At 40.6% G+C, this 57,671-nt stretch carries 51 protein-coding genes, 1 tRNA gene and 1 pseudogene (1 of these 53 only partly in view); 8 read left to right on the top strand and 45 right to left on the bottom strand.

The features are described from left to right. Positions 1-82: 82 nt before the first annotated feature. The gene (locus ABT996_RS00580) at positions 83-2,617 is read left to right on the top strand and encodes a M1 family metallopeptidase (RefSeq protein WP_035448245.1); all 2,535 of its coding nucleotides are present in this window, start codon (positions 83-85) and stop codon (positions 2,615-2,617) included. Positions 2,618-2,673: 56 nt separating this feature from the next. On the opposite strand, the gene ABT996_RS00585 is transcribed toward ABT996_RS00580, so the two are convergent. Next, complete coding sequence (locus ABT996_RS00585; protein WP_035448243.1) at positions 2,674-4,059, bottom strand: L,D-transpeptidase family protein; 1,386 nt, start codon at positions 4,057-4,059, stop codon at positions 2,674-2,676. A 174-nt stretch (positions 4,060-4,233) separates the two neighbouring features. Here ABT996_RS00585 and ABT996_RS00590 point away from each other — a divergent pair, with 174 nt between their 5' ends. Further along, positions 4,234-5,001, top strand: coding sequence for a DUF4931 domain-containing protein (locus ABT996_RS00590; protein ID WP_035448241.1), 768 nt, complete (start codon positions 4,234-4,236; stop codon positions 4,999-5,001). Positions 5,002-5,067: 66 nt separating this feature from the next. Here the strand turns inward: ABT996_RS00590 and ABT996_RS00595 are convergent, their stop codons facing one another. The 4 genes from ABT996_RS00595 to ABT996_RS00610 all read right to left on the bottom strand — a co-directional run bounded on the left by ABT996_RS00595 (position 5,068) and on the right by ABT996_RS00610 (position 8,570). Further along, on the bottom strand, positions 5,068-6,441 hold the full coding sequence (locus ABT996_RS00595; protein WP_035448238.1) for an RsmB/NOP family class I SAM-dependent RNA methyltransferase: 1,374 nt from the start codon (positions 6,439-6,441) through the stop codon (positions 5,068-5,070). 63 nt (positions 6,442-6,504) lie between these two features. Beyond that, entirely contained in the window at positions 6,505-7,476 is a 972-nt protein-coding gene (locus ABT996_RS00600) for an ABC transporter permease (RefSeq protein ID WP_035448236.1), read from the bottom strand. A gap of 13 nt (positions 7,477-7,489) precedes the next feature. Further along, a complete protein-coding gene (locus ABT996_RS00605) occupies positions 7,490-7,810 on the bottom strand; it encodes a metal-sulfur cluster assembly factor (protein ID WP_010689103.1) in 321 nt (106 codons plus the stop codon). Continuing rightward, positions 7,794-8,570, bottom strand: a complete 777-nt coding sequence (locus ABT996_RS00610) for an alpha/beta hydrolase family protein (protein ID WP_035448373.1) — start codon at positions 8,568-8,570, stop codon at positions 7,794-7,796. The genes ABT996_RS00605 and ABT996_RS00610 overlap by 17 nt, the downstream gene beginning before the upstream one ends. Positions 8,571-8,718: 148 nt before the next feature. On the opposite strand from ABT996_RS00610, the gene ABT996_RS00615 reads away from it, so the two are divergent. Continuing rightward, on the top strand, positions 8,719-9,528 hold the full coding sequence (locus ABT996_RS00615; RefSeq protein ID WP_035448234.1) for a Cof-type HAD-IIB family hydrolase: 810 nt from the start codon (positions 8,719-8,721) through the stop codon (positions 9,526-9,528). Positions 9,529-9,580: 52 nt separating this feature from the next. Here the strand turns inward: ABT996_RS00615 and thmT are convergent, their stop codons facing one another. Next, a complete protein-coding gene (gene thmT, locus ABT996_RS00620) occupies positions 9,581-9,769 on the bottom strand; it encodes a 2-hydroxymuconate tautomerase (protein WP_004047673.1) in 189 nt (62 codons plus the stop codon). 124 nt (positions 9,770-9,893) lie between these two features. Here thmT and ABT996_RS00625 point away from each other — a divergent pair, with 124 nt between their 5' ends. Further along, the gene (locus tag ABT996_RS00625; RefSeq protein WP_035448231.1) at positions 9,894-11,324 is read left to right on the top strand and encodes a C69 family dipeptidase; all 1,431 of its coding nucleotides are present in this window, start codon (positions 9,894-9,896) and stop codon (positions 11,322-11,324) included. Positions 11,325-11,432: 108 nt separating this feature from the next. Here ABT996_RS00625 and ABT996_RS00630 read toward each other — a convergent pair. After that, a pseudogene (locus ABT996_RS00630) lies at positions 11,433-11,748 on the bottom strand (heavy metal-binding domain-containing protein). A gap of 3 nt (positions 11,749-11,751) precedes the next feature. Further along, entirely contained in the window at positions 11,752-12,720 is a 969-nt protein-coding gene (locus ABT996_RS00635) for a hypothetical protein (protein ID WP_035448229.1), read from the bottom strand. 161 nt (positions 12,721-12,881) lie between these two features. On the opposite strand from ABT996_RS00635, the gene ABT996_RS00640 reads away from it, so the two are divergent. Next, complete coding sequence (locus tag ABT996_RS00640) at positions 12,882-13,244, top strand: iron-sulfur cluster biosynthesis family protein (protein ID WP_010689108.1); 363 nt, start codon at positions 12,882-12,884, stop codon at positions 13,242-13,244. A gap of 69 nt (positions 13,245-13,313) precedes the next feature. Here the strand turns inward: ABT996_RS00640 and ABT996_RS00645 are convergent, their stop codons facing one another. From ABT996_RS00645 to dnaE, 9 genes are all read right to left on the bottom strand, one after another. Further along, positions 13,314-14,105 carry a TraX family protein gene (locus ABT996_RS00645; protein WP_035448227.1) on the bottom strand — a complete coding sequence of 264 codons (792 nt, stop codon included), beginning with the start codon at positions 14,103-14,105 and terminating at the stop codon, positions 13,314-13,316. Positions 14,106-14,132: 27 nt separating this feature from the next. Then, positions 14,133-16,121 carry an ABC transporter permease gene (locus ABT996_RS00650; RefSeq protein ID WP_035448225.1) on the bottom strand — a complete coding sequence of 663 codons (1,989 nt, stop codon included), beginning with the start codon at positions 16,119-16,121 and terminating at the stop codon, positions 14,133-14,135. Positions 16,122-16,136: 15 nt separating this feature from the next. Further along, positions 16,137-16,892 (bottom strand): ABC transporter ATP-binding protein, encoded by a 756-nt coding sequence (locus tag ABT996_RS00655; RefSeq protein ID WP_035448222.1) that lies wholly within the window; start codon positions 16,890-16,892, stop codon positions 16,137-16,139. 138 nt (positions 16,893-17,030) lie between these two features. Then, positions 17,031-18,008 carry a sensor histidine kinase gene (locus tag ABT996_RS00660; RefSeq protein WP_010689112.1) on the bottom strand — a complete coding sequence of 326 codons (978 nt, stop codon included), beginning with the start codon at positions 18,006-18,008 and terminating at the stop codon, positions 17,031-17,033. Then, positions 17,992-18,690 carry a response regulator transcription factor gene (locus ABT996_RS00665; RefSeq protein ID WP_010689113.1) on the bottom strand — a complete coding sequence of 233 codons (699 nt, stop codon included), beginning with the start codon at positions 18,688-18,690 and terminating at the stop codon, positions 17,992-17,994. Before ABT996_RS00665 ends, ABT996_RS00660 begins: the two co-directional genes overlap by 17 nt. A 10-nt stretch (positions 18,691-18,700) precedes the next feature. Next, positions 18,701-19,603, bottom strand: a complete 903-nt coding sequence (locus ABT996_RS00670) for a magnesium transporter CorA family protein (RefSeq protein WP_010689114.1) — start codon at positions 19,601-19,603, stop codon at positions 18,701-18,703. A gap of 149 nt (positions 19,604-19,752) precedes the next feature. Beyond that, a complete protein-coding gene (gene pyk / locus ABT996_RS00675) occupies positions 19,753-21,513 on the bottom strand; it encodes a pyruvate kinase (protein ID WP_010689115.1) in 1,761 nt (586 codons plus the stop codon). A gap of 113 nt (positions 21,514-21,626) precedes the next feature. Further along, on the bottom strand, positions 21,627-22,589 hold the full coding sequence (gene pfkA / locus ABT996_RS00680; RefSeq protein WP_010689116.1) for a 6-phosphofructokinase: 963 nt from the start codon (positions 22,587-22,589) through the stop codon (positions 21,627-21,629). A 128-nt stretch (positions 22,590-22,717) separates the two neighbouring features. Continuing rightward, on the bottom strand, positions 22,718-26,023 hold the full coding sequence (gene dnaE, locus ABT996_RS00685) for a DNA polymerase III subunit alpha (protein ID WP_035448219.1): 3,306 nt from the start codon (positions 26,021-26,023) through the stop codon (positions 22,718-22,720). 336 nt (positions 26,024-26,359) lie between these two features. On the opposite strand from dnaE, the gene ABT996_RS00690 reads away from it, so the two are divergent. Beyond that, positions 26,360-26,557, top strand: a complete 198-nt coding sequence (locus ABT996_RS00690; protein WP_004047900.1) for a YjzD family protein — start codon at positions 26,360-26,362, stop codon at positions 26,555-26,557. 36 nt (positions 26,558-26,593) lie between these two features. Here ABT996_RS00690 and clpB read toward each other — a convergent pair whose 3' ends face one another. The 15 genes from clpB to rpsU all read right to left on the bottom strand — a co-directional run bounded on the left by clpB (position 26,594) and on the right by rpsU (position 43,489). Then, complete coding sequence (gene clpB, locus ABT996_RS00695) at positions 26,594-29,191, bottom strand: ATP-dependent chaperone ClpB (protein WP_035448217.1); 2,598 nt, start codon at positions 29,189-29,191, stop codon at positions 26,594-26,596. Between the two features lie 52 nt (positions 29,192-29,243). Next, the gene (gene pepT, locus ABT996_RS00700) at positions 29,244-30,488 is read right to left on the bottom strand and encodes a peptidase T (protein WP_035448214.1); all 1,245 of its coding nucleotides are present in this window, start codon (positions 30,486-30,488) and stop codon (positions 29,244-29,246) included. An 18-nt stretch (positions 30,489-30,506) separates the two neighbouring features. Next, entirely contained in the window at positions 30,507-31,622 is a 1,116-nt protein-coding gene (locus tag ABT996_RS00705) for a Nif3-like dinuclear metal center hexameric protein (protein ID WP_035448212.1), read from the bottom strand. Further along, positions 31,615-32,313: a tRNA (adenine(22)-N(1))-methyltransferase gene (locus tag ABT996_RS00710; protein WP_035448210.1), complete on the bottom strand. Its 699-nt coding sequence runs from the start codon at positions 32,311-32,313 to the stop codon at positions 31,615-31,617. Before ABT996_RS00710 ends, ABT996_RS00705 begins: the two co-directional genes overlap by 8 nt. Positions 32,314-32,493: 180 nt before the next feature. After that, positions 32,494-33,618 (bottom strand): RNA polymerase sigma factor RpoD, encoded by a 1,125-nt coding sequence (gene rpoD, locus ABT996_RS00715; protein ID WP_035448208.1) that lies wholly within the window; start codon positions 33,616-33,618, stop codon positions 32,494-32,496. Between the two features lie 14 nt (positions 33,619-33,632). Beyond that, entirely contained in the window at positions 33,633-35,498 is a 1,866-nt protein-coding gene (gene dnaG, locus ABT996_RS00720) for a DNA primase (RefSeq protein ID WP_035448207.1), read from the bottom strand. A gap of 287 nt (positions 35,499-35,785) precedes the next feature. After that, the gene (glyS, locus tag ABT996_RS00725; RefSeq protein ID WP_035448205.1) at positions 35,786-37,864 is read right to left on the bottom strand and encodes a glycine--tRNA ligase subunit beta; all 2,079 of its coding nucleotides are present in this window, start codon (positions 37,862-37,864) and stop codon (positions 35,786-35,788) included. Further along, on the bottom strand, positions 37,864-38,781 hold the full coding sequence (gene glyQ / locus ABT996_RS00730; protein ID WP_004047915.1) for a glycine--tRNA ligase subunit alpha: 918 nt from the start codon (positions 38,779-38,781) through the stop codon (positions 37,864-37,866). Before glyQ ends, glyS begins: the two co-directional genes overlap by 1 nt. A gap of 307 nt (positions 38,782-39,088) precedes the next feature. Continuing rightward, positions 39,089-39,871 (bottom strand): DNA repair protein RecO, encoded by a 783-nt coding sequence (gene recO / locus ABT996_RS00735; protein ID WP_029507325.1) that lies wholly within the window; start codon positions 39,869-39,871, stop codon positions 39,089-39,091. Positions 39,872-39,926: 55 nt separating this feature from the next. Next, the gene (era, locus tag ABT996_RS00740; protein WP_010689126.1) at positions 39,927-40,829 is read right to left on the bottom strand and encodes a GTPase Era; all 903 of its coding nucleotides are present in this window, start codon (positions 40,827-40,829) and stop codon (positions 39,927-39,929) included. A gap of 23 nt (positions 40,830-40,852) precedes the next feature. Then, the gene (locus ABT996_RS00745) at positions 40,853-41,263 is read right to left on the bottom strand and encodes a diacylglycerol kinase family protein (protein ID WP_010689127.1); all 411 of its coding nucleotides are present in this window, start codon (positions 41,261-41,263) and stop codon (positions 40,853-40,855) included. Then, a complete protein-coding gene (gene ybeY / locus ABT996_RS00750) occupies positions 41,247-41,726 on the bottom strand; it encodes an rRNA maturation RNase YbeY (RefSeq protein WP_010689128.1) in 480 nt (159 codons plus the stop codon). The genes ABT996_RS00745 and ybeY overlap by 17 nt, the downstream gene beginning before the upstream one ends. A gap of 2 nt (positions 41,727-41,728) precedes the next feature. Then, on the bottom strand, positions 41,729-42,712 hold the full coding sequence (locus ABT996_RS00755; RefSeq protein ID WP_035448202.1) for a PhoH family protein: 984 nt from the start codon (positions 42,710-42,712) through the stop codon (positions 41,729-41,731). A 123-nt stretch (positions 42,713-42,835) separates the two neighbouring features. Beyond that, positions 42,836-43,282 carry a GatB/YqeY domain-containing protein gene (locus ABT996_RS00760; protein WP_004047933.1) on the bottom strand — a complete coding sequence of 149 codons (447 nt, stop codon included), beginning with the start codon at positions 43,280-43,282 and terminating at the stop codon, positions 42,836-42,838. 21 nt (positions 43,283-43,303) lie between these two features. Continuing rightward, positions 43,304-43,489, bottom strand: a complete 186-nt coding sequence (gene rpsU / locus ABT996_RS00765) for a 30S ribosomal protein S21 (protein ID WP_003694124.1) — start codon at positions 43,487-43,489, stop codon at positions 43,304-43,306. A 279-nt stretch (positions 43,490-43,768) separates the two neighbouring features. Here rpsU and ABT996_RS00770 point away from each other — a divergent pair, with 279 nt between their 5' ends. Further along, a complete protein-coding gene (locus ABT996_RS00770) occupies positions 43,769-44,584 on the top strand; it encodes a pyruvate, water dikinase regulatory protein (protein ID WP_010689130.1) in 816 nt (271 codons plus the stop codon). Positions 44,585-44,642: 58 nt separating this feature from the next. Here ABT996_RS00770 and ABT996_RS00775 read toward each other — a convergent pair whose 3' ends face one another. The 8 genes from ABT996_RS00775 to tpx form a co-directional block, all read right to left on the bottom strand. Continuing rightward, positions 44,643-45,545 (bottom strand): deoxyribonuclease IV, encoded by a 903-nt coding sequence (locus ABT996_RS00775; protein ID WP_033193008.1) that lies wholly within the window; start codon positions 45,543-45,545, stop codon positions 44,643-44,645. A gap of 15 nt (positions 45,546-45,560) precedes the next feature. After that, a complete protein-coding gene (locus tag ABT996_RS00780; RefSeq protein WP_035448200.1) occupies positions 45,561-46,511 on the bottom strand; it encodes a glycosyltransferase family 2 protein in 951 nt (316 codons plus the stop codon). Further along, a complete protein-coding gene (locus ABT996_RS00785) occupies positions 46,508-47,287 on the bottom strand; it encodes a glycosyltransferase family 32 protein (RefSeq protein ID WP_035448198.1) in 780 nt (259 codons plus the stop codon). Before ABT996_RS00785 ends, ABT996_RS00780 begins: the two co-directional genes overlap by 4 nt. Continuing rightward, positions 47,284-48,303 (bottom strand): sugar transferase, encoded by a 1,020-nt coding sequence (locus ABT996_RS00790; protein ID WP_035448196.1) that lies wholly within the window; start codon positions 48,301-48,303, stop codon positions 47,284-47,286. Before ABT996_RS00790 ends, ABT996_RS00785 begins: the two co-directional genes overlap by 4 nt. Positions 48,304-48,318: 15 nt before the next feature. After that, positions 48,319-49,191: a YitT family protein gene (locus tag ABT996_RS00795; RefSeq protein ID WP_010689135.1), complete on the bottom strand. Its 873-nt coding sequence runs from the start codon at positions 49,189-49,191 to the stop codon at positions 48,319-48,321. A gap of 227 nt (positions 49,192-49,418) precedes the next feature. Next, a complete protein-coding gene (gene aspS, locus ABT996_RS00800; protein ID WP_035448194.1) occupies positions 49,419-51,185 on the bottom strand; it encodes an aspartate--tRNA ligase in 1,767 nt (588 codons plus the stop codon). A 15-nt stretch (positions 51,186-51,200) separates the two neighbouring features. Continuing rightward, complete coding sequence (gene hisS, locus ABT996_RS00805) at positions 51,201-52,478, bottom strand: histidine--tRNA ligase (protein WP_035448192.1); 1,278 nt, start codon at positions 52,476-52,478, stop codon at positions 51,201-51,203. A 482-nt stretch (positions 52,479-52,960) separates the two neighbouring features. Then, on the bottom strand, positions 52,961-53,461 hold the full coding sequence (gene tpx, locus ABT996_RS00810; RefSeq protein WP_010689138.1) for a thiol peroxidase: 501 nt from the start codon (positions 53,459-53,461) through the stop codon (positions 52,961-52,963). 619 nt (positions 53,462-54,080) lie between these two features. Between tpx and ABT996_RS00815 the strand changes: the two genes are divergently transcribed. Beyond that, complete coding sequence (locus ABT996_RS00815) at positions 54,081-54,761, top strand: hypothetical protein (protein WP_035448189.1); 681 nt, start codon at positions 54,081-54,083, stop codon at positions 54,759-54,761. Positions 54,762-54,992: 231 nt separating this feature from the next. Here the strand turns inward: ABT996_RS00815 and ABT996_RS00820 are convergent. The 5 genes from ABT996_RS00820 to deoD form a co-directional block, all read right to left on the bottom strand. After that, positions 54,993-55,080: transfer RNA gene (locus ABT996_RS00820), tRNA-Ser, on the bottom strand. A 97-nt stretch (positions 55,081-55,177) separates the two neighbouring features. Next, positions 55,178-55,513, bottom strand: a complete 336-nt coding sequence (locus ABT996_RS00825; protein ID WP_035448187.1) for a hypothetical protein — start codon at positions 55,511-55,513, stop codon at positions 55,178-55,180. Positions 55,514-55,667: 154 nt separating this feature from the next. Continuing rightward, the gene (locus tag ABT996_RS00830) at positions 55,668-56,117 is read right to left on the bottom strand and encodes a hypothetical protein (RefSeq protein ID WP_035448185.1); all 450 of its coding nucleotides are present in this window, start codon (positions 56,115-56,117) and stop codon (positions 55,668-55,670) included. A gap of 115 nt (positions 56,118-56,232) precedes the next feature. After that, on the bottom strand, positions 56,233-57,531 hold the full coding sequence (locus ABT996_RS00835) for a pyrimidine-nucleoside phosphorylase (RefSeq protein ID WP_010689142.1): 1,299 nt from the start codon (positions 57,529-57,531) through the stop codon (positions 56,233-56,235). Between the two features lie 16 nt (positions 57,532-57,547). After that, positions 57,548-57,671 carry the end of a purine-nucleoside phosphorylase gene (deoD, locus tag ABT996_RS00840; RefSeq protein ID WP_035448183.1) on the bottom strand. It continues 593 nt past the right edge of the window, so only the last 124 of its 717 coding nucleotides appear in the window; its start codon lies off the right edge, out of view; it ends in the stop codon at positions 57,548-57,550.

The following is a 57,671-nucleotide window of genomic DNA, read 5'->3' on the forward strand; positions in this document are numbered from 1 at the left end:
TTTTTACATTTTCAGAGAGTTACTTTTATTTTTAGCTAAAAAAGAATATAATTGCACTAACTTATATTTAGAAGGTGACCTTATGCATTTTGCAACAACATTCAAACCACAACACTACGACCTTTATTTTGACTTGGACCGCCAACAAAAACATTTCTTGGGCAAAACGACCATCACCGGCCGTGCCTTAACTGAGACTATTTGGCTTCACCAAAAAAAGCTCCAGATCAGCGAAGTCTTGGTCAATGGACAGCCACAGACCTTTAAACTTGATGAAACAAAAGATGCTCTTTACTTAGAACTTGGTTTTACTGGAGAAGTTACTTTAGAAATTACATATACCGCAAATTTGACTGATACAATGATGGGAATCTACCCTTCTTACTACGAGCTGGAAGGGCAAAAGAAGCAGTTGATCGGGACCCAATTTGAAACTGATGCGGCCCGCGAAGCCTTTGTCTGTGTCGATGAACCTGATGCCAAAGCGACTTTTGCCCTTGCTTTAAAATTCGATGAACAGCCAGGCGAACAAGTCTTAAGCAATATGCCGGAAAAAAGTGTTATTGCTGGCGTCCATTATTTTGAAACGACCCCTAAAATGTCAACTTATCTTGTCTGTTTTGTTTTAGGCGAACTCCAAAGTAAAACCGCCCTGACTGCTTCTGGGATCAAAGTAGGTGTGTTTTCAACTAAAGCGCACCAGTTGAAAGAATTGGATTTTGCTTTAGATATCGCCAAACGTGCCCTTGATTTCTTTGAAGACTATTACCAAACGCCCTATCCGCTCCCACATGCCTGGCAAGTGGCTTTACCGGACTTTTCAGCCGGAGCGATGGAAAATTGGGGGATCATTACTTATCGAGAAGCTTACCTCTTACTAGATCCCGACAATACGACTCTAGAGACCAAACAAAGGATCGCAACTGTGATCGCACATGAGTTAGCACATCAATGGTTTGGTGATCTAGTGACGATGAAATGGTGGGATGATCTGTGGTTAAATGAAAGTTTTGCCAACATGATGGAATATGTTTGTATCGATGCGCTTGAACCAAACTGGCAGATCTGGCAAACTTTCCAAAGTACTGAAGTCCCGCTAGCTTTGAACCGCGACGCTTTAGCTGGCGTTCAATCCATCTATACCCCAGTCGAAGACCCAGCCGAGATCGATGCCCTCTTTGATAGTGCGATCGTTTATGCTAAGGGAGCGCGCATGCTCGTCATGGTCCGCGCCTTGATCGGTGATACTGCCTTACGCCTAGGCTTAAAACACTATTTTGCCAGCCATGCCTATGGTAACGCCACTGGAGCCGAGCTTTGGCAAGCTTTAACACAAAAAACAGAGCTCGATCTGCCAAAAATAATGCCTATTTGGCTCAACTGCCCTGGTTATCCCATGGTCAGTGTCAAAAAAATCGGCAATGATCTTTTGCTCGAACAGCGACAATTCTTTACTGATCCGAGTGTAGCCTCCGACCAACTATGGCCGATCCCCTTAATGAGTAATTATCCTGAATTGCCGGCTTTAATGACGCAAAAACGTTTGATCCTCAAAGACTATACTAGTCTTAGACAAAAACATGGAGTTGCTTTGCAATTGAATATGAACAACAACGCTCATTTTATCGTTGACTACAGTCCTGAGCTATTACTCGATCTCTTAAAAAGATCACCCCAAACGGATACACTCACTCGCTTTAGTTTACTGCAAGATCTAGTCTTATTAGCTCAAGCTCAAATGATCTCATTGCCCCAAGTCCTTGAATTAACGGCTAACTTCAAAAATGATCATAGCCAGTTGGTCACACGAGCTTTACTGCAATTATTAGATCTCTTAAAGCTCTTTGTTGCCTCTGACACTACTGCGCATGATGATCTGTGCACTTTAGTAGTCAGCTTTACAAGTATTTTAAAGACCAGTCTTAGCCAAGAGCCGAATAGTTTTTCTCAGCTAGACTACGAGCTGTTGCAACCACTTCTTTTAAAGACTGAACTTTACGCTAAAGTCAAACACGTTGTAGATGAGCAATTATATTTTCCCCCAACTAAGACTGCTTGGGCTAAACTACCGGCTAAGATCCGAGGAGTCGCACTTAAAAATATGCTGGTAAATCACAATTCAGATGCTTGTTTCACTGAATTTTTCAAGGAATACCAGCAAAGTGTCGATCCCAGCTATAAAGTAGATCTCAGACAAGCTTTGACTAGTTCGCCTAAGGTAGCGCAATTGACCGAATTATTAGCCAATTTCAAGGATCCAGCCGTCATCAAGCCCCAAGATCTCAGAGCTTGGTTTGGGGAGATCTTAGCTAATCCAGTTGGACAAAAACTAGCTTGGGCTTGGCTCAAACAAAATTGGACTTGGTTAGAAGAAACTGTCGGGGGCGATATGGAATTTACTACCTATATCACCGTGATCGGCAAAACCCTCAGTTCTCCTGAACTCTATGCTGATTTCAACACTTTCTTTGAACCTAAATTAGCCGATCCTGGCCTAGCCCGCGAGATCAAGCTAGCTAAACATGCGATCTTTGCCCGGGTAAACTTACTTAAAATGCAACAGGCAAATGTGACGCAAGCCCTCAGCTCATTAGCTTGGTATCAAGAACGAGCATAAATAAACTATAAATAAGGCTCTCCACGATGCAGATCCATCATGGAGAGCCTTATTTTTTAATAGATAACAACTGGTTCACTTTGACTTAAATTGTTGAAAACATTAGCTGCTTCACTTGGTTTCATATTGACACATCCCAAAGAACCTTCTTTAAGATAAGCCGTGTTGGACCAATTTTTCCGCCAATCGGCATCATGGAAGCCACAACCATCTAAAGTAAATGGCACCCAATATTCTACCGGACTAGCATAAGCTGACCCATCAGCTCTTGATCCTCGTAAGGTCGTCTTTGTTTGTTTATACATAACATAAAAAACTCCCTTAGGTGTATCATTATGCGTACTTTGAGTCCCTGTCACAACATCGATGGAGGCAACTTGTTGGCCATCACGATAAGCCCACAAATGCTGTTTTTCGATCGAAACTTCAACATAGGTGTTCCCGATCCCACCATTAGTCGTCGTATCGTAGCCTGTTCCGCGTGTATCATAGCCTTCACCGTAGATATCACCCTTAGCATCGACTTTTGTTTCACCATTTTCCAAAGCTTTCGTCAAAGTCTTTTCCGCTTTATTAGCGCTGATCGCCCAGCCATAAGTACCAGCTGGAACACTTATCTCATTTCCTTCACTTGTCTTAAAGGCCAAGCTCTTATTTAAGGTCGCCTGTTTTTGATTGATCTCGACCACCTTATTCTTTAGCGCTTGCGTATCGAACTGATATTTTCCAGCTTGATAGCGGGCCGAAGTTAGAATATCTGCAGTCGTTAATTCATAATCCGTTTTTTGTACAGTGTAGGTGATCTTTTTACCGGTCAATTCTTTGAGTTTCTTTTCCTCTTGTTTAACAGTAGCACTATCTGCTTTGACTGGTTTTAAGTATTTAGCCGTTAAATAGATGTCTTTATTACCCTCTTTTTGGCTGAACTCTTTTAAGATCGCTGAAACATCGTATTTGTTTCCCGCTTGTTCTTGGACGATCTTAACTTTATCGCCTTCTAAGATCGCATAAGCATCAACTGGTGCTTTGCGTGACTGATTTGTCTCATTTAGTTTGGTTTCTACGTTTGATCTTAACGAAGCCACCTTTTTACCATCAACTTTAGCTGGTGTCAAAGTGTAATTGACCTTTTTGTCATTTGGTAAAGTCGTGGCTTGTTTTTTCAAGGTAGCTTCGAATTTTGCTAGATCTTTTGAGCTAAATTCTGATTCCGTCGGCTCTGCTGTATAGAGCAATTGCTTGTTGAGATAGACCTTCTTTTCAACTTTAGCTGCAGTTAGTTTTTCTTGCGCTTCCTTAGCGTTCAAGCCACCAACGTTGATCCCATTGATCGTAATATTTTTATTGAAATGGGTCCGCTGTTGGTAGATGAAATAGCCACCACCAATAAGAGCTAACATTGCAATTCCAACACAGAGTATAACTTTGGTTTTATATTTCATGTCGCACCTCTAATTGAATTGTTACGATTATGTTACAACATTTTACAAAAAAATACAATTATTTTTTAAGTTTTACACAACCAAATTATTTTTTAGCACTTGCCTACGTATTTAAACTTTTTTAAGTTATGTTATAATTTAGCCTATGACAAGTAAGGATCAGGTGAATATTTTATGGAAACAAATAGTCTTTTGACATTCAATCGTAGTATCGGTAAACAAAAGCGGATCTCCGGCGCAGCTGAGCCCAGTTGCCCTTTTTGTGACGTTGAACATTTAACTGATATTTACGATCAACAAGGCGAGATGATCTTTTTAAAAAATAAATATTCGACGCTCGAAAAGACCGATCAATTCGTTTTGATCGAATCTACTAAACACGACGGTAACATCTCCAACTATGAGCCTAAAGAATGGCAAAATATTCTAGCTTATGCGATCAAACAGTGGAAAGTATTTTATAATGACCCTAAATATAAAAGTGTTTTACTGTATAAAAACTACGGTAAACTTTCCGGCGGTTCCCTTTCACACCCGCACATGCAGATCGTCGGGCTTTTAGAGGCTGATGGTTACCACGAGATCGCCCCAGCTTACTTTAGTGGCGAAACGGTCGCAACTAAAGCCGGAGCAACCCTCAACATCTCCGATCACCCTATCATGGGCTTTTTGGAATTTAACATCAGCTTTGATGAACAAAGTATCGCACCTGCAGCTGATTATATCAAAGAAGTCGTTTCATATTTACTCGCTGAATTTAATGATGGACGCTGTGAAGCCTACAACCTCTTCTTCTATAAATTAGCCGATAAACTTTACTGTAAAGTAGTTCCGCGTTTTATCGTCTCACCTTATTTCGTAGGTTATTTTATCAGCCAAAAATTCGATGCTGAATTTACCGCTGAAGTCGTAAAACGTCTTAAAGAAAAATATCTAAACTAGCAAAAAAGGGACCTATCACGATGCAAAAACATCATAATAGGTCCCTCATTATTTATAACAACTGTCTTATTCAAAACTAAAACGTAAGCCCTTAGGGAAGAAATTTTTGACCGTACCGTTGACGACCTTACCAAATGCAAAGGGTTTATCATCACAGACCAATAAATACCACCCATTCTTATGCGATGTGGCCACCGTCACTGTATTGCCAGCCACATACTGTTGCCATTGTTCATGGGTCAACGCTAGCTTTTGCTCTGTCTCAGTTGCACTTAAAGCTAAAGCTAGTGTATAGCTAGGCTCAAAGCGCTTTTTCTTAAAGACACCAAGCAATAGACCCGGACGCATAAACTTTAAGCATGAAATATCAGGCCAATTTTTATTGTAATAATAAAGATGGTCGCCATAGCATTGCAATTCATTTACTTTGAAGAGGTCTTGCTTTAAGAAGTTAGCGGAAAATTCTTTCCATAAAGCGACCTGTTCTTGGGTCAAACCTGCTTTATTTTGCTTTTTACGCTTATTCTTCTTAGTTTTTACAACTTGTGCTGGGCGTGTATCACGTAATTTAGCGATAAAATGGCCTTCACCTTTAAAGTGGTGTGGCATCAAGCGAACTGTCCCCGTTAGCGCGGGCTCATCATTGCCCCAAGCTGGGACTCCACTGTCCATGCCATTATACTTTTGTAAAGGTACGATCTCAAAGTAAGGATATTCTTGTAATAACCAGCTGATGATCTGTTCGTCTTCTTCAGGAGCAAATGTACAAGTCGAGTAGACCAATTCGCCACCAACAGCTAACATTTTAACCGCTTCAGCTAAGATCTCACGTTGACGCTTAGCACATTGCGCTGGATAATCGGCATGCCAATATGTGATCGCATGTGGATCTTTTCGAAACATCCCTTCACCTGAACAGGGCGCGTCAACTACGATCTTATCAAAACAAGTCTCAAAGTTTTGAGCTAATGTCGCTGGATCCTCGTTTAAGACGATCGAATTTCGGGCCCCAGTTCGTTCCATATTCTCAGCTAAGATCAAAGCCCGTTTTTTATTGATCTCATTTGAGACCAATAGCCCCTGATTTGCCATCTTTTCAATGATCTGCGTCGACTTCCCCCCCGGTGCAGCGCAAAGGTCTAAGATCTTTTCGCCCGGCTCAGCTTCGACCACTTCACCGACATACATTGCACTTAGATCTTGACTGTAGACATACCCTGCTTGATGCTCCAACGTCTTTCCACTAACTTCGCCTACATAACCGGTCGCAACATATTCGACCGGTTCATCCAGTGAATTAGCAACTTTTTTATAGTTATCTTTTAACGGATTAAGTCGAAATCCCTTTTGTACTTCGCCAGATAAACTTTCAAAGAATGCTGTGGCTTGGTCACCCAATAGAGCTTGATATTTTTTCTTAAAATCTTCTGGTAACTTCACTTCTTAAAAAACCTCTCCTGCTATATAACATAGCTTTTCTTTCCTAATTCTCTTTATCCTTAACTATTCACTCTTTTTCAACCTTGAATTGATCAACAGGTAAAATAGCAGACTGCTTCCTAGATAGATCGAACCCATCGTCAGCAATAGATAAGTATACGTCGTCATTTGGAAAATAAACATCCCTGCCATTCCGCCAATGATCGTACCTAGACCGACCCAGATCGAATATGTGCGCCATTCTTCAAAGGCAAATTTAGCGGGATTAGCTTGCAAAAATACGGCTTCGTTATAGCGTCGCCGTGATGAGATCAACCAAACAGCCATTTGCGCTAAGAAACCAACCGCTGCCGCAAATAAGCCTAGGACTTGCGCCCAATGTGAGGCTAACCATGATTCATCAGAAATGATGAAATTCTTTTTGACTAATCTGGTAGCTGACAGTAAGCCTAGCTCTTTTTTTAAGGTTTTAGCATCGATCGGGGTCAAACTATCCAAAATGATCCGATAATCATTAGTGTGAGCTGTTGCCAGTTTTTGAGTCGAAGCCGCAATAAATATCTGATCATCTAGATCTGAGTGATAGTTGTCGCCCATCACACCGATCACAGGTAAATAATTACCATCTAGTTTCAAATATGCCTGATCTTTAGGCTCATATAATTTTTTTTCATAATTTTTTCCCACGACCGCTAACGGAACATCGGATTCAAAGTCAGCACTTGAAAAGAAATGTCCTGAAAGCAATGGTGGTTGCGTATAATTGCCCTTACCGTAAAAATATGTCACATTACGCTGATCTTTAGCTTGGTAATGAAGCTGGACATCGGTCAATTTATCATTGTCCTTTACCTTCTGATCGAGTTCTGCTAGTGAGATATCTTGTTTGAGCGTGATCTTATACGCATCTAGAGAAAGGTTGTTGTTATTCAATTGAATGATCAGGTCACGTTCTTGGATCTTAAAAAATAGATAGACACAAAAAAATGAGATCAAAGCAATATATAACACAACAGAGATTTTTCTTTTTAACACAAAAACGCCTCCGTTAGTGGATCCCTAGCGCCATCTTGGCATAGCTAGTCATGCGGTCCATTGTCCAGGCCGGTTCCCAAACAAATTCAACTTCGACCTTTTTGACTTCAGCGATCCCATCCATCGAACGTTCGACCATATCAGCCAATAAGTTCGTCAAAGGGCAGCCCATCGTCGTCAAGGTCATCTGAACGATACATAGACCATCTTCTTTTAGATCAACTGAATAGATCAAACCTAAATTAACGATATCCACCCCTAATTCTGGATCGATCACCGTTTCAAGGGCATCTAAAATATCTTTTTTGATCAATTCACTATTTCGTGGTTCCATCATCGATTCCTCCAAAATACTCTTCAAATTTTTCTGCCATCTCGACCGCAGTTGCATAATTTACCTTATGTCCCTGCCCTGTAGTCGTTGTAAATGATGTATTTCTAGCATAATCTTTCCCTTGGATACTGTCAAAGAATGCCTTATCCGGCGCATATGGCACCATTTGATCAGCAGTATCATGCCAAAAATGGACTGGTCGCCCAGCGATCCGTTCAGGGTGCTTTGATAGATCGATCAGCTCGAGTTGGGCTAATTGCTGCTCGACAAAACTAGCTGGAATATCTGCTAAACCGGGCAACTCTTCCAGTAATTGGCGGGCAAATGCGGTCGGGCAAGGAGAACCCATCAAACTCACACCTGCTTTGATCCAATCATACACAGTCAACAAAGCGCAGGTCGTGATCGCTCCCATCGAAAGTCCACTGACACCAACTAGGTCATCTTTTATCCCGCTCGTTTGGCGATAATGATCTACCAAAAGTGGTAGCTCTTTGACTGAACTAGCTACGATCTGCCAAAATTCTTGGCGGTGCCCCGTGACAGGTCCGCTTTGCCTCTGACCATGAAATTTAGCATCTGGTAAGACCACTCTAAAGCCCCGCTTGGCTAATTCATAACCTTCTGTTAAAACTCGTTCTTTACAACCAGTCCACCCGTGATAAAAAACGATCAACGGTAAACTTTGGGTGCGATATTTTCTAGCCACGACTTCTAAAACTGGTAAGCCTTCGATCTGTTTTGCGATGATCTCGCTCATCATAACTACCCCCTTCTTGATCTTTCCCTTAAAATTATACACTATTATCTTCAAAATGATCGCAAAATTAGTTCCTTATCCGTTGTTTTTTATTTAAGTTTGTGATAAGTTTAAGCAGATATACTACAAATTTTTAAGGATTGATTCTATGGAACAAAAACTGATCGCGATCGATCTTGATGGCACGACATTAAATGAAAATAGTCAAATAACGCCTAAAACTAAAGAAGTTTTAACCAAAGCTACCGCAGCGGGGCATATCGTTTCGATCGTAACCGGCCGCCCTAACCGGATCTCAGAAAACTATTATGATTTTCTAGGTCTTAAATCACCCATGATCAATTTTAATGGGGCCGTGGGACATATTCCCCATCAAACTTGGGATAAAGAATACGCTTTGACCTTTAATCGTGATATTGCTTTTGAAATCTTAACTGCTAAAGAACAACTTGGGATCAAAGTCGTTGCAGCTGAAGGTAAGAATATGGCCTTGGCTGATGTCCCTAATACCGTGATCGATGATTTCTTTCCAGTAACATTGAAAGCTAATGAAGTCCTAAATAGGATAAACTTACAGGAAAACCCATCAGCCATGACGATGTTAGTCGACAAACTTCAATTGCCTAAAACAGTCTCGGCTCTAGAAGAAAATTTCGGTGACAAGATCAATGTTGGTGTTTGGGGTGGTCCTAATCCGATCTTAGAACTGTCACCTAAAGGCGTTGATAAAGCGCATGGGGTCAAATTCTTAGCTGATACCTTTAAGATCGACCGTAAAAATATTTTGGCCTTTGGCGATGAACATAATGATGCCGAAATGATCGATTATGCTGGCTGGGGCGTAGTCATGCAAAACGGGACTGAGCAACTCAAAGCTTTAGCCAACGATATTACGCCTTTGACCAATAAAGAAGATGGCTTAGCCCATTACTTAGAAGAATATTTAAAATTAGCTTAGAGTAAATAAAAAATTCGAGACCTAGTGCAACTTAGATCTCGAATTTTTTATTTTAATTTTCGTCGCTCTTTAACACACCGCCAACAGCGTAACGATCTTTTTGCATTTCATTCAATACAACGTGAACGTGTTCAGCTGGAGCACCAGTGTTTTCAACCACTGCTTTAGTTACGTCTTTAACTAAGTTCTTGAGTTGTTCTTGGCTACGACCTTCGATAAGTTCGATATGAACTAATGGCATTATTGTCATCTCCCTCTTTGTTGATATTGTTAATTATGACAAAGTTTTAGGACAAGTGCAATTGTTTTTAGTTCTGTCAGTCTGCTAAAATAAAACTAATCACCTGATGAAAGGACGTCTCTGTATGACACTTTATAAAAGTTTCGAATTTTCCGCTTGCACTAGCATCCTAGTCGGAAAAAAAGCGATGGCTGATGGTTCGACTGTGATTGGGCGCAACGAAGATGCCAAAAGTGCTTGGCCTAAACACATGGTCATCCATCCCCATCAAGAATTTGATACCCCACAAGAATTTATCTCAAAAGACAACGGCTTTAAAATGCCACTACCACAAGTTCGTTTCAAATACAGTGCCACACCAGAATGGACCACTGAATTTGGCTTATTTGAAGAAGATGGGATCAATGAATATGGGGTAGCCATGAGTGCCACCGAAAGTGCCTATGCCAACGAACGTGTTTTAGGCTGCGATCCCCTTGTCAAAGATGGGATCGGCGAAGAAGCCATGGTCACCGTAGTTTTGCCCTATGTTAAGACAGCTCGCGAAGGTGTAGAACGCCTAGGCCAGATCGTTGAAAAATACGGTACTTGCGAATCTAACGGGATCTTATTTGCCGATCAAGAAGAAGTTTGGTATTTAGAAACCGGTTCTGGGCACCACTTTGTTGCACAAAGGATCCCCGATGATTGCTATGCGGTAGTGGCTAACCAACTAGCGATCCAAGAGATCGACTTCAACGATCCTGCTAACTTTATCTTTTCAACTGGGATCCAAGAATTTGTCGCTACTAACCATTTAAATCCTGATCCGACATGCTTTAACTTCCGCAATATCTTTGGAACACACGAATTGTCCGACGAGATCTACAGTACTCCACGGGTCTGGGACGGTCAACGCTATTTGACACCTAGCGTCAAACAAGACCCAATGAGCGAAGAATTACCATTTATCCAAAAAGCTGACCGTTTATTGTATTTAGATGATCTCAAATACGTCTTGGGCTCGCATTTCCAAAATACACCTTACGATCCACTAGGTAAGGCACCGGAAAAAAATAAGTTTAGACCGATCAGCTTAGCTAAAACGCAAGAATCTCACTTGCTTCAACTTCGCCCAAACTTACCGGTCGAGATCGCTGGTCTTCACTGGGTCGCAATGGGCGTTACTGCGCAAAGTGTTTTTGTCCCGGTCTATGCCGGTAGTACCGATGTCCATCCCGCTTACAAGGCCGGCCAAAAGACGTATTCTAGCGACTCGGCTTACTGGGTCTACAAATTACTCGGCGTCTTAGTCGATCCTCACTATGCACAATTTGGACCAAAAGTTTTGGATCTAAAGAAAGAACTAGCCGTCAAATTCACCCAGATCATCAAACAAACAGATGCAAAAGCGTTGACTATAGATGATCCGCTTGTTTTAAGTGAATTATTGACTAAGGCATCCCTTAAGATGCAGGCATTAGGCTTAAGTGAAACGCAAAAACTGACCGCTGAATTGATCACTGAAGCAACAGATCTTTCACCACTGAACTTCAAGACTGACGCTAATTTGTAAAATATAGCTTTTTAAATCAAATAAGATCCCCGATGGAAGTTGGGATATAACTTCCATCGGGGATCTCTTTATACACTTAAATGCCCTTAACGATATCGTCTATCGTAGTTAGTCAATAAATTTTACGGCAGTCCCATAGGCAGCAACTGATTGCATATCTGCACTGATCGAACCCGAATCAAAGCGCATCATGACAACAGCATCAGCCCCCATAGCCTTAGCTTCTTGTTTTAAGCGATCAACGGCTTCGTGACGCGAATTATTTAACATCATTGGTATAGCCCTTGATCTCACCACCAACGATTCTCTTTAGGCCTGCCCCAAAGTCACTGGCAATATTGCGCGATTGCGTCGTCACGCCAAAAGCAGTCCCGATCACTTCGTATTTTTTGCCTGGAATATTTTCTGTTGTTACAACTAACATTTGCTACACCCTTTCTTCTGAAAAACTAACTGTCTTAGTCAAAGGTTCGATCGCCTCTAAGGTCTTTTCGCCATAGCTCAAACACTGCGTTGGGGCGATCACATGCACGACTTCTTTTAATTCGCTCTCGCTTTGATCAGCTGCGATCACATCAATATCTTTTATACTATCTTTATTATAAATGATGGTATCTTGCTTAGCAATTCCTGCTTGAATTATGAATTTTTCTGGTTTTTCCGTGGCTAATTTTAAGTTAGTTGGCGTCGCAGCTGTAAAATCATCAAATGGGAATAGTAATTTAGCTAAAATAGCAAGATCTGGTGCCAGCAGTAAAGTTCTGCCAGCTTGTTTAGCAATTTCTTGATATTCCAGGATCTCTTCTGGGGCTAATTCCGATAATTTTAAAGCTGGTAAGTCCGTCGTAGATAGATTTGCTAAGAAACGTTTGAATTTTTTAGTGTTTGATACAAAAACTTCGCTGGTCTGTAACGCCGCACTATCTAATAACAACAGATCTAACTTAGCCGTCTGAAAAGCTTTTTTCCATTTCTTGATCCGCTTTTTATGTGCTCCGCGCGTGATAAAACGACCTGTATAGCCAAACACTTTACCTTCATGTTCGAGCAACAAACTGACTGCTCCATTCAAACCATCATCACTTGGAAACGCAGTGACCCAGAGATCTGCTATCTGAACAGGATAATTATAGGGATAGCACTTTATCTTTCTAAAATTCAAAGGTCTGATGAAACCTGCTTGAACTAATTTTTGAAGCTGTTTGAGTAACATCTGTGGTAAATAAACAAGATTTTTGCGTCGCTTATCAGCTAAGATCTGCAAAAGATCCGTCGATAAATGCGTAAATAGATAAATATCTTCTGCCATAGAAGCTACGTTTTCTTTAGGATCGAGCCTGATAGTTTGCTTAGACTCAAGGCAGATATTACCTTCATTTTTGATGATCAAGGACATATTATCACCTGGCCTTTCTTAAATTTTCTAACTAATTCAATTATAAGCGAAGCATGTAAATAATTCTATCTTCATACAGCTAACTTTTTGTAAGCATATATGTTGTAATCAGTTAACAAGTGATAGATAATATACATATCAGTTAAGGGAGGTATTTTAAAATGAAATTAACCATTACAGATGAAGCAGCTACCAAATTACGTCCATTTTTTGAAGATCCAAATGCCATCGTTCTACTCGATTTTGATGATGGCGTCGGTCCTTTTTCCAAAGTCGGTGTGTGCTCTTTAAATCAAGCCTTTCAATTAGTGATCGTTGATAAAGATGAAGATATCCATGATTATAATGAAAAGATCGTAACTGAGCTTGGAGATGTGTATTACAAGGGCTACTCTGACATGTATTTAGATCAAGTCATGCAACTCAAATTAAATCCGCAAAATATGACTTTGCGACTTGTAGGTAACAGTTCGGGTGAATTGACCCCAGTCTTAAATGTTATCGATCTCCGCAAAAATAACTAAATCTAATAAAAAGGCTCCCTATGAGGTAAGATCTTACCTCATAGGGAGCCTATTTTTATTCATATTTGTTTAGACAAAGGCTTTGATCAAGTAAATGATCCAAAGGTGAACTGGATAAAAGATATAGAAGAACGACTTTTCAGCTTGACTACCACTGCCACCACGTTTGCCATTATATAGCCAGATCAATGGAATGACGGCTACCATCATAAATTCACTGGCAAATGTCAAATGATCATAGAGTGAAACTGAAGCTGTCGCCCCGCTACTGTAACTGTAATAAGCTTTAGCAAATAACAGAGCACACCAGAAAAACGTTGCCCAAAGCATTGGCGCTTGCTTGTGATACTTACGACCTAAGAAGAAGATCAAAGCTAACGGCAAGAGATAGACCCCACCTTCTGCAAAAGCAAACATCAGCAAAGCACTTACGATAAATGCCGGCCATGATACCTTACGTCTATGCTTATTTAAAATGTTATCCAATGACCACATCATGATCAGCTGTAAAGCTAACGTCAAAAAGATATTATGTGGCCCGAGAAACAGTAAGTAATTGGGTTGATGATCGAACGGATTGATATATGCCTTAGTCAAGAGATTGTAGATAATATTACCGATCCCTACGACTAATGCTCCGAGCAATAAACGCTTCAAATACCGCCGTTTATTACGGGTATGAAAATATCCTTCAACTAATAGAAATGAAAATGTTGGCGCCACAAAACGACCTAAAAAATTGATCCATAACGGCCAATGTAACTCTGGCCCTAAATACATATTTAAATGATCCACCAACATAAAGATCATTGCTAAAACTTTTAACTGATAACCAGTTAAACCTTTTTTAAGAAGACTCATCTTCTTTCTCTCCTAAATTTTTACTACTTAACGTTCAACTAGACGGTAATAGACCCGTGCAGTTAGTTGATACACAATATAATACAGAATGCTAAAAATCAGCGCAACCGCGAGTGTAACTACTAAGAATAGCTGCCAGTTAGTGATCCCAAATAAGACCAACATCTTTTTGATCAGTGGGAAAGCAAATGCAACGTGTAACATCGCAAAGGCTAATGGGAAGATGAAGACCATCATGATCTGACTGTGGATCACACGTTTAACTTCAGCTTCATCCATCCCAACTTTTTGTAAGATCACAAAGCGCTCGCGGTCGTCCATCCCTTCAGAAACTTGCTTGTAATAGATGATCAATGTCGTAGCTAGTAAGAAAGCTGTCCCTAAAATGATCCCTAAGAAGAAGAACCCACCATCAAAGCGTTTGACACTTTCGCGATAGCTATCCTTATCTTGAAAGGAATACCATTGTTTATCCGAAGTTTTAGCAAACTCTTTGCTTAGTCCACGGATGAATGCTTTACGTTTAGCTTGATCTTTGAGGTCAATATTGAAGTTAAGTGCATAAGCTGGTGCTAAATACGCTTCACCTTTCTTAGTACCAAACCACTCTTTCAAAAGCGAATCGATCTGCTGTTGATCTTTCATAACGATAATGTAGGAATCGACCGGTGACACATTAAGCAATCCAGTATCTTTTAATTTGTTGACCTGTTGCTTGATCTGATACTTATGTCCATTCAATACCATTGTCTTTTCAGGATAACTCCGTGCGGTAGTATACATAAAGATGTCATCAGTTTTATTTAAAGATAAATTATCTTTTGTCAAAGTATTATATTCACTCAAACTGATCAAAACCACGTTAGCCGATTTATCAACATCTGAAACAGAATAATACATCCGATCAGAAACCTTAAAATTGTTAGCATCTTTGGTAACCAATAAAGGTTGACTGGCCCGGCTATATTGCATATCACTTAATTTAACATCCTCCTCAGCAGCATAGGTCTTAGCTACTTGTTTGAGTTTCGTCAGTGGCTCTGCTGAAGTGACCATAACATCGCGTGGAAACATCTGTTGAACTTGATCATTTAAGCCAAAGAACAATCCAGCTGTCGTTGAAACTGTGACTAAGACCATCGTTGACAAGATACAGATGCTAGCCAAACCGACCGCATTTTGTTTCATTCGATAGATCATCCCTGATACAGGAATGAAATGTTTAACATTATAGTAGTAGTTTTCATTTTTACGCAATAATTTTAAAACAACGATGCTCCCGGCTGTAAAGATCAGATAGGTACCGATGATCACTAATAGTACTGCGATAAAGAAATTAGTGATCGCTGAAACTGGCGATTTGATCGTAAGCGCGATCCAGTAACCCCAAACTAAAGAGACTAAACCAACTAAAGCCAAGAACCATTTAGCTTTAGGCTCTTTTTCACCTTTTTGATCAGCATGTAACAACTCGATCGGATCACTTTTAAAGATATTAAAAGCGTTGATCAAATATAGCCAAGCGTAAACACCAGCGATAAATAAGATCGTGATCATCAAGATCGAAGGGTTCAAAGTAAATTTGAATTCACCACCAACTCCCATCAATTTCTTGATGATCAAATACGCTAGCCGCGAAAAGATCACACCACTTGTGATACCTAAAACAACTGTTGTAACTAAATTGATCACTTTTTCAAAAAAGGTCAACTTATATAATTCACGTTTGCCCATACCTAAAACATTGTACAAGCCTAGTTCGTTTTTACGCTGCTTGTTTAGGATCGTTTCCGTATAAGTAGCAAATACTACCGAAAAGATCAATACGATCACAGAACCAAAGCCAAAAAGTTGGGTGATCGCTTCAGCTCCTTGCAGCTTAGCCAACCCTGGGTCATTAGCGACCATCAACATCAAAGTATTTAAGGCCGTCAAAAAGATCATCGACAGTAAAAATGGTACAAAGGCCTGTTTATTTTTACGAATATTTTGGAAAGCTAATTTAGCATAAAACATACAGATCCCTCCTGACTAACGTGGCAATAATGACGCCATCGTCATATTGATCTTTTCTAAGAAATCCTTGGAGTCAAGTTCCCCCCGATAAAGTTGATGATAAACGATCCCGTCTTTGATAAACAAGACCCGCTTAGCTCGACTAGCAGCTAATGAACTGTGGGTGACCATCAAGATCGTTTGCCCATTTTGATTCAACTGTTCAAAGATATCCAATAATTGATCTGAGGTCTTTGAATCTAACGCCCCAGTCGGTTCATCGGCTAAAAGTAGTGCTGGATCGGTAATGATCGCCCGCGCGACCGCTACCCGTTGCTTTTGTCCGCCAGATAATTCGTATGGATATTTTTCTAATAAGGCGGTGATCTCTAATTTCTCTGCTAATTCTTGCAATTTAGGCTTAGTCGCTTTGATACTTTTACGTGATAAAACTAAAGGTAATAAGATGTTATCTTTGACAGAGATCGTGTCTAACAAGTTAAAATCTTGGAAGACAAAGCCCAAATGTTCACGTCTAAATGCTGCAGCGGCTTTTTCCTTGATCTGAGTCAGATCATCACCATTCAAATACAATTTACCTGATGTTGGTTTATCCAAAGTGGCGATCATATTCAACAAGGTACTCTTACCAGAACCGGATTCGCCCATGATCGCTGTATATTCGCCCTCATTGACTTCAAGTTGGATATCCTTTAAAGCTTCAACTTGAACACCCTTAAAACGACTCTGATAAACTTTACGTGCATGTTCGATCTTTAGTAATTCTTTCATGATTATTTCCTCCGTTGTCCTAATTGATATCTTAATCATAACAAGCCTAGCGACTCATGCCTACTTACAAAATAAATGGCAACCTTACAAAGTTGTAAGGTTGCCATTTTGAAATAACACTAAAGTTAAAGTAACAATTTATTTATCGTATTTTGGAAAATAAACTTTGACCGTTGTCCCTTGACCAACTTTAGAAGTCAATTCGAGTTTACATCCTAATTTGGTCGCAACTTTTTGACTCAAATACAAGCCCAGACCACTTGCGCGTTGATCTTGCCGGCCATTATAACCGGTAAAACCTTTGTCAAAGACACGGGGAATATCTTGTGCTTTGATCCCGATCCCGGTATCTTTGATCGCCAAATGATCGCCATTAAAGATAAACGTTATCGTTCCGGTGTTAGTATATTTGATCGCATTGAAGATCAATTGCTCTAAAATAAAGATCAACCACTTCTTATCGGTCGTGACTTTGGCATCAAGGTCGACAAACTCCACCCGTAGCCCTTTTTGAGCAAAAAAGAGGGCATATTTTTTCAAGACTTCCTTGATCACCTGATCTAAGGCGACTTGTTCAAAAACAAGGTCAGAATTATCCAATTGTTGACGCAAATAATTTAACATCAGCTGGAGATACTCATTGACTTTGAACAACTCAGCTCGCATCTTAGGATCGTTGCCTTGCGCTTGGATCAAAAGGTCTAAAGCAGATACTGGTGTCTTGACTTGATGTAGCCAAATGCCAAAGTCTTCTAACATCTCCTGTTTTTTCAAACGACTATGTTCTAATTCGGCTACTAATTTTTGTTCTAATTCTTCAGCGATCTGCTGATAAAGCATTTCTGCTTGACTAGTGCTTAAGGGTAAAAGCTCATGTGAAAAATTGGCCTGTAAGAGCTGTAACTGCTTGAGCTTTCTTTGCCACCGACTAAAGGCAACTAACGTATAGCTAAAAATGATCAAACAGCTAAACAATAGCGTATCACCTAAGATCGCCTGGGTCTGATCATATAGATACAACGTCAAGCCTTGGGTTCCCAGTAATAATAACCATACTAGATAGGTCGCTTTATGTTCCCAGATAAAAGCTTTGATCAATTTAAATACTTGTTTCATCCTCGATCAAATACCCCTTTCCTTTGACCGTTTGTATCAGATCCTTGATCCCGACTGAGGCTAATTTCTTACGGATCCGGGTGATATTGACCGCTAATGTATTACTATCGATAAAGTCATCGGCTTGCCATAACGCTTCGACCATCTGTGTCTTCGAAACGATCTGACCGCGTTCACGTAATAAAATAACCAAGATCTTAGTCTCATTGGGCGATAGATTCAACTTACTCTCAGCATTTGCAATCATATTTTCCTCAGGCGTAAAAGTAAATCCTTGTAAACGATAGGTATCAACGGTCTGTACCTGATTATACTGGTAACTACGCCGCAATAAGGCTTGGATCTTAGCCACTAATAAATTGAGATCAAACGGTTTGACGATAAAATCATCGGCACCTAAATTGATCGCCATGATCTGATTCATTTGATCAGCAGCTGATGAGATAAAAATGATCGGCACCTGCGAATGTTTTCTGATCTCTTGGCACCAATGAAAGCCATTAAAGTAAGGCAATGAAATATCCAACAAGACCAATTGAGGATCGAGTTCTAAACACTCACTTAGCACATTTTGAAAATCTGTCACACCCTTGCAAGCATACCCCCAAGAGTTCAATTTTTCACTGACAACTTGAATGATCGTTGCATCGTCTTCTACCATAAAAATAGTCTGCTTACCCATATCTTTCACCTCATTTTATGCGTTTTAGGATCGTCTCTAACAGTCCGATCGATAAAAACATACTGATAAAAATAATAATGAGCCAGCCAAATGGACTATCTTTAAACGGTAATAAAACATTCATCCCAAAAAAGCCTGTCACAATAGTCGGGACCGTCAACAATAACGACCAGATCGTCAATAAACGCATCGTGTCGTTCAAGTTGTTATTCAATAAGTTATTATAGGTCTCCGAGATCTGACCTAAGATCTGATCGGATAAATTAGCCATCGCCACCAACTGATAAGCTTCGATCTCGACATCTTCTAGCTCTTCTTGTTCATTTTCTGTCAGATAGCGATAAAGTGAGATCTTTTTTAATTGTGCCAATAATAATGAATTTTGTTGTGTTGCATTGACTAAATAAACTAAGCCCATCCCTAGATCCGAGAGCTCCAACAAATTACGGTTAGTCGTCTTAGTTTTTAGCTTTTCTGTCAAAGCCAAACGTTTTTTATCGATCTCTTTGATCACTGGGAAAAATGCTCCCACGATCTGATAAAGCGTCTTAAAGATCAAACTCAAACGACTGAGATTGGGCTGGCGCGTGATCAACCCTTCAATGAACTCAGTCACATAAGCTGTTTTAGCGGTCGTAAAACTATACAGCTCATTTTGCTTGATAATAAAAGCCACCGGTGTCGTTTCATATCGTTCACTGTGTTTTTTGATCACATTAAAAACGATCAACAAGAGCTCTTCTTCAGCGTCATATTCCACGTGAGCATTTTCGTGTTCGTCCAAAGCATAACCCAACAGTTCTTTATCGAGCTTGGCTTGGCTTTTTAGCTCCTGGACCACATTTTCATCATCTTTTTTGATATCGATCCAAATAAAATCTTTTTTTGGACCAAAAACGATCTCCTTGCTCATCTTTCCAACCCCTAGCATTTATATATCTACCACAAATAATTTTAGCATAGCACAAAAAGCTAGCTGGATAAAGTCATACAAAAAGACCCGCCTCAAATGAAGCGGGTCCGATAACTAGTTATTTATTTTAAATTTGTTAAGCGTTCGGCTTAAAGTGCGTTTGATGCACCATGGTAAACAATACCACGACGAGAATCAACTGTTACAACTTCACCGTCAGCAATCAATTCAGTTGCGTTTGCAGCACCAACAACAACAGGAATACCCATTGAGATACCTACAACAGCAGCATGTGATGTTAAACCACCGTTTTCAACGATCAAAGCAGATGCTTTTTCGATAGCTGGTAAGTAGTCTTTGTCAGTTGTCTTTGTTACAAGAACTGCACCTTCAACAGCTTTTTCGTTAGCTTCAGCAGCAGATGTAGCTACAACAGCCTTGCCGATAACAGTTTCGTCACCAACACCTTGGCCTTCAACTAATTTAGAACCGATCAATTGGATCTTCATAACATTAGTTGTACCCTTTTCACCAACTGGAACACCAGCTGTGATCAAGATCAAATCGCCTTCCTTAGCAAAGCCAGCTTCTTTAGCTTTTTCTGTTGCCAAGTTGAACATTTCGTCTGTTGAACCTGGTGTTTCAGCAACAACAGGGAATACACCCCAGTTTACAGACAAACCACGGCGTGTACGTTCGTCAAATGTAACTGCCAAGATGTCAGCATCTGGACGGTACTTGGAGATCATACGAGCTGTGTGACCAGATTTTGTAGCAGCAACGATCGTCTTGATGTTCAAGTTGTCAGCTGCTTCAGCAACGGCACGGCCGATTGCTTCTGTAACGTCTGTCTTGTCAAATTCGTTCAATGAGAATGACTTGTGTTGACGTAATGCATTTTCAGCTTTAACGTCGATACGAGCCATTGTTGCAACAGCTTCAACTGGGTAGTCACCGTTTGCAGATTCACCAGAAAGCATTGTTGCATCTGTACCGTCAAACACAGCGTTAGCAACGTCAGAAGCTTCAGCACGTGTAGGACGTGGGTTTTCTTGCATAGAATCAAGCATTTGTGTAGCTGTGATAACAGCTTTACCAGCAGCGTTACACTTCTTGATCAATGCTTTTTGTACCAAAGGAACGTTTTCTGCTGGGATTTCAACACCCATGTCACCACGAGCGATCATCAAACCATCAGAAACTTTCAAGATTTCATCAAAGTTATCGATACCTTCTTGAGATTCGATCTTAGGGAAGATTTGAACATGTTCCATGTTCTTTTCTTCTAATAATTCACGAATATCTAAAACGTCTTGAGGCTTACGTACGAAGGAAGCAGCGATAAAGTTGATTTCGTTATCCAAACCAAAGCGGATATCGTCAGCATCTTTTTCTGTGATACCAGGTAAGTTGATGGAAACGCCAGGAGCGTTAACACCTTTACGTGAACCAAGTGTACCTTCGTTAAGAACTGTACATACTAATTCGCGGTTTGCTTCGTCTTTCTTTTCGATCTTCATGTCGATCAAACCATCATCAAATAATACGTGGCCACCTTCATGAACGTCATCGTATAAGTCAGCATAAGTAACAGCGATCTTTTCTTTTGTACCTTCGATAGAAGCATCCATAGAGATACGAACTTCGTCGCCGATGTTGAAGTGAAGCTTGCCACCTTGTTGAACAGTTGTACGGATTTCAGCACCCTTTGTATCAAGCATGATACCAACCATCTTACCAGTAACCTTTTCAGCTTCACGCACAAGGTTCATACGGCCTAAATGTTCTTCATGGTCACCATGAGAGAAGTTGAAGCGGAAGACGTTAGCGCCTGCTTCGATCAATTTGCAAATTGTATCTAAATCTGAACTAGCTGGTCCAAGTGTACTTACGATCTTGGTCTTTTTCATGAGTTAATTCTCTCCTTTGAAAATCTTAAATGCTCTGCATTTTACGTTGAAATATCAAAAGTTTAAACAGTTACCCGTTAAGGTAGTTTCAACTCTACCTATAAGTTGCTACTTTAGAAGCTCAAACGTTCGTTCAAGTCAAGCAATGACACGTCTGTCACATGCTTGTGGTTTTCTAAAGTATCGATGATATCAGTTGCAACAAGTTGGTTGTCGCGAATACCGATAGCTAAACCACCCTTGCCTTCAAGCAATAAACGAACAGCATAATCACCGAAGCGACTAGCTAATACGCGGTCTTTAGCAGTTGGTACGCCACCACGTTGAATGTGGCCCAAAGTAATTGCACGACTATCGAAGTCACCGTGCTTGTCAAGTTCTTCCTTGAAGTCTTTAGCAGACATTACGCCTTCAGCCAAGACGATCAAGCCATGATCTTTACCTTGTTCACGGTTCTTAGTCAACTTGTCAGCAATTGCTTTGACGTCATAATCGCGTTCTGGAATAACGATTGCATCTGCTCCGGCTGCGATCCCAGACCATAATGCAATATCCCCAGCGCCACGACCCATAACTTCAACAACAAAGACACGTTGGTGTGATGTTGCTGTATCATTGATGCGATCTAAAGCATCTGTTGCCACGTTGACAGCTGTATCAAAACCGATCGTGAAATCAGTTCCTGGAATATCGTTATCGATCGTTCCTGGAACACCGATCGAGTTAAAGCCATGCTTTGTAAGTTTCAAAGCACCGTGGTAAGAACCGTCGCCACCAATAACAACTAAAGCATCGATCCCAAACTTTTTAAGTTGTTCGATCGCTTTTAATTGTACTTCTTCTTCTGCAAATTCTGGGAAACGTGCAGAGTAAAGAATGGTGCCACCACGATTGATGATACCGTCCAATTGGGAAGATTCCATCTTGAAGATGTTACCTTCAACAAGACCCTTGTAGCCATAGTTGACACCATAAGCTTCAAGACCCGCATTCATAGCGGAACGAGCAATCGCACGTACAGCAGCGTTCATCCCGGAGGCATCGCCACCGCTTGTTAAAATACCAATGCGTTTCATTTCTTCACCTCAAGTAATAATTGTAGTACTACATTCTCCAAATGTAATCTTATCACTTTTGAGCGCCGTTGTCTTGTAAAAAATTGCATTTTCACCAATAATTTAAAAGCAGTTTTCATGAATTTTCATTACTTCAAAACGACATTTTTGCTACCTAACAAGGTTGTTAGCGCTTCTTTCGTGCTTTCATCTGGGCGCAACCATAAATTTTCTTGCAAAATTATTTTCCTGTTCTCATTTTCTTCGATTATGATTACAGGAACATCCCCATGGTGAGCCCGCAAGATCCGCCAGAGTTGCTGGCGTGTCCCCTTGGCTAGTGATCGTTCTAAACGTAAATAGTAATATTGCTCTTTGATATCAGCTGCAGCAGCCAGCTCTGAAACTAAGATACTCTTTCTTTCATTGCGCAACTCAACTTTTCCACTTACTAGCAAGATGCTTTGGGGTTCACATAATGTCGCAAAGCGGCGGTATTCCCGCGGAAAGATCACCAATTCAGTTTCACCACTCTCATCAGCAACCTGCAAAAAGGCCATCTGCTCACCTTTTTTAGTTCGGATCACCCGCTTATTTTTAACATAAACGACTGTCTTGACCGTTTCATTCGGAATAAGCTCCGCCAATAATTTTGCGTGTTGCCTTTGACGTATCCAAGCATACTTTTCGACTGGATGCCCCGACAAATACGTCCCTAAGTAATAAAATTCCTTTTCTAAAAGCTCAGCCGTCGAGAGCGTTTCAGCCGTCTTTTCTTCTTTAGGTGCTAACATCTCAAACAAAGTCTGATTTTCACCGCTCAAAGCGATATTGCTCAACACCATCGGTAATTGTGATAATAGTTTGCTTCGATCTGATTCTATTTGATCAAAGGCGCCAGCATAGATCAAGGCTTTAAGTTGTTCTTCTTTTAAGAGTTTTTTATCCAAACGTCGGATAAGATCGGCTAAACTCTTGAAATTACCGTTTTGTCGCCGTTCTTGTAAGATCGCTTTGACCAGATCACCGCGTAAAGTTTTGATCGAGCCTAGGCCGAAGACGACTTTTTTGTCTTTGAGTGAAAAATAGAGCTGACTGGTGTTGATATCTGGACCAGCAACTTGCAACTTGAATTGGCGCATCTCACCTAGATATTCTTTTAACTTATTATCGTTTCCGATCACTGAATTCAATAGAGCCGCAAAAAAAGCAGCCGGATAATGGCTCTTAAGATAGGCTAACTCAAACGCCATTTTAGAATATGCGACCGCGTGGGACCGGTTAAAACCGTAATTACCAAAGCGTTTCATGTACTCATAGACCTCTAGCGCACTAGCGACTGTGTACCCTTTAGCTTTAGCACCCATGACAAAGCGCTCTTGCAATTTATCGATCTTTAGTTGATCTTTTTTACTAATCGCCCGGCGCAAGAGGTCGGCTTCACCTAAGCTAAAGCCCCCCATCGCTGACGCAACTTGCATGACTTGTTCTTGATAGACCATGATCCCATAAGTTTTAGCTAGGATCGGCTGTAAACTTTTTTCTGGATAGCTAACAGGATGTTGCCCATGTTTACGCGCAATAAATTCATCGATATTTCCGATCGGCCCCGGACGATATAAGGCATTGACCGCAGCAACATCTTCAAATGAAGTTGGATGTAGACGCCGTAAAACATTCTTGATCCCCGTCGATTCAAATTGAAAGACGCCATTTGTCTGTCCTGCTTGAAAGAGCCGTAAAGTCAAAGGATCATCTAAAGAGATCTGTTTTAGATCTAATTTTTCTTGATAACCCTTGCGGACAAATTTGAGTGCATTATCTAAGATCGTCAAATTCCGTAGGCCTAAAAAGTCGATCTTCAATAAGCCAGCTTCTTCGACTTGGCCCTTAGCAAACTGAGATAACAAGATCTGATCGGTCCCTAATTGAACAGGGATCAAGTCGCTCAAGACTTCATCACTCAAGATCACCCCTGCAGCATGCGTTGAATAATGACGCGGTAGCCCCTCTAATTTAAGGGCTGTTTTGAACAACAATTCATTTCTTTGACTATCAGCGATCAAATTTTTGACCTTTTGTGATTCTTGATATGCCTCTTTTAAGGTCAGTTTAAACTTATGCGGCAATGCTTTTGACCACTCATCGATCTCAAAACTCGTCAACCCCATGACTCGAGCAACGTCACGGATCGCTTGCCGTGCCCCCAAAGTTCCAAAGGTTATGATCTGAGCCATATGTTCATGGCCATATTTTTGGTGTACGTATTTGATGATCTGATCACGTTTAGTATCTGGGATATCCAGATCGATATCTGGCATTTGGGCGCGCTCGGGATTCAAGAAACGTTCAAATAACAAACCATACCGCAAAGGGTCGACATCAGTGATCTTTAAAACATATGAAACTAACGACCCAGCCGCCGAGCCTCGCCCTGGTCCGATCCGGGTCTGGTTGTTATGCGCATAATTAGTGACATCCCAAACGATCAAAAAATAATCATCAAAGCCCATCGCATCGATCACGGCTAATTCTTGTTTCAAGCGGTCAAAATACGGCTTGGTCTCGGTTATCTGATCAGCTACTAACCGTTGTCGCAACCCTTCTTGACAAAGTTTTTGTAAATAAGCTTTAGCACTCATCCCATTAGGTGTCTTAAAATGAGGCAATTTAGTCTTAGGGAAATCCAGTATCACTTGGGCTAGATCACACAGCCTAGCATTTGCCTCTAAGGCTTTTGTCAGTCCTAAAGCCCGATATTCTTCATGATATTGACTGATATCTTTAAGATAGTTTTTGCCTAAAGTGTTCTTCTTGTTCCAGACGCCGCTCAACTTCTCTGCTTCACCGATCGCCCGCAAAACTTTGACTTCAAAATAGTCAGCTGGTTCTAAATAATGAACTGCACTGGCAGCGATCAACGCAGTCTGCGTTTGCTGTGCTAATAATTTGATCGCTAATAATTCTTGTTTAGACAAGAGCGGATCGATCCCTAAATAGACCCCAGCTACCGGTGTCTGTTTCAAGCGCTCCAAGATCTCACCAGCTTGTTCGTAGTATTTTAATAATAGGCTTTCCTTAGCTGGTGAGATGATAAAGAGATCTTGGCTATATGTCATGACCGCTTTTAAAAATTCTTCTAGCTCTGGAAGTTCTTGCTTGAACGTGGTCATTTTTAGCGAAGACAATTTGAGCAAATTGTGGTAGCCCGTATTATTTTTGGCGATCAATAACAGTTTCGCGTCATTTTCAAATTCTAAGGTCAGCCCAAAGATCGGCTTGATCTGGTATTTCTGACAGGCATGATAAAAATCAAGGACACCATACATCACATCGATATCGCTTAAAACGAGGCTCTGGTAGCCTAAATCGGCAGCACGTTTGACATAATCTTCGATACGTAAAGTGCTCTTTAACAAACTGTTAGCACTGATAACTTGTAATGGAGCAAACAAAACGACCGCCACCTTTCTAATAAAAGTCTTTGTTTTAATTATACAAATTTGTCCGTGTCTTTTCAAAAATACGTTCGCCTTTTATCACAGTGCGCAAGAATGCGTTTAGCTCCGTAAAAATAACGGCAAGCAAACTATGAGGCGCTTTTTGCCTCGGAGTTTGATCGTTGTTATTTTCCAGGAGTTGCATTCTGGAGCACGACTACACAGTGCGCAGAAAAGCGGGATATGCCGTACAGATAACTGCGACAGTCTCCCAAAATTGCTCCTAGCCGTCCGTTGTAAATTAAAATTCTTTGTGCTAAACTACTTAGTGAGAATGCGAGGTGTTGTCAAATGGCAAAACAACTTACAATTCTTTTTTGGGGCTTTATCTATGGTGAAGTTATCGGCTATGTGCTCTCTGCACTTTCCGGTAGTCCCTTTGAACCACTCCAAAGCGGTCTGATCGCAATGGTCGGTGGCTTTATCGCCGTAAATTGCCTACTCGCTTTTGTTAAAAGCCCAAAAAAGGCAACGAAAACTGATAAGTAATAAAAACCGAGACTATTTGTAGCCTCGGTTTTTTTGTTATTCAATAACCGTCTTATTAAAGACTAAATTTCCATCCTTTAGATCGATCTCAACTTTACTGTGTGGTAAGATCTCACCTGAAATGATCTCACGTGCCAGTGGCGTTTCGACTTGGTTTGTGATGAAGCGTTGCAATGGACGAGCTCCGTAAGCAGGATCATAGCCTTTTTGAGCCAACCATTGCCGAGCACTATCACTGATCGTCAGGCTGATCTCTTGTTCTTCAAGTCGTTTTGATAGTTGCGCAACGAATTTATCCACGATCTTTCCAATAGCCTTGAGCGACAATGGCGAAAACATGATGATATCATCGATCCGATTGAGAAATTCCGGCTTAAAGTGAGCCTTAGCAATATCTAACACTTGCTTTTTAGCCTCAGGTGAGATCTTATCGTCAGCTTCTAAATTATTCAATAAGATCTCTGAACCTAAGTTAGACGTTAAGATCAAAATCGTATTTCTAAAATCGACCGTTCGCCCTTGACCATCAGTCAAACGTCCATCATCTAAAACTTGCAACAAGATGTTAAAGACATCAGGATGAGCTTTTTCGATCTCGTCGAATAATACGATCGTGTATGGATTACGCCGAACAGCTTCGGTCAATTGTCCGCCTTCTTCATAGCCGATATACCCTGGAGCAGCTCCGACCAAACGTGATACATTGGCTTTTTCCATGTATTCCGACATATCGATCCGAACCATATGCTTATCAGAATCAAAGAGATCTTCAGCTAAGGCTTTAGCTAATTCGGTTTTACCGACCCCAGTTGGCCCTAAAAACATAAATGAGCCCAATGGTTTAGATGGGTCCTGTAACCCAGCACGAGAACGTAGGACTGCATTTGAGACCGCGTCAACGGCTTCATCTTGACCGATCACGCGCTTATGCAGGTTCTCGGCTAAATGTAAGAGCTTTTGCCGTTCACCTTGAACTAATTTGGCTACAGGCACACCCGTTAACCGACTAACGACTGAAGCGATCTCTTCTTCGGTCACGGATTCTTCGACCAACCAATTATCGGGACGCTCTACTTGCTCTAGTTTGGCTAATTGTTTTTCCAATTCTGGGATCACAGCATGTTGCAATTTAGCGGCTTTTTCAAGGTCATAGTTATTTTCCGCTTCTTCTAGTTCATGCTTAGCCCGATCAAGTTCAGATTTTTTATCACTTATCTTTTGGACATCTTCTTTTTCACTTTCCCAGCGCATCTTCAACTGATTAGCTTTCTCACGCGACTCAGCTAATTCACTTTGCATTTCGGCTAAGCGTTTCTTGGAAGCGGGGTCAGATTCTTTTTTCAAAGCTGCTTCTTCGACCTCTTGGCGCATCAATTGGCGCGTGATCTGATCGAGTTCGGTCGGCATCGAATTCATTTCTACTCTGATCTCAGCACAAGCTTCATCGACTAGATCGATCGCTTTATCGGGCAAGAAACGATCGGTGATATAGCGATCAGATAAGGTCGCTGCCGCCACTAAGGCACTATCATGGATCGAAACACCATGGTGGATCTCATAGCGTTCTTTTAACCCCCGCAAGATCGAGATCGTGTCTTCAACAGTCGGTTCTTTGACCAAAACTTTTTGGAAACGGCGCTCTAAAGCTTTGTCCTTTTCCAAATACTCACGATATTCGTCTAAAGTCGTTGCCCCGATCAAATGCAGTTCACCACGGGCAAGCATTGGTTTCAACAGATTACCGGCATCCATACTGCCTTCTGTCTTACCAGCGCCAACAATATTATGGATCTCATCGATAAATAAGATGATCTGGCCTTGACTCTTGGTAACAGCCTTTAAAACAGCTTTCAAACGTTCTTCAAATTCGCCACGGTATTTAGCTCCCGCGATCAAAGAGCCCATATCTAAAGAAAAGATCGTCTTGTCTTTTAGATTATCGGGAACATCTTTTCTAACGATCCGTTGAGCCAAACCTTCGATGATCGCTGTTTTACCGACCCCAGGTTCCCCGATCAAGACGGGATTGTTTTTTGTCTTCCGCGACAAGATCCTGATTACATCACGGATCTCTTCGTCGCGACCGATGATAGGATCTTGTTTACCTTGCCGTACCTGTTTGACCAGATCGACCCCATATTTTTCCAAAGCTTGGTATTGTTCTTCTTGATTCTTAGAAGTTACTCGTTCGCCAGCTCGCATCTCAGTGATGGTCTGTTGGAGTTTAGTAGCGGTAGCACCATGCTCGGTCAACCAACGTGCTAGTGGATCATAAGTCTGTTTCATCAAAGCCAAGACTAAAGTATCCAAAGAAATATATTCATCACTAAATTCTTGCTTGATCTCATCGGCATCACGCAAGAGTTGTAATAACTTCGTGCTAAAGGCTTGACCGTATTGGACGCTACCTGAAATAACTGGTAACTGATCTAAGACACGGTCGATCTCTTGTTCAAGGGCTTTAAGGTCGACCCCGGCTTTTTTATAGATCTCACCGACAAGTTCACCTGGTTGTACTAAGAATTTAAAGAGGTGAGCAACATCGATCTCTTGTTGTTTACGCGTGATCGCGATCTGTTGGGCTTCACCCAATGCAGCTTGCACTGCTGAAGTCAAATTATCTTCATTATTCATCTTAACTACCCCATTTCACAAATAAGCGCGACTTACTTGCCACGCTTTAAAACTATTTAGTTGCTGCCAACTTGATGATCTCTAAGATCACGTCAGCTGCTTGTTCCATGACTTGCTTAGACACATATTCATAGCGGGCATGCATGTTTTCGCCCCCCGCAAAAATATTAGGTGTCGGTAATCCCATAAATGAGATCGTTGAGCCATCTGTGCCTCCACGGACGGGATAGATCTCTGGTGTGATATCGAGATTTTTCATCGCCTGTTCAGCAAGTTCAACGACTGTCATATCTTTTTCGATAACTTCACGCATGTTGTAGTATTGATCCTTTAGTTCAAGTACAACGCGCTCTTGACCCAATTTCTCATTTAATTTAGCTGCGATATCTTTCATCAATTGTTTGCGTTGTTCAAATTTTTGATGATCGTGATCACGAATGATATAAGTCAAACTAGCTTGATCGACTGTGCCTTGCATATCAAGTACATGGAAAAATCCTTGGCGTCCTTCTGTTTTTTCAGGGACTTCATCTTTAGGCAATAAAGCATGGAAATCCATTGCTAGCTGGATCGCATTGACCATGATCCCCTTTGCGGTCGCCGGATGAACATCTTTACCGATAAATTTGACCTTGGCTTGAGCTCCATTAAAGGTCTCATATTCCAATTCCCCTAAAGGACCACCATCGACTGTATAAGCAATATCAGCCCAAAAATCAGCCACATCAAATTGCCGTGAGCCAGTACCGATCTCTTCATCTGGTCCGATCCCGATCTTGATATCGCCGTGTTTGATCTCGGGATGAGCCACTAAATATTCCATGACTGTAATGATCTCAGCTACCCCAGCTTTATCGTCAGCCCCAAGTAAAGTTGACCCATCTGTGGTGATCAAGGTATGCCCTTGATATTTTTTCAAACTTGGAAATTCGGCTGGTGATAAGACATAGTTGCCAGCTGGATCCAACTTGATATCACTTTGCCCGTCATAATTTTCAACGATCTGTGGTTTTACATCAGTCGCATTAAAATCAGCCGTATCCATATGAGCTAAAAAGCCGACCTTTTTTACACCTGTATCATCGGCTAAATTACTCTTTAATTCAGCAAAAACATAGCCACTTTTATCTGAAATACGGACATTTTCTAAGCCAATCGTCGTCAATTCCGCCGCTAATTTTTTAGCGAACTCAACTTGTGACTGCGTGGATGGGATCGTCGTCGAATTTTCATCGGAACGTGTTTCGACTTTAACATAATCCAAAAAGCGCGGTACTAATTTATCATATTTTGTCATTAAAATTCCTCTTTTCTGCTAGATGAATGTGAATGGATCTGTATTTAATTTAGAAGAAACGACCTCGATCTGCCAAGTATTTTGCTCATTCCAACGGGTAAAGAGTCGTTTTAGGTGAGGCTTACAGATCGCTTCAAAATGATGTCCAGGATCGATCACTGCCAGTCCACTTTCATACATATCATGAGCTGTATGGTAAGAGACATCGCCTGTAACATAGACATCAGCTTGTGCTTTTAAAGCAAATGGATAAAATTTAGCGCCGGAACCACCTAAGACGGCGACGCGTTCCACTACCCTTGTAGGATCTTTAGCTACTAAACGCAACCCCTGAAGGCCTAAAACTTGTTTACAAAACGCCGCATATTCGCTTACTGTCATCGACGTGCTCAACTTACCGACGCGGCCCATCCCCGTACTTTGGCCAAGGCCTTCGACTTGATATAGATCAAAAGCGATCTCTTCATAAGGATGCGCAGCTTGCATTGCCTGCAAAACTTTGGCTTTTATTTTGGCTGGGAAAACCACTTCGACTTTTTCTTCAGCTACTTCGCTTACTTGACCGACTTCTCCTAAATGTGGGGCAGCACCAGCTTCTGGTCTAAAACGACCTGTCCCACTTACAGAATATGAGCATGCCGTATAATCGCCCAAATGTCCCGCACCAGCCTTAGCTAAGGCTTGACGTAAAATGGTAGCATGTTCTTCAGGAACAAATACCGCTAATTTATACCAAACTTCAGCTTTAGGTGGTAGTAATGGTTTTGTTTCTTCAATATGCAACGCTTCTGCTAACCAATCATTCATACCTCCGTTAGCATTGTCCAAATTGGTGTGGGCGGCATAGACCGTGATATCGTGCTTGATGAGTTTGGCATACATTTGATTTTGTGGATCGGTTAGATCAAAATGTTTTACTGGAACAAACATCGCTGGATGATGGGCAAAAATAAAATCTACCCCCGCTGCGATCGCCTCTTCCACAACTTCTGGTCTGACATCCAAGGTGACCATCATTTTTTTGACTTCATGCTCGAGACTGCCTAATTGTAATCCGATCGGGTCGTTTTTTTCGGCGATCCGCTGGGGGGCAAATTCCTCAAAACGAGCCACGATATCTTTGACTTTAACCATTTAAAACACTTCCGATCTGTGCTATTTTTGCTTCAAGCGCTTGTTTTTTAGCGACTGGAACTTGATTTGCTTTATTCAATTCTTTTAAGATCGTTTCTAACTTAGCGATCTCTTTTTGCCATTTAGCTTGAAAAGCAGCATTTTTCTTTTGGAGTAGATAAGGTCCAAACTGTAACGCTTCAGGTGTCAAAGTTTGTTTTTCATCAGTATAGCTTGCTGCGATCACTTCATAGATGTGGCCATCTTCTTCCATGATATATTCAGCTGTGATCTGATAATTATTAGCTAACAGCCAACGTCTGACGTTTTCTTCACCGACATTAGGCTGCAAGATCAACTGTGGATGATCGACTAACTTGTCCTTCCCAGCTTCCAAGATATCACAGATCAACGTACCACCCATCCCGCAGATCGTGATCACATTGATCTGGTCGGCTAACTCGATCGCATTCAAGCCATCCGCCAACCGAGCTTGGACTTTATCTTCTAGCCCCTCTTTTTTGATCTCTTGCTTTGCATTTTCATAAGGACCCTTGACCACTTCACCAGCGATCCCAAACTCAATTTGACCCTTTAAAGCCAAATATGCTGGTAAATAAGCATGATCCGAACCGATATCCGCTAAGCGTGCTCCTTTTTCGATCAGATCAGCCACACATAAGAGGCGTTGTGAAAGATGATGTGCATCCATGTTACTATTAGCTATACCAAATGTGGTCCGAAAATATAGCTATTCCTTTCATTTACTACTTTTTGGACTCAGCGCCACATTTTATTTCCGCTGACGTTGTTTCTTAAGGATTATTTTACCATTTATCTTTAGACTCGACAAAAAAAGGTCCACCCAAAATCGGCGGACCTTTGACAAAGCCTATTCTAAGAAGTCTTTTAATTGTTTAGACCGTGAAGGATGACGCAATTTGCGTAAAGCCTTGGCTTCGATCTGACGGATACGTTCCCGCGTGACCCCAAAGACTTTACCAACTTCTTCTAAAGTTCGTGTCCGGCCATCATCTAGACCAAAGCGTAGACGTAAAACATTTTCTTCACGATCAGTCAAAGTATCTAAGACACTTTCGATCTGTTCTTTTAATAATTCATAAGCTGCATGTTCAGCTGGACTTGTCGCATCTTGATCTTCGATAAAATCACCTAAATGCGAATCATCTTCTTCACCGATCGGCGTTTCTAAAGAAACAGGTTCTTGCGCGATCTTTAAGATCTCACGTACTTTTTCGGTCGGCATGTTCATTTCAGCCCCGATTTCTTCAGGGATCGGTTCACGTCCGAGATCTTGGAGCATTTGGCGTTGGATGCGGATCAATTTATTGATCGTTTCTACCATGTGCACAGGGATCCGGATCGTCCGAGCTTGATCAGCGATCGCACGTGTGATCGCTTGTCTGATCCACCAAGTTGCATAAGTTGAGAATTTGAATCCCTTACGATAGTCAAATTTTTCAACGGCTTTCATCAAGCCCATGTTACCTTCTTGGATCAAGTCAAGAAATGACATTCCACGCCCCACATAGCGCTTAGCGATCGAAACGACCAAGCGCAAGTTTGCTTCCGCCAAACGTTGCTTAGCTTCTTCGTCGCCTTCTTCGATCCGTAAAGCTAAAGCCACTTCTTCGTCAGCAGTCAAGAGATTGACACGGCCAATTTCTTTAAGGTACATCCGAACTGGATCATTGATCTTAACGCCAGATGGAGCTGATAAGTCACTTTTTGCTAATTCTTTTTCTTCATGACTGGCTTTCTTCAAGCTGAGTTCACTTGGATCACCATTTTCATCCACAACTGAGATCCCAGCATCTTCGACCCGCACGATCAAACTGTCCATTTGTTCGGCATCTAAGTGAAATGGCGTTACCATTTTATCAGTCAATTCATCATATCTGATTTCTTTTTTTGGTTTATACTCACGTAATAACTCACGCAATGCTTTCTTATATGCCACCGCATCGAAATTCGTATTTTTTTTCTCTTCTGCCAAAATAGAGGCCTCCCTTAAATGATTGACTTCTCTGTCTGCTTTTTTTTCAATAATTCGATCAGTTTTGTCGTCTGTTCCATGATCGCTTTGGCATCTCCCAAACGTTTGGCTTGCTCTAATTGGGCTTCGACCGCCTTGATCTGCTCTTCTAACGGGGAATGCTGCATGATAAATGCTAGACAATCACTGATCTCTTGTTCGTTTGATTCACCATAATCACCTAATTCAAGTGAGATGATGATCTGCCTTAAATGTTCATCTTTTAAAAAGTCTAAAAAGCTTGCACTTTCATACTCAGAATAACGGTCAAAGTATCCATCAGCTAATAAAAAGATCGTTTCATAATCTTCATGGATAAACGAAAAATCAGCTAGACCCTTGATGCGTAAAAAGACATCATGTTCATGTAACAAACGATACAATAATAATCTTTCGGCTTGTTCAGCCGGGGTACAGCGTTTTTTTTCTTGACGCTGTTGGGTACTATAGACGACCTTATCCGAGCGCTTGAGTGAATTTGCTTGATCTTGTTTGAGTTGTTCTGATTGGACCTGTTGCATCAAAGCCTGAAGTTGACTAGTTAAATTGTTCTTATCTAGCTCAAACTCTTTGGCTAAACGATTGATGGTCAGATCGCGCGCCAGTGGATCTTTGACCTGCGCAACTCTCTCTAATACATCTGTGATATACGCTAATTGATCACTTTCAGTCTCAAGATTACGCCCTGCCCGAAAATACTCCAAATAAAATTCTAATTCAGTGCGTTCATGTGACGTCACAAAATCTTTAAAATTTTCTGGACCGTATTTGCGAACATACTCATCTGGATCAAGCTTTTCAGGTAATAAGATCGTTCCAAGCTCAAACTTGCTCAATGGTGCGATCAACTCCAAGGCCCGCTTGGTAGCCTTACGCCCTGGAAGATCACCATCATAACAGATATAGAGCTTACTTGCCGTTTGCTCTAAAAGATAGATCTGCTCACTCGTTAAACTCGTCCCCATCGAGGCTACACCATTTTTGATCCCAGCCCGCCATGCTGCTAAAACATCCATAAAGCCCTCAAATAGATAGACTTTACTTTCATGTCTGATCGTCTTTTTAGCCTTATCAAAGTTAAAGAGAACTTTACGCTTATTAAATAAGATCCCCTCGGGTGAGTTGAGATATTTAGGCAATTTCTTATCAGGTGTCAAAAGTCGACCTGAAAAAGCAATGATCTGTCCAGTTTGATTTCTGATCGGAAACATGATCCGATCATTGAAACGTTCAGCTAGATTTTCACCTTCACGTTCGCTAAACAGACCCGATTTTCGCAAAGTTTGATAATCATCAAGCTTTTTTTCATGAAAAAAGGCTTGTAAGATCTCAGCTTGAGGTGCATACCCCAACTGAAACTCTGCAATCAGCTCATCACTTAGACCACGTTCATGCAGATAATCCAAAGCTGGCTGTCCTAACTTAGTATTTACTAAGATGTGATGATATAACTGCCCTGCTTGCGCATAAAGCTGCTTTAATCTACCGGTCTCAGACTGAGTATCTTCTGCACCAGCAATATTTTGCGGTAAATACTTAGCATCAAGCTCGATCCCGGCTAACTCAGCTGTGCGATAAACTGCTTCCGGAAATGTCAGATCCTCGATCTCCATCAAGAATTTGAAAACATTTCCCCCGCGACCACATGAAAAACAGTGGAAGAACTGCTTGGGTTCATTCACAGAAAATGAGCCCGTTTTTTCTGTATGGAAGGGACACAATCCGAACCAATTGCTCCCTGAGCGGTGTAACTGGACATATTGGCCTATGATATCCAAAATATTGACATCCGATCTGATCTGATCGATCACATCAGTCGGTATCCTACGTTGACTTACCACGGCCTCACCCCATTTTTAAATATAGTTACGAAAGGTCGCACACCAAAGCACGACCTTTCATAATAAAAATTATACCGATACTAATTTTATAATAGATATATCTTTATTGCAAGAGTAAACGTAAACAAATACTATATCAAATTGACATGTCTTTGACAAGCATTATTACAAAATAATTATCCTTCAACTTTTTTACATCTAAATAATACGCTGTACCATTGCTCTTAGACAACATAATTGCTCGAAAAAAAGAGCAAGTCTAAAAACTAGACTCACTCTTAGAAAAATTATTTAGTATTCAAGGCATCTAAAGCACCAAAGACAGCTGTCAAACGTGCGATCTGTGCTAATTGACGCAAACGATTCAACTTGACCTTTTCATCATCGGCCATGACCATCGTCTTTTCAAAATAAGCATTGATCGGTTCACGTAAGTTCTTCAAAGCAATAAATTTAGTTTCAAGATCAGCTGCTTTGAAGTCTTTTCTAACTGCTTCAACGGCTTCATAAAGACCTTGTTCAGCTTCGTTTTCAAATAATGCTGTATCAACAGTAAGATCACTTTGATCATCTAATTTCTTAGCTAAGCGACTTGCTCTAGTCAAAGCTTCGATATTTTCTTTGAAGTCTTCATCTGTTAAATGTTGCGCCAAAAGATCAGCGGCTTTTTGAGCCAATGTAAATGCATTAGCTTTATTAGCCATTACTGCTTCAAGCACATCATGCCGTAAGTTTGGTCCATTCAAGATCTGTTGCAAGCGATCTGCGATGAAATCTTGGATCATAGCTTTATTTTCAGCAGGAGCGATCTTTTCGTATAGATCTGGGCGTTTAGCATAAGCGGCTTCAACTGCTGCTTGTAACAATGGGGTTGAAAGGGCCCAACCTTTAGCTAAAGCGATCCGAACGATACCTAAAGCTTGACGACGCAAAGCATAAGGATCATTAGAACCACTTGGCAACATCCCTGCACTAAAGAAGGCTTGGATGCTATCGATTTTATCAGCGATCGATAAGACTGCCCCAACATTTGTCTGTGGTAATTCACCTTCAGCACTAGTTGGAAGATACTCTTCACGCATTGCAACACAGACTGCTTCATTTTCACCTTGCAATCTAGCATAGATCTCACCCATGACACCTTGCAATTCAGAAAATTCACCGACCATTCCAGTTACTAAGTCAAATTTATAGATCTGACTTGCACGATCAAGATCGGCTAATTCTTGGTCACTTAAGCCTAATTTTTCACCTAAGTAATGTGCGATCAAGTGAACACGTTCCATCTTTTCGTAGATCGTGCCGATCTTATCGTGAAACATTACCTTCTTCAAACGTTCAACATAATCTGCGATCGTTTGTTTTTGATCTTCTTCATAGAAGAAAGCAGCGTCTTCTAAGCGTGCCGTCAACACTTTTTCGTTACCGGCGATCACATTTTCCAAATGAGCTTGGTTCCCGTTACGCACCGAGATAAAGTTTGGTAACAAGTTACCAGCTTCATCGGTTACGTAGAAGAAACGTTGATGATCTTTCATGGAGGTGATCAAAACAGCATCTGGGATCATTAGGTATTTTTGATCAAAGTTTCCAGCAAAGACAGTTGGATATTCGACCAAATTATTAACTTCTTCTAACAACTCTGGATCGATCACTACTTGCCAATTATTTTGTTGTGCAAGCTCATTGATCTGCGAAACGATCATTTCTTTACGTTTCTTGGCATCAGCGATCACCATTTGTGGTTCTAAAGCAGCTGGATAGTCATTAGCATCAGTAAGCTCGATCGCCTTACCCAAGAAACGATGACCCAACGTTTGGCGTCCAGCCTTAACGTTTAAGATCTCAAAATCTACGACTTCTTTATCCAACAAGGATACTAGCCACTTGATCGGACGCACGTATTCAAAATCATTAGTGCTCCAGCGCATCATCGTTGGGAACTTAAGATCCATCACGACGTCTTTGACATCACTTAAAACTTCTTTAGCGCTCTTACCAGGAATGAATTTCTTAACGTAAGCATATTCGACCCCTTTTAATTCCTTAAAAAAGATATCATCTGGCGTGCAACCTTGCCCCCGAGAAAAGCCTTGAGCAGCTTTAGACCAGTTTCCTTCGGCATCCAAAGCGATCTTTTTAGCTGGACCTTTAGCTTCTTCTTCAATGTCAGCTTGCTTATCAGCTAAGCCTAAGACCTTGAGTGCTAAACGCCTTGGAGTTGAGTAAGCTTTGATCTCATCAAAGTCTAAGCGATTTTCTTCTAAAAATGCCATCATCTTTTTGACCAATTGTTGGCTACTTGGTGTAACGACATGAGCTGGGATCTCTTCTAATCCGATCTCTAACAAAAATGTATGTGCCATTATTTGTCCTCCTCTAACAATTTAGCGCGTAAAGCTTCATCTTTGATCAATGGATAACCCAATTTCTTACGTTCAGCCACAAAAGCCCGAGCGACCATTCGAGCCATATTTCTGATCCGTGATAAATAACCAGCACGTTCAGTTACAGAAACTGCACCACGAGCATCTAATAAGTTAAAGGTATGGCTACATTTTAGGATATAGTCATAAGCTGGGTGAACTAGACCATTTTCGATCTGCTTTTTAGCTTCTTTTTCATAAGTGTCAAATAATTCAAACAACATCTCTTGGTTGCTTTCTTCAAATGAATACTTGGAATGTTCAAATTCAGGTTCTTTGAAGATATCACCGTATTTGACTCCATCGGCCCATTCAAGCTCAAATACTGAATTAACGTCTTGAATGTAAGAGGATAAACGTTCGAGCCCATAAGTTACTTCAACGGCAACTGGACGAACTTCTAAGCCCCCGACTTGTTGGAAATAAGTAAATTGGGTGATCTCCATCCCGTCGAGCCAAACTTCCCAACCAACACCGGCACAACCCATTGATGGGTTTTCCCAGTTATCTTCAACAAACCGAATATCATGTTCTAAAGGATCGATCCCTAAGGCACGTAAACTATCCAAATAAAGTTCTTGGATGTTGTCTGGCGAAGGTTTCATGATCACTTGGAATTGATGATGTTGGTATAAACGATTAGGGTTTTCACCATAACGACCGTCAGCTGGGCGACGTGAAGGTTCAACATAGGCAACGTTCCAAGGTTCTGGTCCGATCGCACGTAAGAAAGTATAGGGACTCATCGTACCAGCCCCTTTTTCTGTATCATAGGATTGCATTAACATACAGCCTTGCTTTGCCCAAAACTGTTGTAATGTCAAAATAATATCTTGCATTGACAATTTATCTGCCATCTTTTTGCCTCCAAAGATTTATTTTCGAATCAGCCAAATAACGCACAAAAAAGTCCCTATGTAGCGCCTTTGGCTACATAGGGACGATTTTCGAAAATCGCGGTTCCACCCTACTTCTAGTATAACTAGCAGCTTAATTCGTTAAGACTCCAAAAGTGCCAATCATGTCTCAATAGATATCTGCTTTCACCATCTCAGACTCGCTAACTCTATCCTTAGACCGATCCTCTTCTATCAACGTCTCATTATTGATATTTTTAGGATAGTTTAACCGCGTTTTTTTGTCAAGTCATATTTAGTTGTAAAATCACTTATTATCCTTAAAAAATTGGTCCCATGACGACATTTGATCAAGAAATTTTTTTGCTGGCACGTAAATTCCAACTTGATGTTCATAGATCTCATCCAAAGTTTTTCTTAAATTAGCTTTAGTCTGGTCCTTGACCTTGATCGAATTCAACCGCTCCAGATCTACAACTGATAGTAGGCGTAAATAATAGACTGTCCGCTGATCCAAATGCAACCGATGGGGATCTAAATGCCAATGTTGCTGACACAACAAACCACCATAACTTTCTGAATAATCAAATAAACGCTCCGTATTTTGGCAAATAACACAGCTTTCAAGTCGCGGTCTGACCCCAAAACTGGTAAGTAACTGGATCTCGATGATATTAGTGATGATCGCAGGATCAAAGCCCTCATCAATCAACTCAAGTGCCTTTTTGACTCTTAAAAACCAACTTAAATTCACAAGATCTTCCGTCGTTAGAGCTCGTTCTACTAAACTTAAGATATACGAAGCATAGGCATTCAACTCGATATCCTGGGTGATCTGTTGATATTGGCTGATGTCACGGGTCGTCGTGATAAATGACAACCCCTCATCACTGATACTTCCAAGATAGGTCCCATGGGTAAAAGGCAGGATCGCTGCTCCTAATTTAAAGCCCCGCTTACGCACTCCACGGACAAAAAAAGTTTTAAAGCCATATTTATCGGTCAAAATTTTGACCAACATATCGCGTTCCTTATAGTCTTTACGTGAGACCACGATCCCTAAAAACTCTACGCCTTGTTGTAGCACCATCTTTTTACCCCCAAAAATCTCAAAAAAGAGGAGAATCATCCCCTCTTTTCCTTAATTAATAATCATCTTGTCGGTAACCAAACGCTTTTAGATCGACTTGACGGTCTTTCCAATTAGGTTGAACTTTGACCCAAAGCTCTAAAAAGACTTTATCACCTAACATAAATTCGATCTCTTTACGCGCTCTTGTCCCGATCTCTTTTAGCATCTTACCACCTTTACCGATGATAATTCCCTTTTGACTGGAACGTTCGACCACAATAGTTGCTTGGATCAAAACTTTTTCATCATCTTCGCGCTTGATCCGATCGACAACAACGGCAACGGAATGTGGCACTTCTTCACGTGTCAATTGCAGAACTTTTTCGCGGATCAATTCGCTGACAATAAAACGTTCGGGATGATCAGTAACTTGATCTTCAGGATAATATTGCGGACCTTCCGGCAGATCTTCAACTAGATCGTGGACTAATTCAGCACAGTTATTGCCATTCAAAGCCGAGATCGGGAAGACGTCTTTGTAGTCTAAAGTATCCCGGTAATCATCCATCACTTCTAATAAATGATCGGGATGGATCTTATCGATCTTGTTGATCACTAAATAGATCGGCTTTTTAACATTTTTTAGTCGTTCAATGATGAAATCATCGCCCCGACCGCGTTTTTGTTCCGCATTGACCATGAAGATCACTGCATCAACTTCATTAAGCGTCGAAAGCGCCGACTTGACCATAAAATCGCCTAAACGACTATGTGGTTTATGGATCCCAGGAGTATCAATGAACACGATCTGTGCATTATCAGTGGTATATACCCCTTGGATCTTATTGCGTGTTGTTTGAGCTTTGTCGCTCATGATCGCGATCTTTTGTCCGACCACATTATTTAAAAAAGTCGATTTGCCAACGTTAGGCCGCCCTACGATCGCAATAAAACCTGAATGAAATTTTTCTTCCAAAACATACACTTCCCTAATTAATATCAGTTAAATAATTGCCAAATATGTGGACCAAAGATCAATGTTGCTGTGATCAAAGAAAAGATCGCTGCCAGTAAGACCGCTGCAGCCGCCATATCTTTAGCTTTTTTGGCAAGTGGATGTCGTTTATAGTTTGTAGCTAGATCAACGACATTTTCGATGGCAGAATTCCAGACTTCACTGGAGATCACCAAAAAAATACTCAAAAATAGCCAGAGCCACTCACTGATGGTCACATTAAAAATGAGTCCCATAATCACGACCAAAGTTATCGCACTCACATGAAACCGCAGATTACGCTCTTCTCTATAAGCCGTTTTCAAGCCAACGAGCGCATAACGCAAGGACTGGAAAAAATGGCGGTTTTTCCAGCTGTTGACCGGCTGTTTTTGTTCTTTATCGTTTAAGTCCATACGCCTCGAGAATTTCTCTTTGCAAGCCAAACATTTCCTTTTCGTCTTCAGCTTGCATGTGGTCGTAGCCATTGAGATGTAAAAAACCATGAACAACTAAAAAGCCCAATTCTCTTTCCTGCGAATGTCCTAAATACTCAGCTTGTTCTTTGACTTTATCGACCGAAACCATGATATCCCCAATATTTTTAGGGATCTCGAAATCAGCTTCATCCGGTAAAATGATCGGAACCTCATTTGGATCTTCCTCTTCGATCGCAAAACTGATCACATCAGTTGGTTTATCAACACCACGATATTCTTTGTTGATCCGATGGATTTCAGCATTATCCATCAAAGTGACTGACATTTCAGTATTTGAGGGTAACTTGAGATAATCACCCGCAAAGTCCAAGATCTCGCAAATGAGCGTCTTCCACTCACTTGAAACTTGCTCAGTATTATCATAAACTTCCAGATCCATTTTTATTCCTCATTTTCCATTGAATTATAGTTATCGTATGCACGAATGATCTCAGATACGACCGGATGGCGCACAACATCGGCAGAATCAAATTTTACAAAGCCGATGTGCGGGGAGCCCTGCAAGATCTTTTCCGCATCGACCAAACCACTTTGACTGTGCCCCTTAGGTAGATCGATCTGTGATTTATCACCATTGATGATCATTTTAGAACCAAAGCCAAGGCGCGTCAAAAACATCTTCATTTGCGCTCTAGTCGTGTTTTGAGCTTCATCCAAGATAACAAAAGCATTGTCTAACGTGCGTCCCCGCATATAAGCTAAAGGCGCGATCTCGATCACACCGCGGTCGATCAAGCGTTCCGTGTGTTCTGCCCCTAAGATCGAATTTAGCGCATCATAGATCGGACGTAAATACGGATCAACTTTTTCTTTAAGATCACCCGGTAAAAAGCCCAATGATTCGCCTGCTTCGACTGCTGGACGCGTCAAGATCAACCGTTCAACTTCATGACGCTTTAGGGCAGCAACAGCCATTACAACGGCTAAATAAGTCTTACCTGTTCCGGCAGGTCCGATCCCAAACACAAGATCTTTATGCTTGATCTCTTGCACATACTGGCGTTGCCCATAATTTTTGACCCGGATCGAACGTCCCCGACGGTCTTTTAATAACTCTTCAGTATAGAGATCTTTAAAATACTCTAATGTTCCGCGCTGTGCCATCTTCATCGCTGACACAATATCTGCACTACTTATAGTGATTTTTTTACGTAAAAGTCCCGTCAACTCACTCAATATCTGATAGACTAGATCAACGTTTTCTTCAGTACCGGTGATCTTTATCGTACCACCGAAAGGCTTTAATACCACATCTTGGCCTTCTTCGATCAATTTAAAATGGCTGTCATTGATGCCCGACAGCGAAATTTGCAATTGAGAATCGTTGAGAACGAAACTTTTTTCGACTAATTGTTCTGCGCTCAATCGCCCATCTCCCTTATCATACTTTATAATCCCAATTATACTGATTATCAATTCGATAATCAAATTCAAAGTAAACTTGAACAAATAAGAAAAAAGCCGAGATCTAGCATCTCGACTCTTTGCTTATTTATTAAGCAATGACATTACGGTAGAGTTGACTAATTTACCATCAGCTTTACCCTTTAACTTAGGCATCACTGCCCCCATTACTTTACCGAAGTCAGCTTTTGATGTTGCTCCAACCTGATTGATCGTTTCTTCAACAACGGCCTTTACTTCATCTGCACTGAGTTGTTTTGGCAAGTAACCTTCAACAACTTTGATCTCTTCTTCGAGTTTTTGGACAGCTTCATCACGCCCAGCAGCCTTGAATTCTTCTAAAGAATCCTTGCGTTGCTTCAACTCACGAGATAACACGCTTACTTCTTCATCAGGAGTCAAGTCGTGTCCAACGTTGATTTGTTCATTTGTAACTGCAGCTTTGAGCATCCGAACAGTTGCCAAACGGCCCTTATCCTTAGCTTTCATTGCAGCTACCATATCTTTTTGTAATGAATCTAATAAACTCATCACATTAGCCTCCTCTAGAAACTAGAAACGACGCTTATTTTTGCGCTTTCTTGCTGCTTCGGATTTTTTCTTACGTTTTACACTTGGCTTCTCGTAGAATTCACGTTTCCGATATTCTTGCAAAGTACCTGTTTTTGAAACGGAACGTTTGAAGCGACGAAGAGCGTCATCAAGAGATTCGTTTTTACGAACGACTGTCTTTGACATGGTTGTTTCCCTCCCTCCGAGCTTAAATGTAACCGTCTTAATTGTACAAACCTCAACAGTTCCTTTCCATTATAAACTAAATTAAAAGTTAGAGTCAACATAACTTTATAAACTTTTACATAATTAGTGTTCATTTATGATCCGACCGGTGAAAAGTTAAAGTTTTACAGTTTTTTTTACCCTAGCCATTTTTCTTGGAATCACTTGTTAGATAGGCTATAATTTTTCATAGAATAAGTCGTTTTTTAACACTTTATCATAATTAAGGGAGGCATTTTTATGTCAAATGAATTACATGTTTATGCGATCTCAGATTCACTCGGGGAGACCGCCTATGCGATCGCCGAAGCTGCTAGTGTCCAATTTCCTAACGCAGATTTCAAGATCCAACGTTACCCATTGATCAAGACTGTTTCTTTGGTCCAAGGGATCATGAACAAGGCCAAACGTGAATCTGCTATCATCGTGCATACTTTCGTCGATCCAGAACTATCGACTTTTGTAAATAACTACTGCCAAGAAAATGGTTTAGCCGTGATCGATGCTTTAAGTGATGTTATCCAAAAATTCTCACAAAAAGCCGGTGAAAAACCATTACAAAAAGCTGGGATCAATCACAATACCGATAAAGAATATTTCAATCGGATCGAAGCTCTTGAATTTGCTGTTACCTATGACGATGGTAAAGACCCAGCTGGCTTTTTAAAGGCAGATCTGGTCTTATTGGGGATCTCGCGGACATCGAAGACTCCGTTGTCACTTTTCCTAGCTAATCGTGGCTATAAAGTGGCTAACTTACCCCTTGTTCCTAAGGCGCAAATCCCAGAAGAGATCTATAAAGTCGATCCAAACAAGATCTTTGGTTTGACTAACGACCCTGAGATCTTAAATGGGATCCGACGTGAACGGATGATCTCTTATGGTCTTGATCCAGATACACACTACTCAAACATCAACAACATCGAAAGCGAATTGAATTTTGCTAACGAACTTTACAAAAAACTTGGTTGTCCTGTGATCAACGTGGCCCACAAATCGATCGAAGAGACTGCAACGATAATTACTGAAAGTTTGGATAGCAACGCACAAAGATAAATAAAAAACTAAGATCTGTAAATTGACGTGTTCAATTTAGATCTTAGTTTTTTTATGTCTATTTTTTACCCTTATTTTGGTAGATCTTATCGAGTAACTCAGGGTCAAATTCACCTGCGCGTAACATTGCAATCTCATAACCATATGGCGCATAACGATCATTTTTATCGGGACCTACATATGGTGTTTCCAAGATTTTCGGTAGTGTAGCTAATTCTTCAAGTTTAGCGATCTTTGCTAAACTGTCAAAACCGATCGTCCCAAACCCTAGATTAGCATGCCGATCCTTATGGCTTCCTTGGGGATTCAAGGAATCATTTAAATGGATCACTTTTAGTCGATCTAAACCAATGATCTTATCAAATTCCGTTAAAACGCCCGAAAAATCGTCTTTGATCGCATAGCCTGCATCATTTGTATGGCAAGTATCCAAAGTAACGGATAGCTTGTCATTATATTTTACCAAATCGATGATCTGAGCTAATTCTTCAAAGCTCCGTCCGACCTCTGTTCCTTTGCCCGCCATCGTCTCCAAAGCGATCTGAAGTTTTTGATCAGGTCGGATGACTTCATTTAAGCCCTTAGCAATACTTTCGATCCCAGCCTTTGCTCCCGCACCGACATGGGCTCCGGGATGAAGCGTCATCTGAGTTGCTCCTAAAGCTTCAGCCCGTTCAACTTCAGCCCGTAAAAACTCGACTGCAAACCCAAAATTTTCCGGTTTTTTAGTATTACCTAGATTAACGATATAGGGAGCATGAACAACGATCTGACTTAAGCCGTGTTCTGCCATATACGCCTGGCCTGCTTCGATATTTAGCTCCGCGATCGGTTTACGTCGCGTATTTTGGGGTGCCCCCGTATAGATCATAAAGGTCGAAGCCTCATAACTAGCAGCCTCTTTTGCTGCCCCCAGCAACATTTCCTTACCCTTCATGCCGACATGTGAACCAATTAGCATTTTTTCACCTCATTTTTAAAGATAAAATAGTCGATAAGTTAGTGGATTGACACAACGTAAATATAGATCAACTTTACTTTTTTGACGCAAATATGGATTTTTAGCAAAATCTGGGAACCAGATCTTTTTTTGTTGCCAGATCTGATCTAAGAGTTGACGCTTTAGTTGCTTATCTTTTAATTTAACGACCTTGCGCAATAAAACATTTCCTAATAAGTTTCGCACAAAACGATACTCCAATTCAAGATAATAGGTCTCAAAGAGCCCTTTAGTTTGATAAAAATCAATGATATCTTGATAGATCCACAAGATTTCAGAGATGCGTGTCGTCTCACTGTATGAGATCGAAGTTTGGCGTTGTACGTAATAAACTTCACACTCGCTATCAACGGCTACGTCTGTGATATCAGTTAAATAAGTCACTAATTTAAAGAAAAAGTCTTGATCTTCATAGAGTTTTCCCTTGGGAAATTTTACTTTTGTATCTAACAGCCATGTCCGTAAATATAATTTATTCCAAGCGACCACACGTCCACGAATCATATAATCTTTGAGTGAAGCATATTTAGGCGCTTGATCTTTTATCTTTTTATTCGGATATTCCCAATAAAAATCACACTCAACGATCTTCTTGTTTCCTTTTTCAGTTAAGGCGTACATATTCGTCAAAGCATGTGGCGCAAGATAGTCATCTGAATCTAAAAACATGATATATTGTCCAGTTGCATACTGCATCCCAAAATTACGCGCATCCGATAGCCCACCATTTGGCTTGGTATAACTTTTGATGAGCGATGGATATTGGTCAGCATAATTTTCACAAAGCTTAGCCGAACTATCAGTACTCCCGTCATTTACTAAAATAACTTCAAAATCAGTGAAAGTTTGTTTGACTAAGCTTGAGACACATTTTGGTAGATAAGCTTCAACATTATAGACTGGAACGATCACACTGATCTTTGTCATTTACTTTTCCCCCATAACTTCTTGATCCGGCGTTCGAGCGCCCACCAAACCCGCCACAAAAAATTGATCCGCATCCCCCATTTTTTACCAAAACGGCGATTGATCCGGCGCATCTTCTCAATATGGCGTAAATTGGTCGGTGTTTGCCATAACGCACTGTAGTGATGGATGCTGATCGTCTCGGGACTGAGAGTTATCTGCCCCGTTAAAAAATCCATTGGTGCAAAGTAAGTCGTTGGATAGATCGTCACATCCCCAAACTTTTGTAATTTATCTTGACGTTTAAAGCCCAGCTTTTCCAACAATTGCGTGGTATAAACTGGGATCGCGACCGTATTTAACGAACCATCGGCTTTGATAAATTCCAAGTCATTATACATATCGCGTAGCTGCTTTAATAGTGGATGATTTTTTTTAGCTCCAAAACCTAATCCTGGTGCAACTTCAGCCCCACTCTCATTTTCTTCGATCGCAAAAAAAGCATCATTTTCTAAAATGTGGTCTAACGTTTGAAGTAATTCAACATCCGTATCCAAATAGATCCCACCATAGCGGTAAACGACATCAAATCCTAAATAATCAGAGACAAAACTCCACTTACCGGCTTTGGCAGCTTGAGCAGTATAGGCTACTTGCTCGACATCATAATTTTCTTCATTCCACTCAATGATCTCATAGTCGGGACAAATTTTTTTCCAACCTTCAATATATTGCCGATACTGTTTAGGCATTTCATTTTGGCCAAACCAACAGTAATGGATTATCTTAGGGATCATTTTGTCACCTCATGTTCTAATTTTGTCACAGCTTCCTTTAAATACGCCCCCGTACGCATCTTATGAGCCACTTTGGCTACATTTTGACACATCTGGTAATACTCTTCTGGTGTCAATTCATTTAGTATCTCATCTAGTTGTGCTAAGTTATCGACAGCCAGTCCCACTTGGTTTTTTACGATAAAATCAGCTAAGGCCGCTTCTTTCCAGATGATGACTGGAAGCCCCGAACTCAGATAAAGTGAAGTTTTATGAGGATCATTATATTTTAAGTAATTTCCAAAGCTACCGTCACAGCGTTCGATACTCGTACCGTCCCAGACCAAGCCAAAATTTTGCGTTAATTTTGCTGGCAATTCATCTGGCGGAAATGAACCATAGTGAGTGATATTCTTGGGATAAGTAGCAGCCTTGTTGGGACCATATAAGGCTAGCGGGATGCTGAGATCCAACTTTTGTAAAAAATCGGCTTTTTGTAAATTACCCGCATAACAAATACTCTTTTCATAAGGGCGATCAGTAGCTAGTTTGATTGGATTAGCATAATCAAAGATCTCTAACACAGTTATTGGCTTAGTGACCCCATTTTCTTTGAGCCAAGCTTTCATTTTTTCATTATGCACGATCAAACCATCACTTTGATTCAAAAATGCGATCTCTTTTTTGCGATAAGTCACATCATCAGCATAAGCACGCAAAGATTCGATATCATGGATCAGATACAATAACTTGGCTTGAGTAAAGCGACGCACACTTTTCACGATCGCCTGATCAGTGCGCTGATCAAAAGACGGATATTGAAAAACCACCGTCTGGGGCTCTAACTTTTTGATCTGACGCGGAATATCCAAAAAACTCTGCTTATAGCTCATAAGTTTAGCTTTTCTAGCCCCTGAAAAATAAAAATTCAGCTTTTTAAAGCCCTCAGTGGCTAAAAAATTTCCAGCATCAACTTTAGCCTTGGGACCAGCTTCATTTTGGCCCTTATCATACATCGAGATTACATATTTTTCCATTGACCGGTTTCCTTTCTATGGCTTTGGTTCGTAGAAATGCCCCATGATATGCACATTTTCTGCAATACTTACAAAAGCATGTGGATCCGATTCTGTCATTGCCTGACGTAATTCGGGTTGTTCATATCGGGAGATCACCGTAAACAAGATCGTCTTTCTATCATGCTTATATGCCCCTTCGGCACCATGAACGATCGTGATCCCACGGCGCATGTGATTTTGAATACAATCGATCACGCTCTTTGGTTTATTGGTCACGATCATGACTTGCATTTTTTGTTGCCGCGTATAGACCATATCCATGACCCGAGCATTGACAAAGATACCTAATGCAGAATAGAAGGCATAAGGCCAGCCATAGACCGCCCCCGCAGCTAAAACGATAAAAGCATTGAAGATGATGTTGATCGTGCCAACACTTTTACCCGTATGTTTTCTGATCGTCAACCCTAAAATATCTAAGCCACCAGTAGAGATCCCATTTTTCAAAGCCAAGCCCGTTCCAAAGCCATTGATCGCAGCGCCAAAAAGCGCACAAATTATCGGATCGTGTGTCAGCGTTATCGGTTGAAGTGACTTGATCATAAGTGATGAGCAAAAGACCGCTAAAACCGTGAAAAAGGTAAATCGGCGGCCGATCTGAAACCACGCCAAGATAAAGAGTGGCACATTTAAGATAAAGATCAGTAACGCTGTCGAGAGCTGGACTGGCAAGTTAGCTGTCAAAGTAGCGATCAGCTGAGCTAGACCCGTGATCCCTGAAGAGTAAATATGCCCCGGCTCCCAAAAAAAGTTCATCGCGATCGAAACTAAAACACCGTAAATAAATGCTGTCGAAGCCTTAGCGATATAAACATGGCGTTTCCAAATCTTTTGTAGTTCATCCATTGTAATTAAATCCTTTCAAGCACAAAAGTTATCTCAGCTATACAAGAAACAGATCCGCATTTTTTCTTAAAATTTTTAAATAACTTTACCTTGAAATAATACACCGCTGTTTTTGCTTGTAAACCATTCTCTAAATAATAATACCGCACTTTGGCTTCTGAACAAACCACTTTATGTAAAAAATAGCTTGCCTAAGTAAATACTTAAACAAGCTATCAAATAATAAATTAAGCCTTATCTTCTGGGACTTCAGTCGTTAGATAAAGTTCATCCAATTGCTTATCTGCCACTGGACTTGGAGCATGTGTCAACGGTTCAGAAGCCTTGGAGTTCTTAGGAAAGGCGATCACTTCACGAATATTATCTTTACCAGCTAATAACATTGCAAAACGGTCTAACCCAAGTGCTAAACCACCGTGTGGAGGGAAACCAAAGTCTAAGGCGTCCATGAACCAACCAAATTGTTCTTTGGCACTTTCTTCTGTAAAGCCTAAAGCCTTAAACATCGCTTCTTGCACACTACGTTGGTGGATACGGATCGAACCGCCACCTAATTCATAACCATTCAACACGATGTCATAGCTTTGTGCATGGCATTTATGTGGGTCAGTCGCTAATAACTCAAGATCTTCTTCATTTGGCATTGTAAATGGATGGTGAGCAGCAATATAGCGTTCGAATTCTTCACTGTATTCAAATAGTGGCCAATCAACGACCCAAACAAAGGCAAATTGTGACTTATCGATCATGTCTAATTCTTTAGCAATAGCTACCCGAAGATATCCAAGTGCATCAGCCACGACTTTTGGCTTATCAGCCACAAATAAGATCATGTCACCTGCTTTAGCACCACTAGCTGCTAAGATCTTGTCTTCGCGTTCTTTAAAGAACTTAGCGATCGGACCAGTTAGGCCTTCATCTGTAACTTTGAGCCACGCTAATCCCTTAGCCCCAAAGCGCTTGATGTACTCTTGTTTTTCATCGATATGCTTACGTGAATACTTATCGGCTCCACCAGGAACAGTGATCGCTTTGACTTGTCCACCGTTTTCTAATGTGCTGTCAAAAACTTTAAAACCAGCCCCGGCGACTGCATCAGCCATGTTCGTCAATTCCATACCAAAACGCATGTCTGGCTTATCAGAACCAAAGCGATCCATTGCTTCATTCCATGTGATCCGCTTGATCGGTGTTTCTAATTCTACACCTAAAGCAGCTTTCATTACGGCTTTCAACAAGCCTTCTGTCATCGTTTGGATCTCTTCAGCTGTCATAAATGACATTTCCATATCGATCTGGGTAAATTCTGGTTGTCGATCCCCCCGCAGATCTTCGTCACGGAAGCAACGTGCGATCTGATAGTAACGATCCACGCCAGCGCCCATCAATAATTGCTTGAACAATTGTGGTGATTGTGGCAAAGCATAGAAGTGTCCTGGGTAAACACGCGATGGAACTAAATAGTCACGCGCTCCTTCTGGCGTTGAACGTGTTAGATATGGTGTTTCGATATCCAAGAAATTATTTTCATCCAAGTAACGGTGAACTGCTTGTGTGATCCGATTTCTGATCTTCAAAGCTTTCAACATTTCTGGACGTCGAAGATCTAAATAACGATATTGTAAACGCAGATCATCAGAAGCGTTGATATCGTCAGAAATATCAAATGGTGTTGTCTTAGCTTCGTTTAAAACGGTGATCTTAGAAACTTCAACTTCGATCTGACCCGTCTTCATGTTAGGGTTAGCGTTAGCACGTTTAACGACCTTCCCTTCAACTTCGATCACATATTCACTCCGGATATTTTCAGCGATCTCAAGTGCTTCAGCTCCGAATTCTTGACTAAAGACAAGTTGGACGATCCCTTCACGATCTCGAAGATCAACGAAGATCAAGTTCCCAAGGTCGCGGCGCTTTTGGACCCAACCCTTTAAAACTACTTCTTGTCCTAAATATTTTTCATCAACTAAACCTGCATATGTTGTACGTTCCATGTCTATCCTTCTTTCTTAAGCTAATAAACCAGCAAAGTTAGCATAGATATCCGCTAACGAAACGCTGATCTCTTCGCCAGTTTCCATATTCTTTAAGTTAGCTTTTTGTTCAGCTAATTCAGTTTCACCTAAAGTCAAAGTATATTTTGCATTCAAGCGACTAGCTGTTTTAAATTGCCCCTTAGGTTTACGATCAAGGTAATCACGATCGGCGCTAAAACCTTGGTGGCGCAAGCTTTGGACTAATTTTAACGTTTCAGCATTGACACTTTGACCGATCCCAACAACATAAACATCAAGAGGATCTTCAAGTTGTAAGCCATTTCCAGTTGCATCTAAAACTAATAACAAGCGTTCAACCCCTAAACCAAAACCGATCCCCGGTGTTTCAGGGCCACCGAGTTGTTCAACTAAGCCATTGTAACGACCACCGGCACACACGGTCGTCCACTTGCCACCAAAGGCTTTCGAATCGCTCATGATCTCAAAGATCGTATGGTTGTAGTAATCTAAACCACGCACCATATTAGGATCGACTTCATACTTGATCCCTAGATCATCTAAGAGTTTCTTTAGTGTTTCAAAATGTTCTGTTGCTGCAGGTGTTAGATAATCCAAGATCGATGGTGCATCAGCTACGATCTCTTGATCTTTTTTATCTTTACTATCTAAGACCCGCAACGGATTTTTGTGCAGACGTTCTTTGGAATCATCTGAAAGTTGATCGGCAAATGGTTCTAAATAGTCGATCAAAGCTTGACGGTAAGCTTGACGTGATTCATTATCACCTAAAGTATTCAATGCTAACTTCAAGCTATCTAACCCAAAACTTTCCAAAAGATCGATAGCCATTGCGATCACTTCAACATCTAAAGCTGGGCTGTCAACGCCAAAAGCTTCGACCCCGATCTGATGAAATTCACGTAAACGTCCAGATTGTGGCCGTTCGTAACGAAACATCGGTCCCATATAGTAAGTTTTGACGGGTTTTTGCAACTCAGGACCGTATAATTTATTTTCAACAAAGCTACGTACCACTCCGGCAGTTCCTTCTGGCCGTAAAGTGATATGCCGTTCACCTTTATCATAAAAGTCATACATTTCTTTAGTTACGATGTCAGATGTTTCACCCGATGTGCGAGAAAAAACTTCGAAACTTTCAAAGATCGGAGTCCGCATTTCATGGTAACGATATTTTTTAAATAGTTCACGAGCCTTAGCTTCAACATATTGCCATTTTGCTGATTCAGCTGGCAAAATATCGGCTGTGCCCTTCGGACGTTGGTATTTCATGGATTTCCTCCTAAAAATGTCCCGGTAACAAAAAAGGCCCTTGTTGAATTGTTTCAACAAGGGCGCAAACAGCACGGTACCACCTTAATTTATCACTTTAGGATAACGCACCTATCTGCGGCATACTCTCATATGCACCTCAAGAGTCGTCTTTCACTTGAGCCTGATCGACGGATTTCCAGCAACCTCCGCTCTCTGGACGACAAACTCAAATTACTCATCTCTTTAAACCGGTCTGATATTATACTATTCAGCATAATATTAACCAGCTTCAAAGTCAAGCCTATTTTAGTTTTTATTAGCCACTACGACCCCTAACAAGAAAAATACCAAAAGAAGCCATCAAAGCTTTAGTAACAAGCCTAAGAAGGCTAATAAGACCACACCTAAAATCACAAAGGCAAAGATCGCTATACATCCCCTAAGGGCACCATCAGTGACTTTAAAAAGTAACCATAGTACAAGTAATAATCCGAGAAATTTTAGCATTGATCCAAACTATCCAAAAATTCTAAAGCTTTAGCATAATTTGGTTCATCCGATTGTTCTGTCAATAATTCTTGATAGAGAACTTTGCCTTCAGTATCGACGATCCAAATACTGCGTGCATCGATTCCTTTTTCTTCAACATATAATCCCATAGCTTTACCAAATTCAGCCGTGGCATCGGATAAAAGTTCAAGTTTGGCCACACCTTCAGCGGCACACCAATTCTTTTGTTGCTCTAAGGTATTGGTCGAGATCGTATAAAAATTAATATTATTATAATTATCAACTTCTTGATTGAAACGTTTTGTCGAGAGGCTGCAAACACGGGTGTCGATATCAGGTACGACACTGATCAAACTTACCTTAGTAAAAAGCTGCGTTCCAGTTTTAACGGTATCAGCTGCATCTTTTACAGTAAACGCAGGCAATTTTTCACCGACTTTTACGGGAGTTCCATTTGTTTTTGTTGCAACACCATGAAAAAGAATTTCCATTTTAAAATACCTCCAACATTTAAATTACTTCTATTTAAACATACTGGTACTAGAAAGCAAATTTTTTGCTTGATCTATGTAATTCTGCGCAAATTTATTATTGCTGTAGACATGGTAATTTTTATTGACAAGTTACAATTTGCAGATATTTTTTATTTTCTTTTAAAACTTATCTCGTAATTAGTTGAAATACCGCCCCTTTTAGTAATGTGTATCATTCATGGTAATATATGTCATCTGAATACTTGTTAAAAATGTATTCCTTGGTTTAATTATGATAATATAATAAATGTATTAAGGTATTTAAAAAATAAGATTAATATTTTTGCAGTTGAGCTTTCAACTTATAGCCTGAAAGCTGCTGAATATGTAAAACCAGAACAATTATTACGTGATTACAATATTCCAAAATAGGCTAAACGTTATATGGACTGGATTACATTAAAATAATGCTGGTCTAAGTTCGTTCAACTTTATTTATCCATCCATTTTTTGTAAGCCCTATCATTTTTCGTTAAGTAATTTTTTGAAGTTTATATTTTAAGTAGATCATAGAGTTACATTTGACCAAAGAACTGATGTCGTAAAAAGCTGAAATAATAAAAAGGAGATTTACAATATGTATAAAAGTATTAAAACTATTAGTCTGCTACTTCTATCAGCCTTAACATTGGCTGGTTGCAGTAACACAGTTGATAATTCAAATAAATCAGCCTCGTCTTCCAGTGCTAAGGTAAAGAAAAATAGTTCTTCTCGAGATAACAAAAAGGTTACTGCTGGAGAACTTTTAAAAGTGGGACAATGGCATGATGATCCAACTAGTGGAAAAGTAACTTTAGAGCGAATCGTTTCACCAACAAATGCTGAAATTAACTACGGTCCCATGAACTTTAAAATTAAAAATATTAAGTTATTAAAATACGAGCCTAAAACAAACCAGCAAAAAGAACTTATTTCCACCACTTTTGATTCCGCCAACGTTACCTTACCATCATACGTTATTCAAGTAACTTATACATTAGATAATTCATCTGACTCTGAACTCCAGTTTAACGGTATAAAGTCATTAGTTCCGAATTATGGTCAACAGTTAAGTATGGGTAGTGGGTTGATTGATGAAGGTGTAGGATCTGCAATTGCTGCACATGCACATAAAGACGAGCATGCACAAGCACTTATTAATTCTGATGATGTTTCTAAACTAAATCAACTTACATTCAATCTAGACTCCATTGCTAACACCGACACCTTTGAAACAGTTGCTGACGCTCCTGAGTCATTAACTATCGATTTTAAATAAAACATAGTTCCCGTCCTCTGTGGCGGGTTTTAAAACTAAAATGGACTCTAAAACACAAGTCGAATCATCACTTCACTAGTAGCGATATGATCTTAGCCCTAGCCACAAAACCTATGAACAAATATACACAAAAAACCATCTGATAATCACCAGATGGTTTTCATATTTCCTCTGTGGGGGACATTTGGTGGGCATAACAGCCCTAACCCCTTGACATAACAGGTATATTTAAGGAGAGTACAGGATTTGAACCTGCGCGCCGGTATTAGCCGGTTCGCCGGATTTCGAGTCCGGTGCATTACCACTCTGCCAACTCTCCATAACAAAGAATATTATAGCAACTTCACTTTTAAATTGCAACAATATTCAAAAAAATATATACTTAAAATTCTATTTTTATTCTTTCAATTCTAAACTCAGTATCTAAAAATAAAATTCCTTAGCTCCCACCAAACATATTCGAAGCCATTTTTTAGCCACCAATAACCATCCCCAATTCTGTTGATCACTCTTTGTTCCAAATTGACCTTGATGATATCGATCTCTTTGACCTGGGTCTCAGTGATCGTTTTGGTCGGAAAAGTAACGACACACCTCCGCTCGCGCTTTTTAGTCAAGACGATTCCCCAAGTACCATCTGGTGTATCTTCTGGAAGCGCAAACCCAAAAACATGACCACTTCCCCACTTCCCATCTGCTAAGATTATCCGTATATATCTGTCCATATACTTCTCTAAATACTCCGGTACCATACTATTTTCCCCCAAACTATATTGATATGGTCCCCATTTTCCTTCTTTTTAGTAAGATACACAAGAGCTTTGGACAATTTCTTAGCAAACTACTATTATCTATAAGTTTTAAATACAAAAAAAGCATCATTGCTGATGCTTTAAAATGATCATTTTAACTTACTGCTTGCAATGTTGCCTGTAAATATTGGCCCACATAACCATCATTATTGAAGTTTTCTTCAAGTTCATCCAACGAGACCATCTCACTTTTAGTGAAATCATCTGGCAACTGCTCCAATAAATTTTTATGTACATGCTCGATATGATGGCGCGTGATCTTGATAAATTCCGAGTGAAATAAGAGATTGACCTTATAATCAGGTTTTGATAGACCTGTATTGGGAAAATGATACGTTACATTAAAACGCGTAAATTTTCCCTCATGAAATCTCACTTCTGGCCGTTCGACACGATCTTTGATATCGATTTTAGCTTTCACACACGGTAAAGCTGGTTGCCACAACTTAAAATATTGTGAATACCTAACATGAACTAAATAAATATCTTTTCGTTGTTGATCTACATAAAAAACGTTATTCAACGTCAACTCATATAGTTTCAACTCTGTTTCCTCCCATTTTTCAATGTGATAATTATCTTAATATGGATCACTAAATTATGCAAATCAAAAAATAGCATTGTTAAGCCTTACATCCCTAACAATACTATCTTATCTGCTATTTGATTATTTCATGGATCAACGGAACAGCATTAGTCTTCTCACCGATCTCGATATTATCTAAGATCAATTTTTCAACTTGCTCAATGTCTTTTTGATCACTATAGACGGTCACTAGCTCCTCATCTTTTTCAACCCGATCACCGACTTTTTTGTGCAAGCGTAGACCGACCGCATAATTGATCGTATCTTCTTTACTTTGACGACCACCGCCAAGTAGCATACTTGCCACCCCTAATTCATCAGCAGTCATTTTAGAAATATAGCCTGCCTTAGGAGCTTTGATCGTGATCTGATATTTTGCCTGTGGCATCAAACTATAATCATCGATGATATTGCGATCGCCACCTTGCGCTTCGATCATATCGCCAAATTTTTCAAGAGCTTTACCGTTGACTAAAACTTCGATCAGCATTTCGCGTGCTTGCTCTAAAGTTTCTGCTTTTCCAGCTAAAACTACCATCTGACTTCCTAATGTTAAGACAAGATCAGTGATGTCTTTAGGTCCATTACCCTTTAAGATCTCGATCGACTCTTCGATCTCAAGCGTATTTCCGATCGTATTGCCTAATGGTTGATTCATATCAGAGATAACTGCCATACAACGCATTCCCACGTTTTTACCGATCTCGACCATCGCTTGTGCTAAGGCCTTAGCTTTCTCTTGGGTCTTCATGAATGCACCTGAGCCCGTCTTAACATCTAAGACCAACGCATCAGTGCCAGAAGCGATCTTCTTACTCATAATGGAACCAGCGATCAATGGGATCGAATCGACCGTTGCAGTAACGTCACGTAAAGCATATAATTTCTTATCTGCGGGCGCGATATTGCCGGTAGCACTGATGATCGCCAAGTTGATATCTTTAACTTGCTGGATAAATTCAGCTTCACTGAGTTCGACCTTAAATCCTGGTATCGCTTCCAATTTATCTAATGTTCCTCCAGTATGTCCCAGACCACGACCCGAGATCATCGGGATCGGAATATCTAACGCAGCGATCATCGGAGCTAAAGGGATACTGGTCTTGTCCCCCACACCACCAGTTGAGTGTTTATCGACCTTGATACCTGGGATCAGCGACAAGTCGACCTCATCACCTGAATGCAACATCTCTAAAGCAAAGGTTGCTTGTTCCTTAGCTGTCATCCCATTGAAATATGTTGCCATCAAAAAAGCACTAGCTTGATAATCTGGGATCTCGCCTTTAGTATAACCCTCGATAAAAGTGTGTAGCTCTTCTTTTGTCAATTCTGCTCCATTACGTTTGCGTTCGATAATATCTACCATTCGCATTGTAGCTCCCACCTTTCTACGCTTTAATTTGTGAAACTGTAGCTTCGAGCGCAACTTTCACCATATCGTTGAATGATCGTTCACGCTCAGACGCTGGTGTTGACTCGCCACTTATAATATGGTTACTGATCGTCAAAACA

This window comes from Ligilactobacillus sp. RTP31139st1_D10_RTP31139_211217 (genome assembly GCF_040226755.1).
In the GTDB taxonomy this organism is placed as follows: domain Bacteria; phylum Bacillota; class Bacilli; order Lactobacillales; family Lactobacillaceae; genus Ligilactobacillus; species Ligilactobacillus animalis.

Excerpts from the sequence above, each read along its gene's own strand:
- ABT996_RS00580 (WP_035448245.1), top strand. The coding sequence starts at position 83 with ATGCATTTTGCAACAACATTCAAACCACAACACTACGACCTTTATTTT.
- ABT996_RS00585 (WP_035448243.1), bottom strand. The coding sequence starts at position 4,059 with ATGAAATATAAAACCAAAGTTATACTCTGTGTTGGAATTGCAATGTTA.
- ABT996_RS00590 (WP_035448241.1), top strand. The coding sequence starts at position 4,234 with ATGGAAACAAATAGTCTTTTGACATTCAATCGTAGTATCGGTAAACAA.
- ABT996_RS00605 (WP_010689103.1), bottom strand. The coding sequence starts at position 7,810 with ATGGAACCACGAAATAGTGAATTGATCAAAAAAGATATTTTAGATGCC.
- ABT996_RS00610 (WP_035448373.1), bottom strand. The coding sequence starts at position 8,570 with ATGAGCGAGATCATCGCAAAACAGATCGAAGGCTTACCAGTTTTAGAA.
- ABT996_RS00615 (WP_035448234.1), top strand. The coding sequence starts at position 8,719 with ATGGAACAAAAACTGATCGCGATCGATCTTGATGGCACGACATTAAAT.
- thmT (WP_004047673.1), bottom strand. The coding sequence starts at position 9,769 with ATGCCATTAGTTCATATCGAACTTATCGAAGGTCGTAGCCAAGAACAA.
- ABT996_RS00625 (WP_035448231.1), top strand. The coding sequence starts at position 9,894 with ATGACACTTTATAAAAGTTTCGAATTTTCCGCTTGCACTAGCATCCTA.
- ABT996_RS00635 (WP_035448229.1), bottom strand. The coding sequence starts at position 12,720 with ATGTCCTTGATCATCAAAAATGAAGGTAATATCTGCCTTGAGTCTAAG.
- ABT996_RS00640 (WP_010689108.1), top strand. The coding sequence starts at position 12,882 with ATGAAATTAACCATTACAGATGAAGCAGCTACCAAATTACGTCCATTT.
- ABT996_RS00645 (WP_035448227.1), bottom strand. The coding sequence starts at position 14,105 with ATGAGTCTTCTTAAAAAAGGTTTAACTGGTTATCAGTTAAAAGTTTTA.
- ABT996_RS00650 (WP_035448225.1), bottom strand. The coding sequence starts at position 16,121 with ATGTTTTATGCTAAATTAGCTTTCCAAAATATTCGTAAAAATAAACAG.
- ABT996_RS00655 (WP_035448222.1), bottom strand. The coding sequence starts at position 16,892 with ATGAAAGAATTACTAAAGATCGAACATGCACGTAAAGTTTATCAGAGT.
- ABT996_RS00660 (WP_010689112.1), bottom strand. The coding sequence starts at position 18,008 with ATGAAACAAGTATTTAAATTGATCAAAGCTTTTATCTGGGAACATAAA.
- ABT996_RS00665 (WP_010689113.1), bottom strand. The coding sequence starts at position 18,690 with ATGGGTAAGCAGACTATTTTTATGGTAGAAGACGATGCAACGATCATT.
- ABT996_RS00670 (WP_010689114.1), bottom strand. The coding sequence starts at position 19,603 with ATGAGCAAGGAGATCGTTTTTGGTCCAAAAAAAGATTTTATTTGGATC.
- pyk (WP_010689115.1), bottom strand. The coding sequence starts at position 21,513 with ATGAAAAAGACCAAGATCGTAAGTACACTTGGACCAGCTAGTTCAGAT.
- pfkA (WP_010689116.1), bottom strand. The coding sequence starts at position 22,589 with ATGAAACGCATTGGTATTTTAACAAGCGGTGGCGATGCCTCCGGGATG.
- ABT996_RS00690 (WP_004047900.1), top strand. The coding sequence starts at position 26,360 with ATGGCAAAACAACTTACAATTCTTTTTTGGGGCTTTATCTATGGTGAA.
- clpB (WP_035448217.1), bottom strand. The coding sequence starts at position 29,191 with ATGAATAATGAAGATAATTTGACTTCAGCAGTGCAAGCTGCATTGGGT.
- pepT (WP_035448214.1), bottom strand. The coding sequence starts at position 30,488 with ATGACAAAATATGATAAATTAGTACCGCGCTTTTTGGATTATGTTAAA.
- ABT996_RS00705 (WP_035448212.1), bottom strand. The coding sequence starts at position 31,622 with ATGGTTAAAGTCAAAGATATCGTGGCTCGTTTTGAGGAATTTGCCCCC.
- ABT996_RS00710 (WP_035448210.1), bottom strand. The coding sequence starts at position 32,313 with ATGGATGCACATCATCTTTCACAACGCCTCTTATGTGTGGCTGATCTG.
- glyS (WP_035448205.1), bottom strand. The coding sequence starts at position 37,864 with ATGGCACATACATTTTTGTTAGAGATCGGATTAGAAGAGATCCCAGCT.
- glyQ (WP_004047915.1), bottom strand. The coding sequence starts at position 38,781 with ATGGCAGATAAATTGTCAATGCAAGATATTATTTTGACATTACAACAG.
- recO (WP_029507325.1), bottom strand. The coding sequence starts at position 39,871 with ATGGTGCTACAACAAGGCGTAGAGTTTTTAGGGATCGTGGTCTCACGT.
- ABT996_RS00745 (WP_010689127.1), bottom strand. The coding sequence starts at position 41,263 with ATGGACTTAAACGATAAAGAACAAAAACAGCCGGTCAACAGCTGGAAA.
- ybeY (WP_010689128.1), bottom strand. The coding sequence starts at position 41,726 with ATGGATCTGGAAGTTTATGATAATACTGAGCAAGTTTCAAGTGAGTGG.
- ABT996_RS00760 (WP_004047933.1), bottom strand. The coding sequence starts at position 43,282 with ATGAGTTTATTAGATTCATTACAAAAAGATATGGTAGCTGCAATGAAA.
- rpsU (WP_003694124.1), bottom strand. The coding sequence starts at position 43,489 with ATGTCAAAGACAGTCGTTCGTAAAAACGAATCTCTTGATGACGCTCTT.
- ABT996_RS00770 (WP_010689130.1), top strand. The coding sequence starts at position 43,769 with ATGTCAAATGAATTACATGTTTATGCGATCTCAGATTCACTCGGGGAG.
- ABT996_RS00775 (WP_033193008.1), bottom strand. The coding sequence starts at position 45,545 with ATGCTAATTGGTTCACATGTCGGCATGAAGGGTAAGGAAATGTTGCTG.
- ABT996_RS00780 (WP_035448200.1), bottom strand. The coding sequence starts at position 46,511 with ATGACAAAGATCAGTGTGATCGTTCCAGTCTATAATGTTGAAGCTTAT.
- ABT996_RS00785 (WP_035448198.1), bottom strand. The coding sequence starts at position 47,287 with ATGATCCCTAAGATAATCCATTACTGTTGGTTTGGCCAAAATGAAATG.
- ABT996_RS00790 (WP_035448196.1), bottom strand. The coding sequence starts at position 48,303 with ATGGAAAAATATGTAATCTCGATGTATGATAAGGGCCAAAATGAAGCT.
- ABT996_RS00795 (WP_010689135.1), bottom strand. The coding sequence starts at position 49,191 with ATGGATGAACTACAAAAGATTTGGAAACGCCATGTTTATATCGCTAAG.
- aspS (WP_035448194.1), bottom strand. The coding sequence starts at position 51,185 with ATGGAACGTACAACATATGCAGGTTTAGTTGATGAAAAATATTTAGGA.
- hisS (WP_035448192.1), bottom strand. The coding sequence starts at position 52,478 with ATGAAATACCAACGTCCGAAGGGCACAGCCGATATTTTGCCAGCTGAA.
- tpx (WP_010689138.1), bottom strand. The coding sequence starts at position 53,461 with ATGGAAATTCTTTTTCATGGTGTTGCAACAAAAACAAATGGAACTCCC.
- ABT996_RS00815 (WP_035448189.1), top strand. The coding sequence starts at position 54,081 with ATGTATAAAAGTATTAAAACTATTAGTCTGCTACTTCTATCAGCCTTA.
- ABT996_RS00825 (WP_035448187.1), bottom strand. The coding sequence starts at position 55,513 with ATGGTACCGGAGTATTTAGAGAAGTATATGGACAGATATATACGGATA.
- ABT996_RS00835 (WP_010689142.1), bottom strand. The coding sequence starts at position 57,531 with ATGCGAATGGTAGATATTATCGAACGCAAACGTAATGGAGCAGAATTG.